Raw genomic sequence first — 56149 nt, 5'->3', positions numbered from 1 at the left:
CACAGGTCGCCCGCTCCAGCCAGCGGCCGAGCAATGGCGCCAACTGCTCCAGGGGCTGGTAGCCATTGGTCAGCAGGGCCAATTGCCCGTCACGTTCGGCCAGCAGCGTGGGGAACCCGGCGATGCCAAGGTCTTGCACCCAGGTGAAATCCGCAGCGGTGGCAGCGTGTTGGTCGGCACGGTCGAATGCAGCGGCGAACTCGATCCGCGGCAACCCGGCCTGTTCGGCCAACTCAACCAGGATGCTGGCGCGGGTCACGTCGCGACCTTCGACGTAAAACGCCTGCTGGATCAGCTTCACCAGTTTCCAGGCCAGGTCCGGCGCCAGGCTGCGAGCCGTCACCAACGCCCGGCAAGCAGGCTCGGTGTCGTAGACAAAACCGTCGGGTAATGCCCCTTCAAAGTTGAACGGCTGGCCGGTGGCCTGGGTGACCGCCTGCCAATGTTCAAGAATGTAGCGCCGGGTCGTCGGCTCCAAGGCCGAGCCGCTGCCGGTGCGCAAGCCGCCCACCACCAGGTGCAACTCCACGCCTGCGGCCTGCGCCTGCTCGACCAATGCCTGCGCCACCGGAGCGAAGCCCCAGCACCAGGAACACATCGGGTCCATCACATACAGCAGGCGCGATGCCATGGCTTAAGCCTCGGAGGATGATTGCTTGTAGTTGTAGCCGATCGGGTGAGGCATGTTGCGAGCCTTGGCCAGCTCGATCTGCTTTTGCCGGTCGATGGCGCTGCGACGGGTCTTCTCGCTCAGCTTGTCCCAGCAATGCGGGCAACTGATGCCCGGCACGTAGTGCTCCGAAGCGCGATCTTCAACGCTTACCGGCGTGCGGCACGCATGACATTGATCGTAGTCGCCTTCGCTGAGGTCGTGGCGCACAGTCACACGGTTATCGAATACAAAGCAGTCGCCGCGCCATTTGGTTTCTTCCTGGGGCACCTCTTCGAGGTATTTCAGGATGCCGCCCTTGAGATGATAGACCTCTTCGAAACCTTCACCGAGCATGTAGCTCGAGGCCTTTTCACAGCGAATGCCACCGGTGCAGAACATCGCGACCTTCTTGTGCCGGGTCGGATCGAAGTTCGCTTTGATGTATTCGGGGAATTCACGAAAGCTGGCGGTCTTGGGATCGACGGCGCCTTCGAAAGTGCCGATGGACACTTCGTAGTCATTGCGGGTATCGATCAACAACACTTCCGGATCGCTGATCAGCGCGTTCCAGTCCTGCGGCTCGACATAGGTGCCAACCCGCTTGTTCGGGTCCACCCCTTCCACGCCGAGGGTGACGATCTCTTTCTTGAGCTTGACCTTGGTCCGGTAGAACGGCTGCTCGTCGCAGTACGACTCTTTGTGGTCGATGTCGTCCATGCGCGGATCGTTCTTGAGCCAGGCCATCAACCCGTCGATCCCCTCGCGGGTGCCGGAAACGGTGCCGTTGATGCCTTCTTCGGCGATCAGCAGCGTGCCTTTGATGCCGTTGTCGAGCATCGCCTTGAGCAGGGGCTCGCGTAGCTCGACGTAATCTTCCAGGGTGACGAACTTATACAGTGCCGCCACGACAATGGGTGGTGTCATGGGTATTTCTCCAGGTGGCTACCCTCGCAAAGGGTGAACCGGATGCGAAAAAAAACGCGCCGGGTGAGCGGCGCGTTGCGGATTCTAGCAAAAACATATGGGTTGCAGGACTGCAATTGCAAGGCCGGTACATTGCCCTGTGGCGAGGGGATTTATCCCCGCTCGGCTGCGAAGCAGGCGCCAGGCTTCCCTCCGGATGGGCCCGCTTCGCAGGCCAACGGGGATAAATCCCCTCGCCACAACAAGCAACCTCACCACTGGCAATCAGTGCTTGCTACCACCCGCACAGGTCGGCGAAGCCGGGGCCGCGGCGGTCTGTGCCCACTCTTCAGGCGTGTAGGTGTGCAGCGCCAGCGCGTGGAATTCGCCCATCAGCTCGCCCAGCGTACCGTAGACCTTCTGGTGACGCTTGACCCGATTGAGGCCTTCGAACTGCCGGCTGACCACCACCGCCTTGAAATGGGTTTGCAGCCCACGGCTGTGCATATGGCTCTCGTCCAGCACTTGCAGGTGCTCGGGCTGCAAGAGTCCGAGGGTCGATTCAATGCGTTGTTGCATGCTCATGCGGGGCTCCGCTCAGGGCTTTTTCTTGGCCGGCGCGGCGGCTTTTGGTTCGAGCTCGGCGGTCATGTCCGCCAGCAGCTTGTTGACCACCGGTACGGCGCTTTCAAGCTTGGCCTGGGTCAGTTGCGCCGACTGCTGGGTCAGCTGTGGCATTTTTTCCAGGACTTTCTTGCCCAGGGGAGACTGATAGAAGGACACCAGGTCCTTGAGCTCCGACTCGCTGAAGTTGCTGGTGTAGAGCTTGACCATGTCCGGCTTGAGCTTGTTCCAGCCGATGGCCTGGTCCAGCGCGGCGTTGGCCTTGGCCTGGTAAGTCTCGAGGGTGGCTTTTTTCGATTCCGGAGCCTTGGTCTGCTCGAAGCGCTGGGCAAACATCTGCTGCACTTGCATGTACACCGGGGTACCCAGCTTGTCGGCGTGCGCCAGGGTCAGGAACGCTTCGGCACTGGCGTTGTGGCTGGCGGTATCGGCGAGGACAGGGCCGCTGGCACACACCAGAGCAACTGCGGTACAGATGGCACGAAGACGGGTCATCGAGTTTCCTTATCTAACAGGCGAGGTAAAACCCCAAGGGCGACCATTCTGCGCCTAAAAAACGCCGGGGCTCAACCCCGACCCTTGGCGGGTCCGATTGACGGACCGAACCGCACGCTCCTAGATTGAGGGAACCGCTAACGCCCACCAGGGCCTAAACTGCGCATTCAGCCTTACAGGAGTTTGACCCGATGAGCCGTATCGAAACCGACAGCCTTGGCCAGGTTGAAGTCCCGGATGAGGCCTATTGGGGCGCCCAGACACAGCGTTCCATGATCAACTTTGCCATCGGCAACGAACGCATGCCGCTGTCGGTGCTGCACGCCCTGGCACTGGTCAAGAAGGCCGCCGCGCGGGTCAATGACCGCAACGGTGACCTGCCCGCCGACATCGCCCGCCTGATCGAACAGGCCGCCGATGAAGTGCTGGCCGGCCAGCATGACGACCAATTCCCCCTGGTGGTCTGGCAGACCGGCAGCGGGACCCAGAGCAACATGAACGTCAACGAGGTGATTGCCGGGCGCGCCAATGAGCTGGCGGGCAATCCTCGCGGCGGCAAGAGCCCGGTGCATCCCAACGACCACGTCAACCGGTCCCAGAGCTCCAACGACTGTTTCCCAACCGCCATGCACATCGCCGCCGCCCAGGCCGTGTACCAGCAGTTGCTGCCGGCCATCAGCGAATTGTCCGGCGGCCTCGCGGAACTGGCGGCGCGCCACATGAAACTGGTCAAGACCGGACGCACCCACATGATGGACGCCACGCCGATCACCTTCGGCCAGGAGCTGTCTGCGTTCATTGCCCAGCTCGACTACGCCGAACGGGCGATTCGCGCAGCCTTGCCAGCGGTCTGCGAGCTGGCCCAGGGCGGCACGGCGGTGGGCACCGGGCTCAATTCGCCCCATGGTTTTGGCGAAGCGATTGCCGCTGAATTGGCGGCGCTGTCCGGCTTGCCCTTCGTCACCGCGCCGAACAAATTCGCTGCCCTGGCCGGGCATGAGCCGCTGACCACGTTGTCTGGCGCGTTGAAAACCCTGGCCGTGACGCTGATGAAAATCGCCAACGACCTGCGCCTGTTGGGTTCCGGGCCCCGCGCCGGTTTTGCCGAAGTGAAACTGCCGGCCAACGAACCGGGCAGTTCCATCATGCCCGGCAAGGTCAACCCGACCCAGTGCGAGGCCTTGTCGATGCTGGCCTGCCAGGTACTGGGGAACGACGTAGCCATCGGTTTTGCCGCCAGCCAGGGCCACTTGCAATTGAACGTGTTCAAGCCGGTGATCATCCACAACCTGCTGCAATCGATCCGCCTGCTGGCCGATGGCTGCAGCAACTTCCAGCAGCACTGCATCGCCGGCCTCGAACCGGACGCCGAGCAGATGGCGGCGCATCTGGAACGTGGGTTGATGCTGGTGACGGCGCTGAATCCGCACATCGGCTACGATAAATCGGCGGAAATCGCCAAGAAGGCCTACAGCGAAGGGCTGACCCTACGGGAGGCTGCGTTGCAGTTGGGGTACCTCACCGATGAGGAGTTCGAGACCTGGGTCCGGCCGGAAAACATGCTGGAGGCTGGCGGGCAGGGCTGAGTTTCATCCAAGGCAGGCAAGCCGCCTTCGCGAGCAAGCCCGCTCCCACAGGATCTTTTGGTGGATGCGATATTGCGATCATCACTGATCCACTGTGGGAGCGGGCTTGCTCGCGAAGAACGATGATGCGGTCTAGCGGCTGACAGCCAAACGCTCCCGCCGGGCCCTGAGCCCGGCGATGAGCGATGGGCCCAATGCAACCAGCGCCGATCCCAGCACCACCAGCACCGCCCCGCCATACCCCAGCAGGTTGATCTGTTCGGCATGAACATAATCGGGCCACCACCAGGCCGCCATCGCCACGGCGGCGAAGGTCACCAGCGGCGTGATCGCCAGGGTCGCGCTGACCCGCGAAGCTTCCCAATGGGCCAGCGCCTCGGCAAACGCGCCATAGGCAATCAAGGTATTGAGGCAGCAAGCGAGCAACAACCAGCCTTGCAGGGGACTCAGTTGCAACGCCTCCAGCGGATGGACCCAAGGCGTCAGCAATAGCGCACAGAACAGGTAGATCACCATCATCACCTGCAACGAATTCCATACCGTCAACAGTTGCTTCTGGCCGAGGGCGTAGAACGTCCAGACGGTCGAGGCCAGCAGCACCAGCAAGACGCCCGCGGTGTAGTCGCTCAGGGAGGTCAGCAACTCGGTAAGGCGCTGGTTGAAGAACAGCGCGAAACCGATCAGCAGCACCAGCAAGCCGATGCCCTGCCCCACGCTGAAACGCTCCTTGAACACAAACAGGCTGGCGACCAGCAACATGATCGGGCCCATCTGCACCACCAGTTGCGCGGTGCCGGGACTCAAGCGGTTCAAGCCCATCAGGTACAGCACGTAGTTGCCCACCAGCCCCAACACCGCCATCCCCACCAGCCAACCACCCCGGGGCCCGAGCACCTTGCGGCTGGGCAAGCGCCGGGTGGCCGCCAGATAGACGAAGAGCAGACTGCCGGACACTATCAGTCGAAACCAGGTCACCGTCACCGGGTCCATCACCTGCAGCACTTGCTTGAGCTTGATCGGCAGGATTCCCCATAACAGGGCAGTCAACAAGGCAAGGAACAGCCCGTAGACCCAGCGACCGGACGAAATGTGCATGCAACCCTCGAAGCCAAGACATGAACGCCCATTCTAGGCCCGGATCGATCGGTGCACACAGGCACAGTTGGGCATTCGCCGCTGATGGAATTGTACGGGTCGTAGCCGTCGATCGGCTGGACAGGCGCAAATCGACGACACCACATATGCTCAATTGAGACGACCACGCTGCCCCCCTATGGAGACCCGAAATGCCAGGAACGCGCGCCCAAGATACAGACGCCCCGAAGACAATATTCCGCAGTGACCGGATCTGTCGGGTAAACGGCGAGTTTTATTTCAATACGCGCGAAGGCACCCAGGAAGGTCCGTTCGAGACTCGCGAGGCTGCGGAGCAGGAGGTCGCGGCGTATATCCAACGCATGATGCTGCTGGCCAAACCGCCAGCAGAAAGGTTCGAAGCCCCGAGGGAGCCTATCTCCGCCGGACCAGTACCTGTAGGAGCTGCCGAGTGCAACGAGGCTGCGATCTTTCCATAGACACTTGAATCCCAAGCGAAAGATCAAAAGATCGCAGGCTTCGCCAGCTCCTACAAGCCGAGCGGGAGCAAGCTCCCTCGCCACGAAAGTCCAGGGGCGGCGCTTATCGAACCGCCTCGAACAACCCCGTCGCGCCCATCCCACCGCCGACGCACATGGTCACCACGCCATAGCGCAGGTTGCGCCGTTGCAGTTCCCGCACCAGATGCCCCACTTGCCGAGATCCGGTCATGCCGAACGGGTGGCCGATGGAGATCGAGCCGCCGTTGACGTTGTATTTCTCATTGTCGATCTCCAATCGATTGCGGCTGTAGAGGCACTGGGAGGCAAACGCCTCGTTGAGCTCCCACAGATCGATGTCGCCAATCTGCAGGCCCTTGGCCTTGAGCAGCCTCGGCACCGAGAACACCGGGCCGATGCCCATCTCGTCCGGCTCGCAACCGGCCACGGTAAAGCCGCGGAAAAACGCCTTGGGCTTGAGCCTCAGGGCCAGCGCTTTTTCCAGGCTCATCACCAGCGTCATCGAGGCGCCGTCGGACAGTTGGGAAGAGTTGCCCGCCGTCACCGAGCCGTCTTCGGCGAACACCGGCTTCAAGCCGGCCAGGCTTTCGTAGGTGGTATCGGGACGGTTGCAGTCATCACGGTCGACCACGCCATCCAGGATCTGCACGGCACCGGTGTGCTTGTCCTCGACCCGATACTTGACCTTCATCGGCACGATTTCATCGTTGAACAGCCCTTCGGCCTGGGCCCGGGCCGTGCGCTGCTGGCTCTGCAAAGCGTAGCGGTCCTGTTCCTCGCGGCTGACCTGATAACGGCGCGCGACAATCTCGGCGGTCTGGCCCATGGGGAAATAGATTCCCGGCACCTGCTCCTTGAGGAGGGGGTTGATCAGGTTGTCGGTGTTGACACTCTTCATGGTCAGGCTGATGGATTCGACGCCGCCGGCGACGATGATCTCGCTGCAACCCGAGGCGATCTGGTTGGCGGCGATCGCGATGGCTTGCAAGCCCGAAGAACAGAAACGGTTGAGGGTCATCCCGGCCGTGCCGATGCCCAGTTGCGAGAGCACCGCCACGTTACGCCCGATGTTGAAGCCTTGGGCACCCTCGTTGGAACCGGCGCCGACGATGCAGTCCTCGACGCTGGCCGGGTCGATGTCGTTGCGCGCCAGCAACGCGTTGACGCAATGCGCCGCCATGTCGTCCGGACGGGTCATGTTGAACTTGCCGCGAAAGGACTTGGCCAATCCGGTCCGTACGCTGTCGACGATCACCACTTCACGCATGGCGGCACCTCATTGTTGTTATCGGTTAAGAGTGGAATCGAGGATAGATCCACCCCATAACCGAACGCGACAATCATTCACCCCGCGTATGCGTGCCCATCGGGCTAGTTCTTTTTCCGCGCTTGCCTGGCCGAACGCTCGAACGCGGCCTCCAGCGCCTCGTTCAGCGTTCGCAATACCTTGACCCGAGCCCAACGCTTGTCGTTGGCTTCCACCAAGGTCCAAGGCGAAATCTCGGTGCTGGTGCGATCGACCATGTCGCAAACCGCCGAGCGATAGGCGTCCCACTTGTCCCGATTGCGCCAGTCGTCCTCGGTGATCTTGAAGCGCTTGAAGGGGATTTCCTCGCGCTCCTGGAAGCGCTCCAATTGGGTTTGCTTGTCGATCGCCAACCAGAACTTCACGACCACCACGCCGGCGTCGGCCAGCTGTTCCTCGAAATCGTTGATTTCACCGTAGGCCCGCAGCCAATCGGCACGGCTGCAAAAGCCCTCGACCCGCTCCACCAACACCCGCCCGTACCAGGAGCGGTCGAACATGGTGAATTTGCCCCGCGCCGGAATGTGCCGCCAGAACCGCCACATGTAGGGATGGGCACGTTCCTCTTCAGTGGGCGCGGCAATCGGCACGATGCTGTACTGGCGCGGATCGAGCGCCGCCGCGACCCGGCGAATCGCCCCGCCCTTGCCCGCCGCATCGTTGCCTTCGAACACCGCCACCAAGGCATGCCGGCGCATGCGCTTGTCCCGCAGCAGGCCAGCGAACCGGGCCTGCTCGGTGATCAGCTGTTCCTCGTAATCGGCCTTGTCCAGGCGCAGCGTCATATCCAGGCTGTCGATCAACGTCACTTGATCATCCAACGCTGGCAACGGTGCCACGTTGACTTTTTCTGCCTTGACCTTCGGCCGATCCAAGGCTTGGCGCAGCCCTTCGAGCAGGATCCGCCCGACCGCGAGGCTGCGGTAACAGGCATCGACGCCTTCAATCACGTGCCAGGGCGCGTAGTCGCGGCTGGTGCGGCGCAGAACGCGCTCGCCGTACTTGACGAACTTGTCGTAGGTCTGTGACTGCTGCCAATCCAGCGGACTGATGCGCCAGCTGTGCAGCGGATCGTCCTTGAGGCTCTTGAGACGGGCCTTCATCTGTTTCTTGGACAGGTGGAACCAGAACTTGAAAATCAGCGCGCCTTCATCGCAGAGCATTTTTTCCAGGCGCTCGGCACCGTTGATCGCCTGGTCGAGTCGGGGGTCTTTGAACTCGCCGTGCACCCGCCCCTGCAACATCTGGCTGTACCAGTTACCGAAGAAAATCCCCATGCGCCCCTTGGCCGGCAACATCCGCCAATAACGCCAGGCCGGCGGCCGCGCCAGCTCTTCATCGGTCTGCTGGTCGAACGTACGCACTTCGATCAGTCGCGGATCCATCCATTCGTTGAGCAACTTCACCGTCTCGCCCTTGCCCGCGCCTTCGATGCCGTTGATCAGAACGATGACCGGAAAACGACCCTGCTGATGCAGCTCGAATTGCGCTTCGAGCAACGCTTCTCGCAGTGCCGGGACTTCGGCCTCATAGGTTTCTTTATCAACGACGTGACCGATTTCGGCGGATTCGAACATGGGCAACTCCTTCCAGGAATTGGGCAAGACTAGCGGATTGGATGCGCGCCTGCGCAGCAGATTCCTTCTGGATGCAGGCACGCTTGCCTTGGATCAAGCAACGCCTTGCCGATCGGCTAGAATGGCGCCTTCATTTTCACCGAGCCCGTCATGACGCCCATTCAACACCACGCCCAACTCGACTGGGATGACCAGGGTCGCCCGCGTTCCCGGGTGTTTAACGATGTGTATTTCTCCGACCTGTCGGGCCTGGAAGAAACCCGCTACGTGTTCTTGCAGCAGAACAACCTGGCCGAGCGTTTCGCCGCGCTGACCGAGGGTGAGCGGCTGGTCATCGGCGAAACCGGGTTTGGCACCGGGTTGAATTTTCTCTGCGCCTGGCAGTTGTTCGAGCGATGCGCGCCGGCGGGGGCGCGGCTGCATTTTGTCAGTGTCGAGAAGTTTCCCCTGAGCCCCGAGGACCTGCGCCGGGCACTGGCCTTGTGGCCCGAACTCAAGGTCCAGGCTGATCAGTTGCTTGGGCAGTACGTCGCGATTCACCAGGGGTTCCAGCGCATGACCCTGGCGAACGGGCGGGTGACCCTGACGCTGTTGATCGGCGATGCTCTGGAGCAATTGCCGCAGCTGGATGGACAGATCGACGCTTGGTTCCTCGACGGTTTCGCCCCGGCGAAAAACCCCGAAATGTGGAGCGCCGAGCTGTTCGCCGAACTGGCGCGACTCGCCGCGCCGGGGGCCACCCTCAGCACCTTTACCAGTACCGGTTGGGTGCGACGCCGGCTGAACGCGGCGGGCTTCAAGATGAAGCGCACGCCAGGCATCGGCCATAAATGGGAGATTCTTCGCGGCGTGTTCCTCGGTTGGCCGGAACTGGCCCCGCTGCCGGCGCCAATCAAACCCTGGTACGCCCGCCCCGCCCCGCCTGCCGGCGAGCGTCGGGCCCTGGTGATCGGTGGCGGACTGGCCGGTTGCGCCAGCGCCGCCAGCCTCGCCGCCCGAGGCTGGCAGGTGACCTTGCTGGAGCGTCATGCCGGTCTGGCCGAGGAAGCGTCCGGCAATCCGCAAGGCGTGCTGTACCTCAAGCTGTCGGCCCATGGCACCGCGCTGTCGCAGATGATCCTCAGCGGTTTCGGCTACACGCGGCGCTTGCTCGAACAGCTGCAACGAGGCCTCGACTGGGACGGCTGCGGTGTCCTGCAACTGGCCTTCGACGCCAAGGAAGCCGAGCGTCAGGCGCGCTTGGCCGAGGCGTTTCCGGCAAGTCTCTTGAAGGTCCTCGATCGCGACGAGGCCGAGGCGAAATCGAGCATCGGCTTGCCCAGCGGCGGCTTGTTTTACCCCGAAGGCGGTTGGGTGCACCCGCCAGCGCTGTGTCGCTGGCAAGCCTCGAACCCGGCGATCGCGTTGCAGCCACACCATGAAGTGCTGGAACTGCGCCGTGTCGACGGCCAATGGCAGGCCTGGGACGGCGCGCGTTGCGTGGCCAGCGCACCCGTCGCAATCCTCGCCAGCGCCGCTGAGATCAAACGCTTCGAGCCCGCCGCCGAGCTGCCCCTCAAGCGTATTCGCGGACAGATCACCCGCCTGCCGCAAACCGCCCGCAGCCAAAGCCTGGCGACGGTGGTCTGCGCCGAGGGCTATGTGGCCCCGCCACGCATGGGCGAACACACATTGGGCGCCAGTTTTGATTTTCACAGCGACGACCTGACCCCCACCGCCGCCGAGCACGCCGGCAACCTGCAGATGCTCGAAGAGATTTCCGTAGACCTGGTGGATCGGCTCAACGCCCGAGTCCTGGATCCAGCGCAACTGGAAGGCCGAGCGGCGTTTCGCTGCACCAGCCCGGACTACCTGCCGATCGTCGGACCGCTGGCCGATCACCCGGCCTTCATCGAAGCGTATTCGGCCCTGGCCAAGGACGCCCGCCAAGTACCTGATACGCCGTGCCCCTGGCTTGACGGCCTGTACGTCAACAGCGGTCACGGTTCCCGAGGCCTGATCACCGCGCCGCTGTCCGGCGAACTGATCGCCGCCTGGCTGGAGAACGAACCGCTGCCCCTGCCGCGAAGCGTCGCCGAGGCGTGTCATCCGAACCGGTTCGCGTTGCGGGCGGTGATTCGGGGCAAGGCTTGAACATAGTGTTTTCCTTGTGGGAGCGGGCTTGCTCGCGAAGCGGTGGATCAGTCATCCAAGACGTTGACTGATGAGACGCCTTCGCGAGCAAGCCCGCTCCCACAGGTTCTGCATCACCTCGAATAAATCAATCCTGCTCAATCCCCACCCGTCGGCTTATAACGCATCGATATAAAACTCACAGGCATCCCACCGGTCAGTTCCTGAGTACCCGCCCTTTCGGCGTGTATGGCTTGACCCCTCCCCAACGGAAAAACCGGTAAGGACTTATGTGCGGATTAGCTGGTGAGTTACGTTTCGATCAACAACCTGCGGACCTTGCGGCCGTAGAGCGCATCACCCATCACTTGGCCCCTCGCGGCCCCGACGCGTGGGGTTTCCATAGCCAGGGGCCCATTGCCCTCGGCCATCGACGCCTGAAGATCATGGACCTGTCCGACGGCTCGGCCCAGCCGATGATCGACAATCACTTGGGCCTGTCCCTGGCGTTCAACGGCGCAATCTACAACTACCCGGAACTGCGGGCCGAACTCGAAGGCCTGGGGTACGCCTTTTATTCCGGCGGTGATACCGAAGTGCTGCTCAAGGGTTATCACGCTTGGGGCGAAGCGCTATTGCCCAAGCTCAACGGCATGTTCGCCTTCGCCATTTGGGAGCGCGACGCCAAGCGCCTGTTCATTGCCCGTGACCGTCTCGGTGTGAAACCGCTGTACCTGTCACGCACCGGCCAGCGCCTGCGCTTTGCCTCGGCGTTGCCAGCCTTGCTCAAGGGCGGCGACATCAATCCGGTGCTCGACCCGGTCGCCCTCAATCACTACCTGAATTTCCATGCCGTGGTCCCCGCACCGCGCACCTTGCTGGCCGGCATAGAAAAACTGCCCCCGGCCACCTGGATGCGCATCGAGGCGGACGGCAGCACCGAGCAGAAAACCTGGTGGACGCTGCCCTACGGTCCCCGGCCCGATGAGCAGGATCTCAACCTGGAAGACTGGATCGAACGCGTGCTGGACAGCACCCGCGAAGCGGTCGCCATTCGCCAACGTGCCGCCGTCGATGTCGGCGTGCTGCTGTCGGGCGGTGTGGATTCGAGCATGCTCGTGGGGCTGTTGCGTGAGGTCGGTGTTGACGACCTGTCGACGTTCTCCATCGGCTTCCAGGACGCCGGCGGCGAGCGCGGCGACGAGTTCCAGTATTCGGACCTGATCGCCAAGCACTACGGCACGCGCCATCACCAATTGCGCATCGACGAGAAAGAAATCATCGAACAGTTGCCCGCGGCGTTCCGCGCCATGAGCGAACCGATGGTGAGTCACGACTGCATCGCCTTCTACCTGCTGTCGCGGGAAGTGGCCAAGCATTGCAAAGTGGTGCAAAGCGGCCAGGGTGCCGACGAGCTGTTCGCCGGTTATCACTGGTACCCGCAGGTCGACGGGGCGAGCGATCCGTACGCGGCCTATCGCGCGGCCTTTTTCGATCGCAGCTACGAAGAATATGCCGCCACCGTGCAGCCCAAATGGCTCACCGCCAACGACGCCGCCGGAGACTTCGTCAAGGAACACTTTGCCCAACCAGGCGCCGATGCCGCAGTCGACAAGGCCTTGCGCCTGGACAGCACGGTGATGCTGGTGGACGACCCGGTCAAGCGCGTCGACAACATGACCATGGCCTGGGGCCTGGAGGCGCGCACACCGTTCCTCGATTACCGGCTGGTGGAGCTTTCCGCCCGGGTACCGGCGAAATTCAAGCTGCCCGACGGCGGCAAGCACGTGCTCAAGGAAGCCGCCCGCCGGGTGATCCCGAGCGAAGTCATCGACCGCAAGAAAGGCTATTTCCCGGTGCCGGGCCTCAAGCATCTTGAAGGCAACACCCTCGCCTGGGTCCGTGAACTGCTGCTGGATCCGAGCCAGGATCGCGGCCTGTTCAACCCGAGCATGCTCGATCGCCTGCTGACCGACCCCAACGGCCAACTGACGCCGTTGCGCGGCTCGCGGCTGTGGCAATTGGCGGCGCTGAACCTGTGGCTCAGCGAGCAAGGAATCTGATCGATGAAACCCCATACGAACCTTCATAACCAACGACTCTTGCGCGGCCAGCCGCCGTCCTACGAACGCTTGCAGGCGCGGCTGGCCGAAGACGGCAGCGAACTGGGCGCCGATCCGATCGCGGTGCATTGCGGCTGGGGCCGGCTGTTGATCGGCCATACGTTTCCCGACCCGGCGAGCCTGGCCCGAGAGCTGCTCAACGAACAACCCGGCGAGCGTGACATTGCCCTGTACGTCGCCGCGCCCCAGCAGGTCTTGGGCCTGGAGCCGACGCAACTGTTCCTCGACCCCTCCGACACCTTGCGCCTGTGGTTCAGCGACTACCGGCAATCCACGAGGGTGTTTCGCGGCTTCCGGATTCGCCGCGCCCAGAGCGACAGCGATTGGCAGGCCATCAATCAGCTTTACCAGGCTCGCGGCATGCTGCCCATTGACCCGGAGCGATTGACACCACGGCACCAGGGCGGGCCGGTGTACTGGCTGGCCGAGGACGATGATACCGGCGCGGTGATCGGCAGCGTGATGGGCCTCAATCATCAGAAAGCTTTCAACGATCCGGAAAACGGCAGCAGCCTCTGGTGCCTGGCGGTGGATCCGCACTGCCCACGTCCCGGCGTAGGCGAAGTGTTGGTGCGCCACCTCATCGAACATTTCATGAGCCGTGGCTTGAGCTACCTCGACCTGTCGGTGCTGCACGACAATCGCCTGGCGAAAAACCTCTACGCCAAGCTCGGTTTCCGCAACCTGTCGACGTTTGCGATCAAGCGCAAGAACGGCATCAACCAACCGCTGTTCCTCGGCCCCGGCCCCGAGGCGCAATTCAATCCCTATGCCCGCATCATCGTCGAAGAGGCGCACCGACGCGGCATCGAAGTGCAGGTGGATGACGCCGAGGCGGGGCTGTTCACCTTGGTGCATGGCAGCCGCCGGATTCGCTGCCGGGAATCCCTGAGCGACCTGACCAGCGCGATCAGCATGACGCTCTGCCAGGACAAGAGCCAGACGCACAAGGTATTGAAAAACGCTGGCCTCAACCTTCCGGCACAGCAGCTGGCGGGCAACGCCGATGACAACCTGGCCTTTCTCGATGAGCACGAGCGCGTGGTGGTCAAGCCGCTGGATGGAGAACAGGGCCAAGGCGTTGCGGTGGATCTACGCACGATCGAGGAAGTCCAGACCGCCATCGAAGCCGCCAAGCGCTTTGACAGTCGCGTGCTGCTGGAAAGCTTCCACGAAGGGTTGGACCTGCGCATCCTGGTGATCGGTTTTGAAGTGGTCGCGGCTGCGATCCGTCGTCCGGCGGAAGTGATCGGCGATGGCCAGCACAGCATCGGCGCGCTGATCGAAGCCCAGAGCCGGCGGCGGCAGGCGGCGACGGGCGGCGAGAGCAAGATCCCCATGGACGCCGAGACCGAGCGTACCTTGCGCGCCGCCGGCCATGACTACGACAGCGTACTGCCGGCGGGCGAACATCTCTTCGTGCGACGCACGGCGAACCTCCATACCGGCGGCGTCCTGGAAGACGTGACCGCCATCCTTCATCCGACCCTGGCCGATGCCGCGGTGCGCGCTGCACGAGCGCTGGACATTCCCATGGTCGGCCTGGACCTGCTGGTCCCGGCGGCCGATCAACCGGATTACGTGTTCATCGAAGCCAACGAGCGCGCCGGCCTGGCCAACCACGAACCGCAGCCCACCGCCGAGCGTTTTGTGGATTTGTTGTTTCCCCATAGCCAGGCGGTGACCTGAGACCTTTGTGGCGAGGGAGCTTGCTCCCACCGGGGCCCGTAGGAGCTGGCGAAGCCTCGGGCCGCGTTCGGACGATCTTTTGATCTTTTACGCTTGGGATTCGAGTGTCATTGAAAAGATCGCAGCCTCGCTTCGCTCGGCAGCTCCTACAGGCCCAGCGCGAGCTTGCTTCCTTGCCACGGGATCCGTCATTCCAATATTCCGCGAGGAGTTTCCATGATCAGTAAAATTCCCGAGCCGGACCTCGAATACCTGCAAAAAGTCCTGTTGGAAATGCTCGCCATTCCCAGCCCGACCGGCTTCACCGACACCATCGTGCGCTATGTCGCCGAGCGGCTCGAAGAGCTGGGCATCCCTTTCGAAATGACCCGGCGCGGCACGATCCGCGCCACCCTCAAAGGCCGCAAAAGCAGCCCTGACCGGGCGGTTTCGGCGCATCTGGACACCATCGGCGCCTCGGTACGGGCCATCAAGGACAACGGCCGCCTGACGCTCGCCCCGGTGGGTTGCTGGTCGAGCCGGTTTGCCGAGGGCAGCCGGGTCAGCCTGTTTACCGACACCGGCGTGATTCGCGGCAGCGTCCTGCCGTTGATGGCATCCGGTCATGCCTTCAACACCGCCGTGGATGAGATGCCCATCAGTTGGGACCACATCGAACTGCGCCTGGACGCCTACTGCACCACCCGCGCCGATTGCGAAACATTGGGCGTGGGCGTTGGCGACTACGTGGCCTTCGATCCCTTGCCGGAGTTCACCGAAAGCGGCCACATCAGCGCCCGCCACCTGGATGACAAGGCCGGGGTCGCCGCGCTGCTGGCGGCGCTCAAGGCCATCGTCGACAGTGGTGAAGAGCTGCTGATCGACTGCCACCCGCTGTTCACCATCACCGAGGAAACCGGCAGCGGCGCGGCGGCTGCGCTGCCCTGGGACGTCAGCGAATTTGTCGGGATCGACATCGCCCCGGTCGCCCCCGGCCAACACTCCAATGAACACGCAGTGAGCGTGGCGATGCAGGATTCCGGTGGTCCGTATGACTATCACCTGTCACGGCACTTGCTGAAGCTCGCCAAGGAAAACGAACTGCCGGTGCGCCGCGACCTGTTTCGCTACTACTTCAGCGACGCCCATTCGGCGATCACCGCCGGCCACGATATCCGTACCGCCCTGCTCGCCTTCGGTTGCGACGCGACCCACGGCTACGAACGCACCCACATCGACAGCCTGGCCGCGCTGAGTCGCCTGCTCGGCGCCTACATTCTCAGCCCACCGGTATTCGCCAGCGACGCACAACCGGCCCAAGGGTCCCTGGACCGATTCAGTCACCAGATCGAACACGATGCGCAGATGGAAAGCGATACCCGGGTGCCGTCGGTGGACAGCTTGATCGGGCAGCGTTCGGATAGTTGACTGGCGGAAACGCTGCTGCCGGGTGTGAACGCGCAACTGTGGGAGCGGGCTTGCTCGCGAAAGCGGCGGTACATTCAGCAATTGTCCTGACTGTTCCATCACCATCGCGAGCAAGCCCGCTCCCACACGGATGTGCCAGGGCAGCCAACCCCGGGCTAGCCGCCACAGCCCATCCGCCGTAGCATCCGCCCAATTGTCTAGCGGAGCCCTGTCATGCTGATCCCACACGAGCAACTCGAAGTCGATACCCTCACCCGCCTGATCGAGGATTTCGTTACCCGCGACGGAACTGACAACGGTGATGATACCCCGTTGGAAACCCGCGTCCTGCGAGTCAGGCAAGCCCTGGCCAAAGGCCAGGCCTTGATTGTCTTCGATCCCGAGAGCGAACAGTGCCAGTTGATGCTCAAGCACGATGTGCCCAAGCATCTATTCGATTGAACACCCCTTGCGCGCGGCACGCGCCTTTTTCTTCTGGATCTTCTCGTAGATTTCGAACCGGTGGACATCGACGTGCCGTGGCGCTTCCACGCCGAAACGCACGGTACTCCCACTGACCGATAACACGCGGACAGAAATGTCATCGCCGATGGAAATCAGTTCACCAATGGTGCGGCTTAATACGAGCATGGTTATGTTCCTTAAGAAGGTCTGGACCTCGACCATGCCCGGCCAATTTTCCATGCACAAGATACCGGCGATAAATCAGTAATCCCCTACAAACAGGGACCCCAACGCCTGAAGGAAATGTCCTGCAAAAACCCGTTTTCGACCTGATTCATGGCCCCGTGAGTCGCGGGCCGAACAGAATCACTCCCGCCCCCAACACGCAAAGGGCCACGCCAATCCAGTCGGAACCCAACGGTCGCACACGCTCCACCACCGCCAACCAGCCGATCGAGGCGACGATGTAGATCCCGCCATAGGCGGCATAGGCACGACCGGCGTAAGTGGCTTCGATACGGGTCAACAACACGGCGAACAGTGTGAGACTGAGCAGTGCCGGCGCGATCCACCAGGCGCTCTTGCCCTGGCGCAACCACATCCAGAAGGCGTAGCAACCCGCGATCTCGAAGAGTGCGGCGAGAAAGAACCAAAGGTAATTGAACATGGGGGGTGGTCCATCAGGAAGGCACGAGGGCGCCATCCTGATGGATGCCGGGAACGCGGGTCAACCCAGGTTCTGGCGGGCCTTGGCGCGCATTTTGTCAGCCATGGCGGTCATTTCGTCGTAGAGCGACTGTGGGTTCTTCTGCTTCATGGCCCAAGCAGCCCGCCCCTGTTCGTGGGGCAGGATCATGAACTGCCCTTCGGCGACCTGCAGGTAGATGTAATCGGCGATCTCAGCAGCCGTGATGGGCGAGCTTTCCAGCAATTTCCCGACCTGGGCCTTCATGGCCGGGGTCGGCCCGCGGAAAGAATCCAGCAAATTGGTCTGGAAGAATGACGGGCAGACCACGTGCACGCCGATTTCCTGCTGGGCCAGCTCAACCAACAGGCTTTCCGACAAGGCCACGACGCCGGCCTTGGCCACGTTGTAGTTGCTCATGGCGGGGCCTTGCATCAGCGCCGCCATGGAGGCGATGTTGATGATCTTGCCGCGACTTTTTTCCAGCAGCGGCAAGAACGCCTTGCAGCCCTTGACCACGCCCATCAGGTTGATTGCGATCTGCCAGTCCCAATCCTCCAGGGACAGTTCGCTGAAGAACCCGCCCGACGCCACGCCGGCGTTGTTGACGATAACGTCGATGCCGCCGAGCTTTTCCTCGCAGGCCTGGGCGAATGCCGTGAGTTGGCTGTAGTCACGGACATCGCAGCGTTGGACGAACCCGTCGCCGCCCGCTTCGCGCACCTGCCTGAGGGTTTCCTGGAGACCTGGCTCACTGACGTCCGACAAGGCCAGGCGCCAGCCTTCGCGGGCCCAGCGCAGCGCGATTTCGCGGCCCAGGCCTGAGCCGGCACCGGTGATCATCATGCGATTTTGCATAGGGAAACAGCCTTGTTGTTCCGGGAGAGATAGGCCGAGTGTAGCGAAGGCCCCCGCCCGACCCACGCTCCATCAGATTGCTGAATGGCGAGGGCAAACCATGGGAGGTCTTGAAGTCATGTCCTGGCGTGAGTCGCGACACCACGGCAATGCGCTATATCGAACGACAAAAAACTTTGAATTTTTTACAGGACGTTACGGTCGGACTTTATAAGCCGCCCGGATTTAACGCATGCGCGCTGGCAGTTGAAAGTTTTAATCACTGATGAACTGACCAATAAGGAAATCAACAATGGGCACTATTCTTATCATCATCCTGATCCTCCTGCTGATCGGTGGCCTGCCGGTCTTCCCGCACTCCAGAAGTTGGGGTTACGGCCCGTCCGGTATCATCGGCGTAGTCTTGGTAGTGCTGTTGATCCTGCTGTTACTTGGGAAGATATAAATCCCAAGCGCAAAAAAAGAGGCCTTCAAGGCCTCTTTTTTATTCACTGGACTATCAGTCCGGCTTGCCGTCAACAACGCCGGCGGTGTTATCCAACAGGCTCTTGGTCGCGGTTTGCAAGAACGATTCAAGTTGGGTTTTCATCTCGCCAGTCTCCGGAGCATCCGGGATGATCTCTGCGTGTGGGTTGGCGCCCAGTTCATAGCGAAACATCTTCGGTGCCATTGCCTTTTCCTCTGGCAATACCAGGATCTTGTCGTCGTGGATCAGCGCGGTGGTCTGGTCGCTGCCCGACGGCTTGATCACGCCAAATCCGCTGTCGCCTGGCGGCAGGTTCAACAAGTCGCGGCCCCAGCATTGGTTACGCACTTCTCCGCCGAGCCGGCCCATGATGGTCGGGACGATATCGACTTGGGTGCCAACGGTGTGATTGCGCTGGCCAAATTTCTCCTGGACGCCTGGCCCGATCAGCAGCATCGGCACGTTGAAACGGCCCAGGTCCATCTCGGTGATCTGGCGCTCGTTGCCAAAGCCATGATCGCCGACCACCACAAACAGGGTTTCCTTGAAATAAGGCTCCTTGCGCGCCTTCTCGAAGAACTGGCCCAGCGCCCAGTCGGAGTAACGCATGGCGGTCAAGTGTTCGTTCAGGCGCCCACGGTCAGTGACCGGTTCCACCGGCAACGGCGTCGGCAGTGCGTAGGGCGTGTGGTTGGACAGGGTTTGCAGCAAGGCATAGAACGGCTTGCCGTTTTCCCGGGCCTTGAGCTCGATCAGGCCACGGTCGAACATGTCCTGGTCGGAGACGCCCCAGGTCGGATCGGAGAACACCGGGTTGACGAAGTCGTTACGGCCGATGAACGTGGTCATGCCCTGGCTGCTGAAGAAGCCTGACTGGTTGTCCCAGGCAAAATCGCCGTTGTAGACATACACGTCGTCGTAATCGCGAGCGCTGAGCAATTGCGGCAGGCCCGACAGCTTGTGGCTGCCTTCCGGCGTCTGCATCAGGTATTCGAAACCTGGCAGGTTCGGGAAGCACGCCATGGTGGCGAACATGCCCTGGTGGGTGTGGGTGCCGTTGGAGAAGAAACGGTCGAACAGCAGGCCTTCCTTGGACAACTTGTCGAGGTAAGGCGTGATGTTGCCCGGCGCGCCCAAGGCGCCCACCGAGTGGCCGGCCATGCTTTCCATCAGGATCACGACCACGTTCTTGATCGGCAGCGTCTTGTCGGCCGGCGGCGTGTAGTCGCGGCGCACCGCGGCGGTCTCGGTGTCGACGAGCTTATCGTCGGGCAGCACCAGCATGTTGCGCACGGTCTGCTGCGCCAGCGGCTGCTCAAGGGTGGCTTTCCAGATGTTGTCACGGTCTTCGGACATCCGGCTCTTGGCCGCAGCCACCAGGGACAACGTTCCGTTGAGGCCCAACTGGTTGGCGAAATTCGAATCGGTGGTATAGACGTCGCCCCAACGCAGTGGAGGGCCTTGGCGCAGGGTGCCGCGAGCAGCGGCCACGGCCACCAGAAGGCAGACCATGAATACCGCGACACGGCCGTACCATGGAGCGATCTGCCGCGTGCCAATGCTGCCGCCGCTGAAAGGTCCACGCGGACGCGTGGCCCGGTCGGCGCCCTTGAATGCCAAGCTCAGGATGATAGTGCCGCCAGCCCAGGCCAGCAGATAGCGCACCACCGGGAAGCCGTACCAGAGCATGCTCATCACGGTTTTCGGGTCTTCCTTGACGTATTGGAAGACCAGGCCGTTGAGGCGTTGGTGGAACTCGCGATAGAAATCCATCTCCATCAAGCCCAGGAACAGCGCGATGCTGGAGGTGACGGTCAGCCAGAAACGAAAGAACCCACGTGCCGCCATGGCCCGCGCACTGAACAACGCCAGCAGCAACGGAATGCAGAGATAGACGACCAGCCGAAGGTCGAAACGCAGGCCGTTGGCAAACGCTTCCACGAAGGTCGAGGCCGGCGTGTCGAGGATCATCTCGCGGTTGTAGACCAGCAACGCCACGCGCAGCAGGCTGAACATGATCATCATCACCAGGGCACAGAGCAGCGTGTAGGCCAGGTGCGATTTGACGGTCGGTTGCAGCAGGCGATGCGTGGTGCGCTGCTGACTCAGGGCGTCCGGGATTGCCATGTCGTTTGAGGACCTATTGAAGTGGGGTCAAAAGTAGGAATTACAGCGCGCCCTCTGTCGAGCCATTCAAGGCCGGGGCTTGCGCGAAAGCGCAGATCTTGCACGAACGGTCATGGCATTGCCATTAAATAACCGGGCAATAAAAGCGCGGAGGATTGTCCGCAAGGTTTTGTGAAAATTTCGTTCAATGAATGTTTCGCAACACAAAAGTGCCCACTCACCAGAGCCGAACACCGTTGTGGCGAGGGGATTTATCCCCGCTGGGCTGCGCAGCAGCCCCATGGATTTACCTGACGCACCCAATTGCTTGAATGTTTGTTGGGGCCGCTGCGCGGCCCAGCGGGGATAAATCCCCTCGCCACAAAAGCATCTTGCGACAACGTTCAGGATTTCAGTCGTTGCTCGGCTTGTTGATCGCCTGCAAAACATACTGCGGCATGGCGAACGCGCCGATGTGAATCTCGGGGTTGTAGTAGCGTGTCACGATACCGCTGCCGATGAACCGCTCGCGCAGGGTTTCACGGGACAGCTTGCGGTAGGCCGTGTCGGTCGAACCCCAGGCGAAGGTCATGGCGCCGCCGATGTAGGTCGGCACGGCGGCCTGGTAGAAATGCCAATCGGCGAACAACCCACGCAGGCGCCCGGCGGTGGTCTGGACTTCGCCCAGTTGCATGAACGGCGTGCCGTTCTGGGTCACCAGGATCCCGCCCTCGTTCAGGCAACGGCGGCAGGCCTGGTAGAAGTTTTCCGAAAACAGCACCTCGCCCGGACCGATCGGGTCGGTGGAGTCGGAAATAATGACGTCGAATTTTTCCTCGGTGGTGGCGACGAAACGCATGCCGTCGTCGATCACCAGGTTCAGGCGCGGGTCGTCATAGGCACCCTTGGAGTGGTTGGGCAGGAACTCCTTGCACATGTCCACCACGGTGCCGTCGATTTCGACCATGGTGATGTGCTCGATGCCCGCATGCTTGGTCACTTCCCGCAGCATGCCGCCGTCGCCGCCACCGATGATCAATACACGCTTGGCCGCGCCATGGGCGAGGATGGGAACGTGAGTCAGCATCTCGTGATAGATGTATTCGTCGGCTTCGGTGGTCTGGATCACCCCATCCAAGGCCATGACCCGGCCCATGCGCGGGTTCTCGAAGATCACCAGGTGCTGGTGTTCGGTGCGCACTTCGTGCAGCAGCTTATCCATGCGAAAACGCTGGCCATAGCCTTCGTAGAGGGTTTCCAGGTAATCGCCGGTCGGGGTGGTCGTCATGGTCAAGTGCTCCAATCAATACGCGGTGGGCCAATGAGGCTCGCAAAGGCGCGCATTCTACGACGCTGGGGATGACAGGTCGAACCTTGAAGGCCTCCTAGCCCAACCATATGACGAGAGAGCTGATTTCAGAAAATCATGCGAGCCTTTGTGGCGAGGGGATTTATCCCCGTTGGGCTGTGTAGCAGCCCCAAAACAACCAGCTTGTTGTATATGGCTCACCGAAGCGTCGGTTTTCAGGGCTGCTTCACCCCCAGCGGGGATAAATCCCCTCGCCACAAAGCCACCTCACCCGGCTTTAGTGAAATTTCTGCCCCAGCCCTGCTGGCACGCCTTCGATGGTGGTGTCTTCCCACGGCCCGTTCGGGCTGACGGCGCGGCTCCAGCCGTTGTTCCAGCGGTAGTAGGTGCGTTGGCGGTAGAACGTATTGGTCTGGTTATCCAGCACATAGACCCCGAGCTTGGCATCCCAGTGGCTGTTGCCGCCCGGCGGCGGGGCGAAACTGGCGGAGGTGCGCGGCAGCGGCTTCGTCGGTTTGTTCGGCGTCACCGGTTTACCTGGCGCGGTCGAAGGGATGGGCTTGGTGGTCGGTGTCGAGGGCGGGATGGGTGGCAACGGCGCCGAAGGTTCGGTCGGGCGCTGGACCGCACAAGCGCTCAGGCCCAGGACGAGCGTGAGCAGGGTGATACGAGCGATGGCGGTCATGGGGCGTGTTCCTGTCATTGGTCCGGAGTGTCGATGGTCAATTGTTGCGGCGCGGTGGTGCTGCTCGCCAAGGGCTGGCTGCGACCGATCCACTCACCGGCGGTTGGCTGGCCGGCTCGGGAGACGCGTGCCACCAGTTGGACTTCCGGGAAGTTCGACAGTTTCAGCTGCGGCATCATTGCATCCGCGTCCCCCAGCTCGACGCTGGCCGGCAGGTCGGCGACAGTCAGGCGCTTGGCTGCCAGCGGTGCCGGCGGACCGGAAACGGCGCGGGCAAAAATGAACACGCTGTCGCCCGGTTGCACCTTGGCCTTGAGTGCCGGAGCCAGGTCGACACGAACCTTGAGCAGCGCAGCAGTCTTGGCTGCCGGCGCCTGGGCGACCTTGCCCCCACTGGCCTGGAGCTTCTCGGTGGCGCGGGCGATACCACCTTGCAACGCTTCACGGGATTTATCGCCTTCAGGCAATTGCGCCAGCAGGCGTCCCCAGTAATCGATCGCGTCCTGATAGCGCTCGCCTTCGAACGCAGCGATGCCCAACAGACCCAGGCTGGTGACTTCCTTCGGATCGAGCTTCAGCGCCTCGTCGGTCAATGCCTGGACCTTGTCCGACCATTTCTTGCCATCAGCGAAGTATTGCGCCTGGGCCCATTGCCCCAGCAGCTCCGGTTGGCGACCCGCGACCGCCACGGTGCGTTCGAAGATTTTCGCCGCGTCCGCCGGCCGGTCCTGGGCCATGTAGGTCCGGCCAAGGAAATACAGGCCCTCGGCAGAGTCCGGCTGCGCCGCCACCGCACGCTCCAGGCGCAAGGTCATCTCTTCCATCGACTGTGGCGCTTGGGCGAATTCACGGGTCAGCTCAACTTTGTCGCTGGCACCGAAATGCAGGTACAACGCCAGACCCAGCACCGGCACCAGCACGGCGGCGAGCAGCGGCAACGGCTTGCCCAGGCGCGATTCACGTGGCGCATCGGCACCCTCGGTGTCCGCCAGCAGTTCACGGGCGGCCTCGGCGCGACCGGTGTCCAGTTGGGCCGCATTGAGCACGCCCTCCTCCCGCTCGGCCTGCAATTCGGCAACCCGCTCTTGATACAGCGCCACGTTCAGCGCGGTGCGGTCTTCTTCCAATTGGGCACGACGGCCACGCAACACGGGGATCAACAGGAAACTCAGGGCAACCAGGAGAAGCAGCCCTGCGGCGAGCCAGAAATCAATCATGCTTGGTTTTATCCAACAGTTGGTCGAGGCGCTGGCGCTCTTCGACAGAAAGCGTGTCCGGGGTGGCACTGCGCTGCACCCGGCGGCGGCGCACAATCACCGCAATCACCACGAAGCCACCCAGCAGCAGCCCGGCAGGGCCGAACCAGAGCAACGCGGTCTTGGAGGAAAGGGCCGGGTTGTAGCGCACGAACTCGCCGTAGCGATCCACCATGAAATCGATGATCTGCTGGTTATCCTTGCCCTCGCCGAGCATGCGGAAGATTTCCTTGCGCAAGTCCGCCGCGATCGGCGCGTTGGAGTCGGCGATGTCCTGGTTCTGGCACTTGGGGCAGCGCAGTTCCTTGGTCAGGTCGCGAAACCGCTCGCGCTCGGCGTCGTTGGCGAATTCATAAGTATCGATGGCGGCGTGGGCCACGCCCGCCAGGCTCAAGCCGAGGACGGCAGCGGCTAACCAACGCTTCATGGCTTGGCCTCATCCACCAGGGACTGGTACTTGGCGGCCAGTTTCTCGCGCCAGACCTGCTCGTCGATCACACCGACGAACTTGTCGCGAATGATGCCCTTGGCGTCGATGAAGAACGTCTCCGGCGCACCGTATACACCCAGGTTCAGGCCCAAGGTGCCTTCTTCGTCGCGGATGTCCAACTGATACGGGTTGTGGAACTCGGCCAGCCACTTCAAGGCGTCGGCATTGACGTCCTTGTAGTTGACGCCGTAGATCACCACGCCGTTCTGCGCGAGCTTGTTCAGCACCGGATGCTCGACCCGGCAGGAAATGCACCAGGTGCCCCATACGTTGACCAAGGCCGGCTTGCCCAGCAGGTCGGCACGGGTCAGGGTCTTGTCACCTTGCACCGACGGCAGGGAGAACTCCGGGAACGGCTTGCCGATCATCGCCGAAGGCAGCTCCGACGGGTTCAGGAACAGCCCCCGATAAAGGAACACCGCAACGAGCAGGAACAGCGCCAGCGGCACTACCATCAACCAACGTTTCATGCAGTGGCTCCTGTTGCACCCAAGGCTTCACGCACCCGGGTCTTCACTTTGACGCGATAACGCCGATCCAGCGCCGCCAGAACTCCGCCCAGCCCGGTGAGCAAGCCGCCGAACCAGATCCAGCGCACGAACGGCTTGACGTGGACCCGCACCGCCCAGGCGCCGTCGCCCAGGGACTCGCCCAGCGCCACATACAGGTCGCGAGTGAAGCCGGCGTCAATGCCAGCTTCGGTCATCACCGAGTTCTGCACGGTATAGAGGCGTTTCTCCGGATGCAGCACAGTGATTTCCTCACCGTTGCGAATGACCCGCACGGTGCCTTTGTCCGAGGTGAAGTTAGGGCCTTCGAAATGCTTGGCGCCCTCGAAGACGAACTGGTAGCCGCCCAGGTCCATGGACTCGCCCGGCGCCAGGCGCAGGTCACGCTCGGCACTGTTCTGGCTGGACAGGACCACGCCCAGGGCGCAAACGGCGATGCCCAGGTGAGCGAGCTGCATGCCCCAATAACTGCGCGTCAGGGTTGGCAGGCCCTTGATCAGGCCTTTATGGCGGGTCTTGTCGAAGATGTCTCGAACGCCGGCCAGCAACACCCAGGCCGCCAGCACGAAGGTCGCCAGCACCGCCCAGTTGAAGTCGCCGTAGGCGATGCCAGCCACCACGGCCAGGGCAGCCGTGCCCAACAGCACCGGCGTGAGCATGCCCATCAGCCATTTGACCGGCGTGTCCTTCCAGCGCACCAGTACACCGACCGCCATCACCGCCATCAGGATCGCCATCAGCGGAATGAACAGGGCGTTGAAGTACGGTGGGCCGACCGACAGCTTGGCGCCGGACAGCGCGTCGAGCACCAACGGATACAGGGTGCCCAGCAGAATCATCGACGCGGCCACCACCAGCACCAGGTTGTTGCCCAGCAGCAGGGTTTCCCGGGACCAGAGGTTGAAGCCGACCTGGCTCTTGACCACGGGCGCACGCAAGGCGAACAGCGTCAGCGAACCGCCGACCACGAACAACAGGAACATCAGGATGAACACGCCACGCTCAGGGTCGGAGGCGAAGGCATGCACCGAAGTCAGCACGCCGGAGCGCACCAGGAACGTCCCCAGCAGGCTGAGGGAGAACGCTGCGATAGCCAGCAACACCGTCCAGCTCTTGAACACGCCGCGTTTTTCCGTGACCGCCAGGGAGTGAATCAGCGCCGTGCCGACGAGCCATGGCATGAAGGAAGCGTTTTCCACCGGGTCCCAGAACCACCAGCCGCCCCAGCCGAGTTCGTAATAGGCCCACCATGAACCGAGGGTGATGCCGATGCCGAGAAAGGCCCAGGCGACGATGGTCCAAGGGCGCGACCAGCGCGCCCACGCGGCGTCGAGGCGACCACCGAGCAAGGCGGCGATGGCAAAGGCGAACGCCACGGAAAAACCGACATAGCCCATGTAGAGCATCGGCGGATGGACGATCAGGCCGATGTCCTGCAGGAGCGGGTTAAGGTCCCGGCCATCCATCGGCACTTGCGGCAGGATCCGCTCGAAGGGGTTGGACGTGACGATCAGGAACAGCAGGAAACCGGTGCTGATCAGGCCCATCACCGCCAATACCCGGGCCAGCATCACCTGGGGCAACTGCCGGGAGAACACCGACACCGCGAAGGTCCAGCCGGCGAGGATCAATGCCCAGAGCAGCAGCGAACCTTCGTGGGCGCCCCACACCGCGCTGAACTTGTAGTACCAGGGCAAGGCGCTGTTGGAATTGCTGGCGACGTATTCCACGGAAAAATCGTCAGTCATGAAGGCATAGGTCAGGCAGCCGAAGGCGAACAGCATGAACGCGAACTGCCCCCATGCCGCTGGCTGGGCCAGGCTCATCCACAGGCGATCGCCACGCCAGGCACCGAGCAATGGAACCACGGCCTGGACCAGGGAAAAACACAGCGCCAGGATCATCGCCAGATGGCCCAGCTCGGGGATAAAGATGCCGGTGGTCATCGATCAACCCTCCTTCACGGGCGCGGGCGCCGACTGGCCGCTTTCTTTCAAGGCCTTGGTCACTTCCGGCGGCATGTATTTCTCGTCGTGCTTGGCCAGCACTTCATCGGCCACCACCACGCCGTCGGCGTTGAGCTTGCCCAGGGCAACGATGCCCTGCCCTTCGCGGAACAGGTCCGGAAGGATGCCGCGATAGGTGATGGTCACGGTCTTGTTGAAGTCGGTGACGTTGAACGTCACGTCCAGCGAATCGCCGGAGCGCACCAGCGAGCCCTTTTCCACCATGCCGCCGGCGCGGATGCGTGTGTCCTTCGGCGCTTCGCCATTGGCGATCTGCGTCGGGGTGTAGAACAGGTTGATGTTCTGCTGCAGGGCACTGAGGGCCAGGCCGACCGCGGCGCCGACGCCGACCAGGATTGCCAGGATGATGACAAGACGTTTTTTGCGCAGCGGATTCACTGACCGTTCTCCCGGCGCAGACGACGCGCCTCTTGTTGCAGATACCGCTTGCGGGCCAGGATCGGCGCCGCCACGTTGAGGGCCAGCACCGCCAGGCAAATGCCGTAGGCCGACCAGACATACAGGCCGTGATGGCCCATGGCGAGGAAATCGCCGAATGACGCAAAACTCATCGAGCGGCCTCCAGGCTGTTCTGTACTTCAGCTTTCACCCAACTGGCCCGGGACTCGCGCTTGAGCACTTCCAGGCGCATGCGCAGCAGCAACACCGCGCCGAAGAAGCAGTAGAAACCCAGCGCGGTCAGCAGCAGCGGCAGCCACATCTCCACCGGCATCGCCGGTTTCTCAGTCAGGGTGAACGTCGCGCCCTGGTGCAGGGTGTTCCACCACTCCACCGAATACTTGATGATCGGGATATTGATGACCCCGACAATCGCCAGCACCGCGCAGGCCTTGGCGGCGCTGTCACGATTGCTGATGGCGTTGCCCAGCGCAATAAGACCGAAGTACAGGAACAGCAGGATCAGCATCGACGTCAGTCGCGCATCCCAGACCCACCACGAACCCCAGGTCGGCTTGCCCCAGATGGCCCCGGTGACCAGTGCCACGGCGGTCATCCAGGCGCCGATGGGCGCGGCGCATTGCAGGGCCACGTCGGCCAGTTTCATTTTCCACACCAGCCCGACCACACCGCAGACCGCCAGCATCACGTAGATCGACTGGGCCAGCATCGCCGTCGGAACATGGATATAGATGATGCGGAAGCTGTTGCCTTGCTGGTAGTCCGGCGGTGCGAAGGCCAGGCCCCAGACCACGCCGATGCCGATCAGCAACAGGGCGGCGACGCTCAACCAGGGCAGCATCCTGCCGCTGATGCCGTAGAACCACTTGGGTGAGCCGAGCTTGTGAAACCAGGTCCAGTTCATTGCTGTTTCCATCACGGTTGCGGCTCGCATCGCGAACCGCCGGGTCGGCCTTTACCTTCCTAGGAAGTGGTCAATTCTTGACCAGGCCTCGTTATTATTCGCCGACGCTGATCTTCAGGCCAGCGGCTATTGCAAAGGGTGTCAGGGTTATCGCCAGGGCGGTCAGGCTCCCAAGCCACAGCAGATAACCGGTCGCCGGCATGCCTTGCAGTGCGGCTTGCAAAGCGCCGCTGCCAAGGATCAAGACCGGTATGTACAACGGCAGGATCAGCAAGGCCAGCAGCAAGCCACCACGCTTGAGCCCGACCGTCAGCGCCGCGCCCACCGCGCCGAGCAGGCTCAGCACCGGTGTGCCCAACAACAGCGAAAACAACAGCACCGGCATGCAGGCGGCGGGCAAACCCAGCATCATCGCCAGCAACGGCGAGAGCAGCACCAGCGCCAGCCCGGAAAAAACCCAGTGTGCCAGTACCTTGGCCAAAACCAGAAGGGCCAGGGGGTGCGACGAAAGGACCCACTGTTCCAGGGAACCGTCTTCGAAATCACTGCGGAAAAGCCCGTCCAGCGAGAGCAGCACCGACAAAAGCGCCGCCACCCAGACCAGTCCCGGCGACAAGGTTTGCAACAATTGAGTCTCCGGGCCGACCGCCAGCGGAAACAACGCGATCACGATGGCGAAGAACACCAACGGGTTGGCCAGTTCGGCCGGACGACGGAACAATAGGCGCGCTTCACGGGCAAGCAACAGGCCAAAGACACTCATACCGCCCAGTTCCCCAGGTCAATGCTGCGATAACCGGAGGGCATCCGGGCCAAGGTGTGATGGGTGGTCAGCAGCACCATGCCGCCGTTCTCGCAGTGCCGGGCGAGGTGTTCTTCAAGCTGCGCCACGCCTTGCTTGTCCAGTGCGGTGAACGGCTCGTCGAGGATCCACAGCGGCGGGCTGTCCAGATACAACCGCGCCAGGGCCACGCGGCGCTGCTGGCCAGCCGACAAGGTGTGGCTCGGCACGTCCTCGAAACCTTTCAATCCTACCGCCGCCAACGCCTGCCAGATCGCCTCGCGCTCGGCCGGACGATGCAGCGCGCAGAGCCAACTGAGGTTTTCTTCGGGGGTCAGCAGATCCTTGATGCCGGCGGCATGGCCGATCCACAACAGATTGCGCGCCAGCTCGCTGCGCTGGCTATGCAACGGTTGGCCGTTGAGCAGGATCTCGCCGGCAGTGGGCTGCATCAACCCGGCCAGCAGGCGCAGCAGACTGGTCTTGCCACTGCCGTTGGGGCCACTGATCTGCACCATATCGCCACGCGAGAGTCTCAATTCGAGATTTTCGAAGAGCAGCCGCAAGTCTCGCTCACAGGCGAGGCCGACGGTTTGCAGGAGAGGACTGGTCAAGGGATCGCGGGCCTTATACGGTTCAAGTCGGCCATGCAGCGGCCGTTAAAGTAGTGCAGCATAGATGCATTGATGGCCTGTTCCACAGAGCTGCGTCAAACAATTGCAAGGTTTTTGCCACTCTCCGGAAGGCGGGCGGCATTATACATGTGAAGCCCCCTCTGGGCTGATTCCAAGGTAAGACCGCTAATGACAGGCGACATGAACATCCCGCCACTGCCCCAGCTCACGGCAACGACGCGAATGCCCGCGGTGACGGGGGAATTGCTCAAGTTGCTGGCACCCGCCGAAGGGCTGATCGGCCCTGGCCAGACGGCCCAGGCCGAGGTGCTGTCGCTCAAGCAGGCGGACCAGGCGTTTCAGTTGCTGCTCAAGGTCACGCTGGAAAGCGGTCGCCAAGCCACCGTACAGGCCACCAGCACCCAGCCATTGCCCCAGGGCACCAGCCTGGCCGTGACCCAGCCGTCCGCCAGCAACCTGGCGATCACCGTGCAGCAGGCCCTCGCCTCCAGTGTCGCCACCCTCACCCGAATCGACACCGCGCAGTTGCCCGTGGGCACCTTGTTGCAAGGCAAGGTGCTGACCAGCCAGGCCTTGCCACAACTGCCAGGGCAACCGGCGGTGTATCGCTCGCTGGTGAGCCTGCTCAACACCGCCCAGGCCGGCAGTACCCTGGACATTGACAGTCCACAGCCGCTGCGGATCGGCATGCTGTTGAGTGCGCAAGTGCAAGACGCGCAGACGTTGAAATTCGTGCCCTTGAGCAATCGCCAGGAACAACTGGCGGTGAGCCAGCAACTGGTGACGCAGGTAAGCCGCCAGGGTTCGCTGGACAGCTTGCTCGCCGCCCTGCAGAACCTTCCCGCCAGCGACGAAACCGGCCCCGAGCTGCGCGCCGCCGTGACGCGCCTATTGGCCGGTCTTCCGGATGTACAACAACTGAGCACCCCCAAGGGACTGGCCCAAGCGATGATCGCCAGCGGCGCGTTCCTTGAAAGCAAACTCCTGGCCGGACAGCCGCCAAGCCTGGCGCCGGACCTCAAGGGCGACCTGCTGAAACTGATCGCCCAGTTGACACCCGCCCTGCCCGCCTCCACCAACCTCTCTGCCATCATCGCCGCCAACACACTGGCCCAGGCCCTGCCCAGCTTTGTCCGCAGCGCCCTGGGGATGCTCGGCCAAGTCAGCGCCAAGCCACAACCCACCAGTTTTCCGCTGCCCTCGCGGCTGTTGAAGGGACAAGACGAAGAAGGCGACCTGGAGCACCTGCTGCGCCTGGCAGCCGCCGCCGTTTCACGCCTGCAAAGCCATCAATTGTCGAGCCTGGAGCAAACCGGGCTGACCGATGACGGTCGGCTGATGAGTACGTGGCAATTGGAAATTCCGATGCGCAACCTGCAGGACATCGTGCCGCTGCAGGTCAAGTTCCAGCGTGAGGAAACCGCCGCCCGGGATCAGCCGGACGAACGCCGCGAACAACCCGAGCCGAAACAGCAACTGTGGCGGGTCGAATTGGCATTCGACATGGAACCGCTGGGGCCGCTGCAGATTCAGGCCCAGTTGCTCAGTGGCAGCCTGTCCAGCCAGTTGTGGGCAGAACGGCCGTACACCGCCAGCCTGATCGAACGGAACCTGACCGCATTGCGTGAACGCCTGGTGACGTGCGGGTTGAACGTCGGCGACCTCGATTGCCACCTCGGCACCCCGCCCCAGGGCCCCAAGACTCAGCTGGAACAACGCTGGGTGGACGAAACCGCATGAACACAGAACCCCGCCAGGCCATCGCCCTCAAGTACGACGGCCACCACGCCCCAACCCTCACCGCCAAGGGCGACGAAGCCCTGGCCGAGGAAATCCTGCGCATCGCCCGGGAAAGCGAGGTGCCGATTTATGAAAATGCCGAGTTGGTGAAGCTGCTGGCGCGGATGGAACTGGGGGACAGCATCCCGGAAGAGTTGTACCGCACGATTGCCGAGATCATCGCGTTTGCGTGGAACCTGAAGGGCAAGTTCCCCCAGGGCTTTGACCCGCATGCGCAGAGTGTGGAGAAAGATGTGACGGAACGTGGGGATGATTACTAGTCGCTGAAGGCACTATCCCGTGGCGAGGGAGCTTGCTCCCGCTCGGCTGCGCAGCAGTCGTAAAAAGCCTGGGGTCGCTGCGCAACCCAGCGGGAGCAAGCTCCCTCGCCACAGGTGGCTTGGCTGGGATGATCGATGCACCCGCCAGAAAAACCTGTGGGAGCGAGCCTGCTCGCGAAGGCGGACTCACATTCAACATCTCTATTGACTGTCACACCGCTTTCGCGAGCAGGCTCGCTCCCACATTGGCCTAGGGCGATAGATAGATATCAACCGCCCTTGTGCAGCTTGCTCATCAATTCCGCCTCGGCCTGGGTCAGGCCGCAGGCCTGGGTCAGTTCGTCGATGCTGGCGCCCATGCCGACCAGTCGGGCGGCTTGGGCGAAGGACAGGCTGGAGGGGTCGCGCTGTTCCAGTTGCGCCAGTTTGTCCGGCAACGGCGCGACCACGGCACGCAGCTCATGGAGCGCTTCGCCCATGCGCACGGTGCCGTTCTGATAGTCGTCGACACGCTTGGCCAGGTCCTTGATGCGCTGGTCGCGCAGCGCATCACCCTGGGCCTGTTGAGCGGCGATATCCCGCTGGCCACGTATGTAGGACAAAAACATCGCCAGCGTGCCTGCCCAGAAAAGGAACAGGACAATGACTGCTACCTCAAGAATCAAATCAGATACTCTCCAGTTCCGACCACTCTTCTTCGCTCATCATTTTTTCCAGTTCGACCAGGATCAGCAACTCATTGTTCTTGTTGCAGACGCCCTGGATGAACTTCGCCGATTCTTCGTTACCGACGTTAGGCGCGGTTTCGATTTCCGACTGACGCAAGTAAACCACTTCGGCCACGCTGTCGACCAGGATACCGACCACTTGCTTGTCGGCCTCGATGATCACGATACGGGTGTTGTCGTTGACCTCGGTGGAGTTCAAGCCGAAACGCTGGCGGGTGTCGATGACGGTCACGACGTTACCGCGCAGGTTGATGATGCCCAGCACGTAGCTTGGCGCACCCGGAACCGGGGCGATCTCGGTGTAGCGCAGCACTTCCTGCACGCGCATCACGTTGATGCCGTAGGTTTCGTTATCGAGCTTGAACGTCACCCATTGCAAGATCGGATCTTCGGAACCCTTGAGAGACGACGCCTTATCATTCATACCCTGACCCCTCGAAAAACCGCCTGTGGCGGTGTGTGTTCTGTCCGGCGGCGCCTTGCGTCGCCGGTTGTCTTATTTCGGTTTCCGGACCGGCTTGCCGCCGTCCAGGTGTTTTGCCCCGCCGCTGGCGATCAGCTCCGCCAGTTCGGAAACGTCCAGCAAGGCGCACATGTGTTCGATCACCGTACCGGCCAGCCATGGCCGTTGCCCTCGATGGCTGCGCCACTTGATCTCGTTCGGGTCCAGGCGCAGCGAACGGCTGACCTGATGCACCGCCAATCCCCATTCGTAACCTTGCACCGAAATCACGTACTGCAGGCCTTGGCGAAAATCATCGCGATAACGGTCCGGCATGACCCAGCGCGCGGTATCCAGCACCTTCAGGTTGCCGGCCTGGCTCGGCAGGATTCCGAGGAACCACTCCGGCTGGCCAAACAACGGCGTCAATTCCTGGCCGGCCAGGGAGTAGATCGATCCCAGGCAGACCAGCGGCACCGCCAGCGTCAACCCGGCCACGTCGAACAACAGGCATTCGAACGGCTCGGCGGCCCACGCCGGACGGTCATCGACCTGCACCGGCGGTGGTGTATTGCTCGGCGGCAGGTGGATTTCCACCACCGGCGTCACCAGCCCCTGTAGCAACGGGGCGACGGTGGAGACCGGCGCCAGGATTGGCGCGGGGGCTTCCATCACCGCCACCTGAGGCTTGATGAACGGTGCCTCGACCGCAGCAACAATCACCGACGCTTGTGCGTCACGGGCCTGCTCTTCGAGCACGGCCGCCTGAAACTCGTCCAGCACCACCTCGGCTTCGACGGGCTCGGGCAATGCCTCGACCGCGCTCGGCGGCGCTGGCAATTCTTCGGTCGCTTCCTGCAAGAGCCCATCCAGATAGGACTGCAAGGCCATTTGCGGACGCGAAGTTGTCTTGATCGGCCGGTTCATGAGAACTGTGCGCCACTTGAAAAGGTTATCGGCATGAATGCGCCAGGACTTGAGGACCGGCGAGCGAACGCTCCGTTCATGGAGAAACTGCTCACCTTAAGCCACCTGCTGCGGGACGAGCTGCTGGGCCAGCAGGTGCTTGAGGAGCGCGCGATAGGCCAGAACACCGCGGCTTTTGCCATCGAACTGCGACGGCGTCACACCGGCACGGCTGGCGTCTCGCAGGCGGGTATCGACTGGGATGTAGCCTTGCCAGATGTCATCCGGGTACATGTCGCGCAATACCCGCAGGGTACCGAGGGACGCCTGGGTGCGACGGTCGAACAAGGTCGGCACGATATTGAACGCCAACGATTGCTTGCGGGAACGGTTGACCATCGCCAGGGTGTTGACCATGCGTTCCAGGCCTTTCACCGCCAAGTGTTCGGTCTGCACCGGGATCACCAATTGCTGGCTGGCCGCCAACGCGTTGACCATCAGCAGCCCCAGCAACGGCGGGCTGTCGATGATCGCGTAATCGAAATCCTGCCACAGTTGCGCCAGACTCTTGGCGATCACCAGGCCCAGGCCGCTCTGGCCCGGCGACTGGCGCTCCAGGGTGGCCAAGGCGGTGCTCGACGGCAACAGGGAAATCCGCTCATCACTGGTCGACAGCAGCAATTGCCCCGGCAAGCCCTCGGGCACGGTGCCCTTGTGCAGGAACAGGTCGTAGTTGCTGTGTTCCAGGCTGTCGGGATCGTAGCCGAAATAACTGGTCATCGAGCCGTGGGGGTCCAGATCGACGATGACCACGCGCTTGCCCGCCTCAGCCAGCAAACCGGCTAGAGCGATGGAGGATGTGGTTTTGCCCACACCACCTTTTTGATTGGCGACTGCCCAGACTCTCATTCGGATCGTTCCTCCCGGTCGAGACGCGCTCGACCGAGAAATAGCTCGGTTATAAAGCCGGTGACGGAGAATTGACGGCGTTCTGTCTTACCGGCGACTTGACCGGGGTCGGTGCAGTTTGTGTGCCAGCCCGCTTCAATGCCGCATCCGGTTTTGCATTGGCCGTGCCGGTGCCGGTCAGGCTGCGACGCACATCGAGGTTGCGCGAGACCACCAGCACCACCCGCCGGTTGCGCGCGCGCCCTTCTGCGGTGGCGTTGTTGGCCACCGGCTGGAACTCGCCATAACCCACCGACGCCAGGCGACCGGGGTTGACACCCTGCATGGCGAGCATGCGGACGATGCTCGCCGAACGGGCCGAAGACAGCTCCCAGTTGGTCGGGTACTGCGCGGTGCGGATCGGCTGGTCGTCAGTGAAGCCTTCGACGTGGATCGGGTTGTCGAACGGCTTCAGGATCGCCGCGACCTTGTCGATGATGTTGAAGGCCATGTCGCTGGGCATGGCGTCGCCGCTGCCAAACAGCAGGCTGGAGTTGAGTTCGATCTCAACCCACAACTCGTTGCCACGCACGGTCATCTGGTTTGAGCTGATCAGGTCGCCGAACGCGGCGCTGATGTCATCGGCAATGCTCTTCAACGGATCGCTGCTACCGGCAATGCCGGCGTCGACCTGTTCGGCATCCTTGACCAGCGGCTTGGCGGGAGTCACGGTCTTGGGCCGCTCCTCGCCAATCGGAATAGGCTTGAGGGCCCGGTCGGAATCGGTAAAGACACCGATCAACGCCTCGGAAATAACCTTGTACTTGCCTTCGTTGACCGAAGAGATCGAATACATGACCACGAAAAAGGCGAACAGCAGCGTGATGAAGTCGGCGTAGGAAACGAGCCAGCGTTCATGGTTGACGTGTTCTTCGTGATTTCTGCGACGTGCCATGGCCTTAGTCCATGAAGCCCTGGAGCTTCAACTCGATGGAACGCGGGTTTTCACCTTCGGCGATCGACAGGATCCCTTCCAGCAACATTTCGCGGTAGCGCGACTGGCGCAGCGCGATGGACTTGAGCTTGGCCGCGATCGGCAGCAGCACCAGGTTGGCACTCGCCACGCCATAGATGGTGGCGACGAAGGCCACGGCGATGCCGCTGCCCAGTTGCGACGGGTCGGCCAGGTTGCCCATCACGTGGATCAGGCCCATGACCGCACCGATGATGCCGATGGTCGGCGCGTAGCCGCCCATGCTCTCGAACACTTTCGCCGCTTCGATGTCGCGGGCTTCCTGGGTGTAGAAATCCACTTCCAGGATGCTGCGGATCGCTTCGGGTTCGGCGCCGTCCACCAGCAACTGCAAGCCCTTGCGCGAGTAGTTGTCGGGTTCGGCGTCGGCCACGCCTTCCAGGCCCAGCAGGCCTTCCTTGCGAGCGGTCAGGCTCCAGTTCACCACGCGGTCGATGCCGCCGGCCAGGTCGACCCGAGGCGGGAACAGAATCCACACCAGGACCTGCATGGCCCGCTTGAAGGCGCTCATGGGCGACTGCAACAGCGCAGCGCCAACGGTGCCACCGAGCACGATCAATGCGGCGGGACCGTTGGCCAGCGCGCCAAGGTGGCCGCCTTCCAGATAGTTGCCACCGATGATGGCGACGAACGCCATGATGATGCCGATCAGGCTGAGCACATCCATTACAGGCAGGCCTCGACCAGATTTTTACCCATGTCATCCAGGCTGTAGACCGCATCGGCGAGGTCGGCTTTGACGATCGCCATCGGCATGCCGTAGATCACGCAGCTGGCTTCATCCTGGGCCCAGATCGCGCTGCCGCCCTGCTTGAGCAAGCGGGCACCCTCACGACCGTCGGCGCCCATGCCGGTGAGGACCACCGCCAGAACTTTGTCACCGTAGGATTTCGCCGCGGAACCGAAGGTGATATCGACGCAAGGCTTGTAGTTCAAGCGCTCGTCGCCCGGCAGGATCTTCACCGCGCCACGACCGTCGATCATCATCTGCTTGCCGCCCGGTGCCAGCAGCGCCAGGCCTGGCCGCAGGATGTCGCCATCCTCGGCTTCCTTGACGCTGATGCGGCAGAGTTTGTCCAGACGTTCGGCAAACGCCTTGGTGAAGGCCGCTGGCATGTGCTGGATCAACACGATTGGTGCCGGGAAGTTGGCCGGCAATTGGGTCAGCACCCGTTGCAGTGCCACCGGACCACCGGTAGACGTGCCGATGGCAACCAGTTTGTAGGCCTTGCGCTTGGGCGCTGGCGACGACGGGCTGGCTGGCGCCGAGCGCGCAGGTGCAGGTGCCGGAGCACTGCGAACCGGCGCCGGGTTGAAGTTACTCGACGCAGAAGGTGTCGGCGCTGGCGCAGGCGCAGCAGTCGGCGCAGGCGCCGGTGCGCTGTAGGCACTGACGCGGCGGTTGCTGCGGGAAATGCTGTGGACCTTCTCGCACAGCAACTGGCGGACCTTGTCCGGGTTGCGCGAAATGTCCTCGAAGTTCTTCGGCAGGAAGTCCACCGCCCCGGCGTCCAGCGCATCGAGCGTGACTCGAGCGCCTTCATGGGTCAGGGAGGAGAACATCAAGACCGGGGTCGGGCAGCGCTGCATGATATGCCGCACCGCCGTGATGCCGTCCATCATCGGCATCTCGTAGTCCATGGTGATCACGTCCGGCTTGAGCGCCAGGGCCTGATCGATTGCCTCTTTGCCGTTGGTCGCCGTACCGACGACCTGAATGCTCGTGTCCGCCGAAAGAATTTCCGAGACGCGGCGGCGGAAAAACCCCGAATCGTCCACCACCAGGACTTTAACTACCATAAACACTCCGTTAGACGAGGCGCGGCGTCGGGCCGCGCCCCTCCAGAATCAAATACGCCGGGCGGCGTAGCGCTTGAGCATGCTTGGCACATCGAGGATCAACGCGATGCGGCCGTCGCCGGTGATGGTGGCGCCGGACATGCCCGGGGTGCCCTGGAGCATCTTGCCCAACGGCTTGATGACCACTTCTTCCTGGCCCACCAACTGGTCGACGACAAAGCCGATCCGCTGGGTGCCCACCGAAAGGATCACCACGTGGCCCTCGCCCTGCTCGACATGGGCGGCGGAGCTGACCAGCCAGCGCTTGAGGTAGAACAGCGGCAGTGCCTTGTCCCGCACGATGACCACTTCCTGGCCGTCGACCACGTTGGTGCGCGACAGGTCGAGGTGGAAAATCTCGTTGACGTTGACCAGCGGGAAGGCAAACGCCTGGTTGCCCAGCATCACCATCAGGGTCGGCATGATCGCCAGGGTCAACGGGACCTTGATGACGATCTTCGAGCCCTGGCCCTTGGTCGAGTAAATGTTGATCGAGCCGTTGAGCTGGGAAATCTTGGTTTTCACCACGTCCATGCCCACGCCACGACCGGATACGTCGGAGATCTCGGTCTTGGTCGAGAAGCCCGGGGCGAAGATCAGGTTGTAGCACTCGGTGTCGCTCAGGCGATCGGCCGCGTCCTTGTCCATCACGCCACGCTTCACCGCGATCGCTCGGAGGACGTTCGGGTCCATGCCCTTGCCGTCGTCGGAGATCGACAACAGGATGTGGTCGCCCTCCTGCTCGGCGGCCAGGATCACCTTGCCGCTGCGGACCTTGCCCGAGGCTTCGCGCTCTTCCGGCGACTCGATGCCGTGGTCGACCGCGTTGCGCACCAAGTGGACCAGCGGGTCGGCCAGGGCTTCGACAAGGTTCTTGTCGAGGTCGGTCTCTTCACCCACCAGTTCCAGGTTGATTTCTTTCTTGAGCTGGCGAGCCAGGTCGCGAACCAGGCGCGGGAAGCGCCCGAAGACTTTCTTGATCGGCTGCATCCGGGTCTTCATGACCGCGGTCTGCAAGTCGGCCGTGACCACGTCGAGGTTCGACACGGCCTTGGACATGGCTTCGTCCTGGCTGTTGAGACCCAGGCGCACCAGGCGGTTACGCACCAGCACCAGTTCGCCGACCATGTTCATGATCTCGTCCAGGCGCGCGGTGTCGACCCGAACGGTGGTCTCGGCTTCGCTGGCCGGTTTTTCCGCAGGCGCGGCCGCCGGAGCACGGGCTGGCGCCGGCGCGGCGGCAGCAGCGGGTTTCGGTGTCTCGGCCTTCGGTTCCGGGGCCTTGGCGGCCGGCTTGGGCGCAGCCTTCGCGGCGGGTGCGGCTGTCGCGGCGGCGGCGGTGGTTGCAGCGGCGGGCGCGGCGGTAGCCTTGCCGACTTCGCTGAACTTGCCCTTGCCATGCAGCTCATCGAGCAGCGATTCGAATTCGTGGTCGCTGATCAGGTCACTGCCGGCCGCCGCAGCCGCTGGCTTGGCCGGTGTCGGCGCGGAGGCGATGGCCGAATCCAGGGCATCGACGGCAAAGTTGCCCTTGCCATGCAACTGGTCGAGCAATGCCTCGAATTCGTCGTCGGTAATGTCGGAGTTATCCCCCGCTGCCTTTGGCGCAGCCGGGGCCGCCGGCGCTGCGACCGCATCGGGGGCGAACTGGCCCTTGCCGTGCAACTGGTCAAGCAGCGACTCGAACTCGTCGTCGGTAATTTCATCGCTGGCAGCGCCGTCGGCGGCTGGCACAGCAGGTGCGGTTGGCGCCTCGGCTTCGGCCTTGACGGCGTTCAGCGAGTCCAGCAGCGATTCGAATTCATGGTCGGTGATGTCGCCCGATTCCTCGGCGACCGGCTCTTCCACAACAGGCTCGGCCACCGGCGCGGCTTCGTCAGCCGACTGCGGCTCGGCCAGGCGCGACAGCGCGGCGAGCAGCTCTGGCGTGGCCGCGGTGATCGGCGAGCGCTCGCGCACTTCGCTGAACATGCTGTTGACCGCATCCAGCGCTTCGAGCACCACGTCCATCAGTTCCGAGTCGACGCGACGCTCACCCTTGCGCAGGATGTCGAACACGTTCTCGGCAATGTGGCAGCACTCCACCAGCTCATTGAGCTGGAGGAAGCCGGCGCCTCCTTTTACAGTGTGGAAACCGCGAAAAATTGCATTGAGCAGATCCGCATCATCAGGTCGGCTTTCCAGCTCGACCAGCTGTTCGGACAGTTGCTCTAGAATCTCGCCGGCCTCAACCAGGAAATCCTGAAGGATCTCTTCATCGGCGCCGAAGCTCATTAATGGCTGCTCCTAAAATAGGGCTAAATCAAAATCCAAGGCTGGACAGCAAATCGTCCACATCGTCCTGACCGGACACAACGTCTTCTCTTTTATCGGCATGAATCTGCGGACCTTCACCCTGAGAGAGATGTTTTTGTGGATCTTTTTCAGCAAGCATCGCTTCACGGTCGTGTTCGATGCCGGCAAAGCGGTCGACCTGGCTAGCCATCAACACCAGCTTGAGCAGATTGCTTTCCACTTCGGTGACCAGTTGGGTCACACGCTTGATCACCTGGCCGGTGAGGTCCTGGTAATCCTGGGCCAACAGAATGTCGTTGAGGTTGCTTGCCACGGCGCGGTTCTCGGCGCTGCTGCGTGTCAGGAAACCGTCGACCCGCCGGGCCAGCTCCCGAAATTCCTCGGCGCCGACTTCGCGACGCATGAACCGTCCCCAATCGGTGCTCAACGCCTGGGCTTCCTCGCTCAGGCCGTTGACCAGGGGCGTTGCGCTTTCCACCAGGTCCATGGTGCGGTTGGCCGCGGCTTCGGTCAGCTTGACCACATAGCCAAGGCGCTCGGTCGCGTCGGTAATCTGCGAGACTTCCTCGGCCTGCGGCATGTTCGGATCGATCTGGAAATTGACGATCGCGCTGTGCAGTTCACGGGTGAGCTTGCCGACTTCCTGGTACAGACCACGATCCCGGGTCTGGTTGAGCTCATGAATCATTTGAACCGCATCGCCGAAGCGGCCCTTTTCAAGGCTGTCGACCAGTTCGCGGGCATGTTTTTTCAGGGTCGATTCGAAATCGCCCATTGAAGATTCGTTGTCCATAGCTCCCCCGTGGCGCCGTTAACCGATGCGTTCGAAGATTTTTTCGATCTTCTCTTTCAACGCCTGGGCCGTGAAGGGTTTGACCACATAGCCGTTTACACCGGCCTGGGCCGCTTCGATGATCTGCTCGCGCTTGGCTTCGGCAGTCACCATCAGCACCGGGAGGTGCTTGAGTTTTTCGTCGGCGCGCACATGGCGCAGCAAGTCGATACCGGTCATGCCAGGCATGTTCCAGTCAGTCACCAGAAAGTCGATGCTCCCGCTGTTGAGAACCGGAATGGCAGTGGTGCCATCGTCGGCCTCGACCGTGTTGGTGAACCCAAGGTCACGCAACAGGTTTTTTATGATCCGCCGCATCGTTGAGAAGTCATCAACGATGAGGATTTTCATGTTCTTGTCCAATTCGACCTCCAAGCAGTCTTAAACGCGCCCAGCACCTGAACGCGCCATTTCAATCAATCCGGCACAACACTCGACAACGGTCTGGAGCACAACGGATGGAGACTGGCGTGGCACTTGCCATGCCTGCCCCGCTCGCAGCATCTCCGCACCGCCTGTCAGCGTGCTCGCCACTCCCCCAAACGCCCCCGCAGACGGGCCGCGCACTGGCTGTGTAACTGGCTGACCCGCGATTCGCTGACCCCCAGGACCTCACCGATTTCCTTGAGGTTCAGCTCTTCGTCGTAGTACAGCGCCAAGACCAGTCGCTCACGCTCCGGCAAATTGGCAATCGCTTCCGCCAACGCACTCTGGAAGCGTTCATCTTCCAGGTCGCGCGATGGCTCCATGTGAGCACTTGCGCCATCCTCATGCAGCCCCTCGTGTTCGCCGTCCTGCAACAGGTCGTCGAAACTGAACAGGCGACTGCCCAAGGTATCGTTCAAAATCCCGTAATAATCGTCGAGACTCAATTGGAGTTCGGCCGCAACCTCATGATCTTTAGCGTCACGCCCGGTTTTAGCTTCAATCGCGCGAATCGCGTCACTGACCATACGGGTATTGCGGTGCACTGAACGCGGTGCCCAATCGCCCTTGCGGACTTCATCGAGCATGGCGCCGCGAATGCGGATACCGGCATAGGTCTCGAAGCTGGCGCCTTTGCTGGCGTCGTATTTGTTCGCCACTTCCAACAGGCCAATCATGCCCGCCTGGATCAGGTCTTCGACCTGGACACTGGCCGGCAAGCGTGCCAGCAAGTGATAGGCGATGCGCTTGACCAATGGCGCGTAACGCTCGATCAATTCGTACTGGGCGTCCCGTGCCGATTTTTTGTAGAGATGGTTGTAACCGCTGGCTGTCATAACACGGGCCCTGCTGTTTGTTGCACAAGACGCTCGACGAAAAATTCCAGATGCCCGCGTGGGTTGGCGGGCAGTGGCCAGGTATCGACCTTCTGGGCGATCGCCTTGAACGCCAGCGCGCATTTGGAACGTGGAAAGGCTTCATATACGGCACGTTGCTTCTGGACCGCCTTGCGTACGCTTTCGTCGTAAGGCACTGCGCCGACGTATTGTAGGGCGACGTCCAGGAAGCGATCCGTGACCTTTGTCAACTTGGCGAACAGGTTGCGTCCTTCCTGCGGGCTCTGGGCCATGTTGGCCAGGACGCGGAACCGGTTCATGCCATAGTCGCGGTTAAGCAGCTTGATCAGGGCGTAGGCGTCGGTGATGGACGTCGGTTCGTCGCAGACCACCAGCAGGACTTCCTGGGCGGCGCGGACAAAACTGACCACCGAGTCACCGATGCCGGCAGCCGTGTCGATCACCAGCACATCGAGGTTGTCGCCGATGTCGCTGAAAGCCTGGATCAGGCCGGCGTGCTGCGCCGGGGTCAGGTGCACCATGCTCTGGGTGCCGGAAGCGGCCGGCACGATGCGAATCCCGCCGGGCCCCTGCAGGAGCACGTCGCGCAGTTCGCAGCGGCCTTCGATCACGTCCGCCAGGGTGCGCTTGGGTGTCAACCCCAGCAGCACGTCGACGTTCGCCAGGCCCAGGTCGGCGTCCAGCAACATGACCCGTCGGCCTAGCTCTGCCAGGGCCAGGGACAAGTTCACTGACACGTTAGTCTTGCCGACGCCACCTTTGCCGCCGGTCACCGCGATCACCTGTACGGGATGCATGCTGCCCATGTTCGTTCTTTACCTTGTCTTACTTAGACGGAGGCCACATTACTGGCTGCGCGTTCACATATGGAACAATGCATGGCAGACCATCGATGTAGGTACAAAAAATATTCATGAATACCTCAGCCAACCTGCTTGGTCGGGCTGTGGTAGATATCAGCGAACATGTCAGCCATGGCTTCTTCGCTGGGTTCTTCCTGCATTTGCACACTCACGGCACGACTGACCAGTTGATGACGGCGCGGCAGATGCAAATCATCCGGGATCCGCGGCCCGTCGGTCAGGTAGGCCACCGGTAGTTCATGACCGATCGCCAGGCTCAACACCTCGCCCAGGCTTGCCGTTTCGTCCAGCTTAGTCAGGATGCAGCCGGCCAGCCCGCAGCGTTTGTAGCTGTGGTATGCGGCGGTTAGAACCTGTTTCTGGCTGGTGGTTGCCAACACGAGATAATTTTTTGACTTGATGCCACGTCCGGCCAGGCTTTCCAGCTGCATGCGCAGGGCCGGATCGCTGGCTTGCAGGCCGGCGGTGTCGATCAGCACGACGCGCTTGCGCATCAGCGGCTCCAGCGCCTGGGCCAGGGATTGGCCCGGGTCCACATGGGTCACCGACACATTGAGGATCCGACCCAGGGTCTTGAGTTGTTCCTGGGCGCCGATGCGGAAACTGTCCATGCTCACCAGGGCGATACTCTGCGCGCCGTACTTGAGGACATAACGGGCCGCGAGCTTGGCCAGGGTGGTGGTCTTGCCCATGCCGGCCGGGCCGACCATGGCAATCACTCCGCCTTCTTCCAGTGGCTCGACTTCCGGCGTGGCGATCATCCGCGCCAGGTGCGCCAGCAGCATGCGCCAGGCCTGGCGAGGCTCTTCGATGCCATTGATCAGCGCCAGCAGATCGCGCGCCAACGGGCCGGACAGGCCAATGCGTTGCAGGCGACGCCACAGGTTGGCCTGGGCTGGACGGCTGCCTTGCAGTTGGTTCCAGGCCAGCGAGCCGAGCTGGACTTCCATCAGCTCACGCAGGCTGTTGAGTTCGAAGCGCATCGAGTCGAAGGCGCGCGGGTCGACACCGCGGGCAGGCGCAGCAGGCGCCGGCTCCGGGCGACGCGGCTCGGCCGGCGTGGCCTCGACCAGCGGTTCGGCGGCGGTCAGCGGCAGGCCTGCGGTCAATGGCTGGCCGGCGAACAATTGACGATTGGTGCCAGCGCTCGCCGCGCCTTCGCTGCTGCGCAGGCTCAATTCGGCCTGGGCGCTGGCGATACGCGACTGGGTCTTGCGCAGCTCATCCTCGAGTTCCATGTTCGGAACGCGCGGGGCCAGCGCCGACAATTTGTAATCCAGCGCAGCCGTCAGCTCGACACCGCCAGCGATCCGGCGATTGCCAATGATGGCTGCTTCAGCGCCCAGCTCGTCACGTACCAGCTTCATGGCCTGACGCATATCGGCGGCGAAAAAACGCTTCACTTGCATAAACCACTACCTCAGCCGTTGGGCCCTACTGTCGCAACGATGGTCACTTGCTTGTTGTCCGGTATTTCCTGGTACGCCAGCACATGCAGCCCCGGGACCGCGAGGCGCCCGAATCGCGAGAGCATCGCGCGAATCGGACCGGCCACCAGCAGGATCACCGGTTGGCCTTGCATCTCTTGCCGCTGGGCTGCGTCGATCAACGAACGTTGCAGCTTCTCGGCCATGCTTGGCTCCAGCAGGACACCCTCTTCCGAGCCTTGTCCTGCCTTCTGCAGACTATTGAGCAATATCTGTTCCAACCTTGGCTCCAGAGTGATCACAGGCAGCTCAGACTCAGTGCCTACAATGCTTTGGACGATTGCACGGGATACGCCGACCCGCACCGCAGCCACCAGGGCGGCGGTATCTTGACTCTTCGAAGCGTTGTTGGCGATCGCTTCGGCAATGCTGCGGATGTCGCGCACGGGCACCTGTTCAGCCAACAGCGCCTGCAACACCTTGAGCAACTGCGACAACGAAACCACGCCCGGCACCAGCTCTTCAGCCAGCTTCGGCGAGCCTTTGGCCAGTACTTGCAGCAATTGCTGGACTTCTTCGTGGCCGATCAGCTCGCTGGAATGCTTGTACAGAATCTGGTTCAAGTGGGTCGCCACCACTGTGCTGGCGTCCACCACGGTATAGCCGAGGGACTGGGCCTGGGCGCGCTGGCTGATTTCGATCCACACCGCTTCCAGGCCGAAAGCCGGATCCTTGGCGGTAATACCGTTGAGCGAACCGTAGACCTGACCTGGGTTGATCGCCAGCTCGCGGTCCGGGTAGATCTCGGCTTCGGCCAGGATCACGCCCATGAGCGTCAGGCGATAGGCGCTCGGCGCCAGGTCGAGGTTGTCGCGGATGTGCACGGTCGGCATCAGGAAGCCCAGGTCCTGGGACAGCTTCTTGCGCACGCCCTTGATCCGCGCCAGCAATTGACCACCCTGGTTGCGGTCGACCAATGGAATCAGGCGGTAGCCGACTTCCAGGCCAATCATGTCGATCGGCGTCACGTCGTCCCAGCCCAGCTCCTTGGTTTCCATGGCGCGAGCCGGCGATGGCAGCAGTTCCTGCTGGCGCTTGACCTCTTCCAACGCCTGGACCTTTTGCACATTCTGCTTTTTCCAGAACAGGTAGGCACCGCCAGCCGCCAGGGCCGCCATGCTCAGGAAGGAAAAATGCGGCATGCCAGGCACCAGGCCCATCACCGCCATCAGGCCGGCGGCAACAGCCAGGGCCTTGGGCGAGGCGAACATTTGGCGACTGATCTGCTTGCCCATGTCTTCGGAGCCCGAAGCACGGGTCACCATGATCGCAGCGGCTGTGGATAACAGCAGTGATGGCAATTGCGCCACCAAACCGTCACCGATGGTCAACAAGGCGTAGACCTTGCCGGCATCGCCGAAGGTCATGCCATGTTGGAAGATGCCGACGGCCATGCCGCCGATCAGGTTGATGAACAGAATCAACAGGCCGGCGATGGCGTCACCGCGCACGAATTTGCTGGCACCGTCCATGGAACCGTAGAACTCGGCTTCCTGGGCCACTTCCAGGCGTCGCAGCTTGGCCTGGCCCTGGTCGATGAGGCCAGCGTTGAGGTCGGCGTCGATCGCCATTTGCTTGCCGGGCATCGCATCGAGGGTGAAACGTGCGCTCACCTCGGAAATCCGCCCGGCGCCCTTGGTCACCACGACGAAGTTGATGATCATCAAGATGGCGAAGACCACGATACCGACCACGTAGTTACCGCCGATCACCACCTCACCGAAGGCCTGGATCACCTTACCGGCGGCGGCGTGGCCTTCTTGGCCATGAATCATCACCACCCGGGTGGACGCCACGTTCAGCGCCAGGCGCAACAGTGTCGCCACCAGCAGGATGGTCGGGAAGACGGCGAAATCCAGCGGCCGCAGGGCGTATACGCAGACCAGCAGGACCACGATCGACAAGGCGATGTTGAACGTGAAGAACACGTCCAGCAGGAACGGCGGCACCGGCAGCATCATCATGGCGAGCATGACCAGCAGCAACAGCGGCACGCCCAGATTACCCCGGCTGAGGTCTACGACGTTGCTGCGCGCGGTGCTGAGTAACTGAGAGCGATCCACCAATATTCCCCGTTCCTGTGAAGCAAACTTTTGACGCCCGAGAGGGGCGCAGGCGGGGTATTGCAAGAAGCTTTCCAACTTTTGCGAGAAGCTGAAATAGAGCGGCTTGACGTACGTCCAGCCCTGTGGGAAAGCCTGCACCCACGCGGTCCTGCGGTCCGCTCGAGAAAAATGATGTATCTGTGGCGAGGGAGCTTGCTCCCGCTCGGCTGCGAAGCAGTCGTAAACCGGCGGGTGCGGAGTGCCTGATGCTCTGCATCTCGCGGCCTAAGGGGCCGCTTCGCGGCCCAGCGGGAGCAAGCTCCCTCGCCACGGGTTCATCGATTGCCTTGATTGAGCAGCATCAGTTCGCACAGGGCTTTGCGTTAGCCGGGATCAGGAATCGCGGCGCAAATCCGGCGGGATCGGCAGGTCCTTGAGCGGTTCGGGGCGCTTGCCCTTGCCGGCGCGGTGCTGGCGGATCTGGTAGACGTACGCCAGGACCTGCGCCACGGCCAGGTACAGGCCTCCCGGAATTTCCTGGTCGAGTTCGGTGGAGTAGTAGATCGACCGCGCCAATGCCGGGGATTCGAGCAGCATCACTTCGTTGGCGACGGCGATCTCGCGGATCTTCAACGCCAGGAAATCGCTGCCCTTGGCCAAGAGGACCGGCGCATTGCCTTTGTCCGGGTCGTACTTGAGCGCGACGGCATAGTGGGTCGGGTTGGTGATGACTACGTCGGCGTCGGGAATCGCCGCCATCATCCGGCGCTGGGAGACCTCGCGCTGCAACTGGCGGATCCGCTGCTTGACCTCCGGCTTGCCCTCCTGATCCTTATATTCGTCGCGGATTTCCTGCTTGGTCATCATCAGCTTCTGCTTGCTTTGGTAGAGCTGGATCGGCACGTCGATGGCGGCGATCAGGATCAAGCCACAGGCCATCCACAAGGTGCTCCAGCCCACCAGTTGCACGCTGTGGATAATGGCCTGTTCCAGCGGCTCATGGGCAATGCGCAGCAAGTCATCGATATCAGCCTGCAATACCGTCAGCGCCACGAAAAGAACCAGGAAAAACTTACCAAGCGCTTTTAACAGCTCCATCAGAGCCGTTGTGGAGAACATCCGCTTGAGCCCACTCGCAGGATTCATTCGGCTGAACTTGGGCGCCATGGTCTTACCGGAAAACAACCACCCGCCCAAGGAAATAGGCCCCAGGAAAGCGGCCAGCAACAAGAAGATCAGCACTGGCTGCACCGCCACGATGGCGATCTTGCCCGAATGCAACAAGTACTGCGCCATGGCCCCAGGGCTGAGCAGCACTTCCCGAGGCAGCGAAAAATTCAGGCGCATGATTTCCAGCAGATCCAAGGCCAGCCCACCACCGTAGATCAGCAAGCCACCAGCGCCGGCGAGCATGATCGCCAAGGTATTGAGTTCTTTGGAACGCGCAATTTCGCCCTTTTCCCTGGATTCTTTCTTGCGCTTCTCCGTGGGGTCTTCTGTCTTGTCCTGACCGCTTTCGCTCTCGGCCATGGTTCAGCGCGCCTGTGCCATGTCGCGTAACAACTGCAAGGCCTGGGTGGCCAGCGGCTGGTACTGGTTGAGGATGTCCCCGAGGCTGACCCAGAAAATCACCATGCCCAACACCAGGGTCAGCGGGAAGCCAATGGAGAAGATGTTCAACTGCGGGGCCGCCCGGGTCATCACGCCGAAGGCGATGTTGACCACCAGCAACGCGGTGATCGCCGGCAACACCAGCACCATGGCCGCGCCGAGGACCCAGCCGAGCTTGCCGGCGATTTCCCAGAAATGATTGACCAGCATCGCGCTGCCCACCGGCATCGTCGTGAAGCTCTCGGTCAAGACCTCGAACACCACCAGGTGCCCGTTCATGGCCAGGAACAACAACGTCACCAGCATCGTCAGGAATTGCCCGATCACCGCGGTGTTGACGCCATTGGTGGGGTCGATCATCGAGGCGAAGGCCATGCCCATCTGGATCGAAATGATTTGCCCGGCGACCACGAACGCCTGGAAAAACAACTGCAGCGAAAAGCCCAGCAAGGCGCCGATGAGGATCTGTTCGGCCACCAGCATCAGCGCACTGAGGTCCAGCGCATTGACCGGCGGCATCGGCGGCAGTCCGGGAGCGATGACCACGGTGATCGCCAGGGCCAGATACAGACGCACGCGCCCCGGCACCAGGGTCGTGCCGAAGACCGGCATGCTCATCAGCACCGCAGTGACGCGGAATAACGGCAGGACAAACGACGCCACCCAGCTACTGATCTGGGTGTCCGTCAACGCGAGCATCGACATCCGGTCAGCCGATCAACTGCGGAATACTGCCGTACAACTGCAGGATGTATTCCATGAAGGTTTGCACCAGCCAGGGACCGGCGACGATCAGCGTGACCAGCATCACCAGCAGGCGCGGCAGGAAACTCAAGGTCTGTTCGTTGATCTGCGTGGCGGCCTGGAACATCGCCACCAGCAGGCCCACCAGCAGGCTCGGGATCACCAGGATGGCAACCATCATGGTGGTCAGCCAGAGGGCTTCGCGGAATAGGTCTACCGCAACTTCAGGCGTCATATCGTGTTACCCGCGCAAGTGGTCTAGACACCGCCGAAACTGCCCGCCAGGGTGCCGATGATCAACGCCCAGCCATCCACCAGCACAAACAACATGATCTTGAACGGCAGGGAAATGATCAGCGGCGACAGCATCATCATGCCCATGGCCATGAGGATACTGGCGACCACCAGGTCGATGATCAGGAACGGGATGAAAATCATGAAACCGATCTGGAACGCAGTCTTCAACTCGGACGTCACGAACGCCGGCACCAGGATCGTCAGCGGAGCCTGGTCAGGACTGGCGATGTCGGTGCGCTTGGACAGGCGCATGAACAGGTCCAGGTCGCTGCTGCGAGTCTGGGCGAGCATGAAATCCTTGATCGGCACCTGAGCCTTGGCCACGGCATCCTGGGCACTGAGTTTTTCCGCCAGGTAGGGTTGCAGCGCGTCCTGGTTCACCCTGTCGAATACCGGCGCCATGATGAACATGGTCAGGAACAGCGCCATGCCGGTGAGGATCTGGTTCGACGGCGTCTGTTGCAGCCCCAGCGCCTGGCGCAGGATGGAAAAGACGATGATGATCCGAGTGAAACTGGTCATCAGCATGACAAACGCCGGGATGAAACTCAGCGCAGTCATGATCAGCAGGATCTGCAGGCTGACCGAGTATTCCTGTGCCCCTTCGGCATTGGTGCCGAGGGTGATCGCCGGGATCGACAGCGGATCGGCGGCAAACGCCAACGGCGCGGCCAGCATCAGGGCCAACGCCAACAGAATGCGCAACGGCATTACTTTTTATCCTTTTGATCTTTACCCAGCAGTTCCATGAGCCGCTGGGCAAATTCGGGGGTGGCCTGCTCAGCGGAGGGCACCTGGACCGGCTCCTTGAGGACGTGCAGCGCGGTGATGGTGCCGGGGCTCAGCCCCAGCAGGATCTGCTCGTTGCCTACCTGCACCAGCACCAGCCGATCCCGCGGGCCCAACGCCCGGGAACTGATGATGTCGATGACCTGACCTTTGCCGGCGGGCCCCGCCTGTTGCACGCGCCGCAGCATCCACGCCAGGAAGAAAATCACCCCGAGCACCAGGAGCAGCCCCAGCACCAGTTGCGCCAACTGCCCGGCGATGCCGCTGCCACTGGCCGGCGCAACGGCCGCATTGGCCACCGGCTCGGCCGCCAGCACACTGAACGGCAGCATCAAGGCTGCGGCGAAAAAACCTTTCATTCAGCGCAGCTTCTTGATGCGTTCGCTCGGGCTGATCACGTCCGTCAGGCGAATGCCGAACTTCTCGTTGACCACCACCACCTCGCCATGGGCGATCAAGGTGCCGTTGACCAACACGTCCAGCGGCTCACCGGCCAGGCGATCGAGTTCGATTACCGAACCCTGGTTGAGCTGCAGCAGGTTGCGGATGTTGATGTCGGTGCTGCCCACTTCCATGGAAATCGACACCGGGATGTCGAGGATCACGTCCAGGTTCGGCCCGTCGAGCGTCACTTGCTCGTTGCTTTTTGGCACGCTGCCGAACTCTTCCATCTGCAGGCGGTTGGACGCGTGGGCGCCGGTATCGGCTGCCAGCAACGCATCGATGTCGGCCTGCCCGGCGTCGCCGGTTTCTTCCAGGGCCGCAGCCCACTCGTCGGCCAGCGCCTGGTCATCCTGGGTATTCATATCGTCAGCCATCATGTTTCCTCGGCGGGCAAAAATTCAGTTAAAAACGAAAACTTAAGAAATTGACAGCGCTCAGCGGCGTTCGATCGGCTCGATTACCTGCAACGCCAGGTTGCCTTTGTGAGAGCCCATCTTGACCTTGAAGGCCGGCACGCCATTGGCACGCATGATCATGTCTTCCGGCATCTCGACGGGGATGATGTCCCCCGGCTGCATGTGCAGGATGTCCCGCAGGCGCAGCTGGCGCCGGGCAACCGTCGCGCCGATCGGCACGTCGACGTCCAGCACGTCCTGGCGCAACGCGTTGATCCAGCGTTCGTCCTGGTCGTCGAGGTCCGACTGGAAACCGGCGTCGAGCATTTCACGCACCGGCTCGATCATCGAATACGGCATGGTCACGTGCAGGTCGCCGCCGCCGCCGTCGAGTTCGATGTGGAACGTCGAGACGACAATGGCTTCGCTCGGGCCGACGATGTTCGCCATGGCCGGGTTCACTTCCGAGTTGATGTACTCGAAGTTCACTTCCATGATCGCCTGCCAGGCTTCCTTCAGGTCGACGAAGGCCTGTTCCAGCACCATGCGCACGACGCGCAGTTCCGTCGGGGTGAATTCGCGACCTTCGATCTTGGCGTGACGACCGTCGCCACCAAAGAAGTTGTCCACCAGCTTGAACACCAGCTTGGCGTCGAGAATGAACAGCGCCGTACCGCGCAGCGGCTTGATCTTCACCAGGTTGAGGCTGGTGGGCACGTACAGCGAGTGCACGTATTCGCCGAACTTCATCACCTGCACGCCACCCACGGCCACGTCGGCCGAGCGGCGCAGCATGTTGAACATGCTGATACGGGTGTAGCGGGCGAAACGCTCGTTGATCATTTCCAGGGTCGGCATGCGTCCGCGAACGATGCGGTCCTGGCTGGTCAGGTCGTAGCTTTTGACGCTGCCCGGGTCAGCAGCGTTTTCGGTTTGCACCAGGCCGTCGTCGACACCGTGCAACAGCGCGTCGATTTCGTCCTGGGACAACAAGTCCTGCACGGCCATGTCGTGTTTCCTACTGCAATACGAAGTTAGTGAAGAGCAACTGTTCGATCACCACTTTGCCAAGCTCTTTCTGGGCCACTTCCTGCACGCTGGCCGTGGCTTTCTGACGCAGCATTTCCTGGCCGACCGGGGTGGCGAGGGTGTCGAAACTCTGTCCGGAAAACAGCATCACCAGGTTATTGCGGATCAATGGCATGTGCACACGCAACGCTTCCAGGTCGGCCTGGTTGCGGCCCTGCAACGTGATGCTGACCTGCATGTAGCGTTGACGACCGTTCACGGTGTAGTTGGCAACGAAGGCCGGGGCCATGGGCTCGAAAATCGCCGGCTGCTTGCCCACCGGTGCGGCTTCCGCCGCCGGTGCCGGCTTGCTTTGGGCGCTGTGCATGAAATACCAGGTCGCCCCCACCGAAACGCCCATCGCCAGGAGCAAGCCCACCACGATCAGGATGATCATCTTGAGTTTGCCTTTGGTTGCAGGGTCTTTTACAGCTGCTGCTTCACTCTTCGCCATGCCAATAATCCGTCACTAATCGGGGGGTTCACTGTTGCATGGCTAGGCAGGAGCAAGTGTTATGCCAGAAGTGTCCGCACTTGGAGTAGCGAGCTTGATGCGATCTCCAGGGACCGCAGAAACCAATGTGGGAGCGAGCTTGCTCGCGATAGCGGTGGATCAGTTCCGAACAAGGTGACTGACAAATCCGCTATCGCGAGCAAGCTCGCTCCCACAGGGGTTGTTGCATTGAATCAGGCGTAGTAGTCGACCGCACTGGTGCCGATGACGCTGGTCGTGCTGGCAGCCACTTCAGCGATGCTGGCGGGAGCGGCTTCATCCACCGAATCCACCCGCCCGCCCGAGGACGTCGTGCGTCCGGCCTGGGCCTGCTGCTGGGCTTGTTGGTCCTGGTTCTGCGAACCACGGGATTGATCCGACACGTTCACGTCGACCTGCCCCATGCCTTGCTGGGCAAAGCTGTCGCGCAAGCGATGCATCTGGCCTTCGAGGGCTTCACGAACGCCAGCGTGGGCGCTCATGAAGGTGACTTGGGTCTGCTGGTCCGGAACCATGTTCACCCGGATGTCCAGGCGCCCGAGTTCGGCCGGCTGCAACTGGATGTCGGCCGCCTTGAGATTGGCGCTCGACAAGTACATTACCCGGTTGACCACTTCCTCGGTCCAGCCGCTCTGGTTCATGGCGATGGGCTGGTTGACCGGCACCGCGTTGGCGGTTTTCGGCGTGGCGGCCTGGGTCAGTGCCGCCAAGCGATTGGCAAAGTCATCGACGCGGGTATCGCTCGAAGCCGCGGTCAGGTCCTTTAGGCCTTCGCTGATCAGGCCACTGAACGCCTTGTCGCCACCCTGGCTGCCGGCACCGGTGCTGTCCTGGTCGGCTTGCACAGTGAGCATGCTGGCCATGCCGGCGGCAAACGTCTGGGCCGAGGTCGGTTCGCCATCGGGCGAGGACGTCGGGGCGGCCTTGGGTTGCGCCTGGCTGGAAGCCGACACATGACCGCCCTGCTCCATCGCCAACCGCAAGGCTGGCAGCGCGTCGAGCGGATCAGCTTGCGGGTCGAACTCCGGATCCGTCACGGGTGCCGGGGCATTGGCCGCCGTCGTAGGAACAACGGCAGCCGCCACCGCAGCGGTGACTTGAGCATCGGCCGCAACCACCACGGGGGCGGGCTGAACCTCGGCAGTGGTCACCGCAACGACCGGCAACAACGCAGGATCAAGGGTTGGATCGACAGGCGCGGCGTCCGCTACGGGCTTCTCGGCCGCTTCGGTATCGTCATCCTGCGCAGTCTTGTCGTCGGCAGCAGCCGGCTTGTCGGCGGGCAAGGGTTTGCCGCTATCGGCAACCACCGGCTCCGGAGCGGCAGCCGTATCGCTGTCGACATCCTTTTTGACGGAGGTGTCGGAAGTCTTGTCGCGCCCCGGCTTTACCGACGGATCAACGACCGTCGGTGATTTGACGGGGGCCTGCTTGGCGAAGACCTGAGCGAAGCTGGAGGCTTTATTCCCGGCTTCCGGGCCCGCTGCCAGCGGATTGACGGCGGCCTGCGGCTTGGCCGGAGCAGTGGCCTGCAGGAGTGTATTGGGCGTAACAGGCATAAAATGGTCTCCGCTGCACTGGAATCAAGATGCAGTCGAGACAGGACAATGCAAGGGACGGGCCAACGCGTCGGACGACATCGTTTCAGCAATGAAAGCCTTCACGCTCTTCCCGGCAAAGCGTGCGGACGAAGGCAAACTCGCTGTCGATTTCATTGACCAGTTTTTCGATACCACTCAGCGACGGCTGTTTGGCGCGTTGCTCCAGCTCACCACACAGCTCAGCCAGGCGCAGGGCACCCATGTTGCTGCTACTGCCCTTGAAACTGTGGGCCGTGGCGCTCAGCTTTTCGGCGTCCCTGGCTTCATGCAGCACACGCAGGCGTGCTTCGGAATCCTCGAGGAAGGTGTCCAGCAATTCCGGATACCCGTCCTCCATGACTTCCCTCAACGTGCTGAGCACGTCGCGATCGAGATGAATTTCACTCACTTGCTCGCTCCCTGATCAAGATTGGCTCCGATTATGCCAGAGCCTCCCAGAAAAACTCCACGCGTGCACTACGACCATCGTCGGACCAGGAGGCCCGCTGGCAGAGTTGACGCACCAGGCTCACGCCACGCCCAGATAATCGGTCGCGATCCACGGGTCGCGCCATCACCTTGGCAACATCGAAGCCCTTGCCGCTGTCCTCGACCTCAATGACCAGACAGCCACCGTCACCATTGGGGGTGACGTGCAAATGCACCCGCACATGGCCATCGCTCAACGCGTCCAGGCGCTCGTTGCGCTCGCGGTAGTAACGGGCGAAACCCGTCGCATCGCGCTTGAGGCTGGAGTCCAACCCCAACACCCCATGTTCGAGGGCGTTGGAATACAGCTCCGACAGCACGCTGTAAAGGGCGCCACTGTGTGCCCTGAGCCCATGAACCTCAAGCAGCAATTGCAAAAGGTAAGGCATCGGGTTGAACCGCTTGAGCGTCTGCGCCCGGAATTCAAAGCTTACCGACCAGTCCAGCGGACTGGACTGGCCGCTATCGGAATAGACCGGAGGCGGCGGATTGAGTTGCGTCGGGGCGACGAGACGCACCTCGATCATGCTGAAGTCGTCACGGGCCTCGCCGCGAAAATCCTGCAGGGCTTGCTGGATATCTTCGAACAGGCGGTCGGGCTCACGGTTGGCCGAAAATACCTGCTGCAACCGCTCCACGCCAAACGGCTGGTCGTCGCGGTCACTGGTCTCGATCACGCCATCGGACAGCAGGAACACCCGATCGCCCACCGACATAGGGTGGACTTCGGTGCGGTCGTCAAACAACTGAGGCGTCAGTACGCCCAACGGCAAATGCCGCGCCGGCAACGGTGTGCGTACGCCAGTGAGGCTGTCGTGCAGATAACCGTCGGGCATGCCACCGTTCCAGATCTCTACGGTGCAGCGCTGGAAACTCAGGCACAGCAGCGTCGCGCAACAGAACATATCCACCGGCAGGATGCGCTTGAGCTTGGCATTCATCTCCCGCAGGATCTGCGCCAGGCCGTAGCCCTTGGCGGTCATCCCGTAGAACACTTCCGCCAGCGGCATCGCCCCCACCGCCGCCGGCAATCCGTGACCCGTAAAGTCCCCGAGCAGGATATGCATGTCGCCGGCCGGATTGAACGCGGCCAACAGCAGATCGCCGTTGAACAAGGCGTAGGGCGATTGCAGGTAACGGATGTTCGGCGCGCTCAGGCAGCCGGAGTGGGCAATCTTGTCGAATACCGCCTTGGCGACCCGCTGCTCGTTGAGCAGATAGTCATGGTGCCGGGCGATCTGGTCGCGCTGCTCCACCACCGTGGCTTGCAGCCGACGCAAACGGTCCATCGCCTTGATCTTGGCGGCCAGGATTACTTGGTTATAGGGTTTTGCCAGGAAGTCATCACCACCGGCCTCGAGGCATCGGGCAAGCCCTTCGCTTTCGGTCAACGAGGTGAGAAAGATGATCGGGACCAGTTGATCCCCGGCCAACTGCTTGATCTTCTGCGCCGCTTCAAAACCATCCATGACCGGCATCATCGCGTCCATCAACACAAGATGCGGACGCTGTTGCAGATAGACCTCGACCGCCTCGGCACCGTCAGCCGCAGTGAGCACGTGATGGCCCTGGCGACGGACGATGGTCGACAACAGCAGTCGATCGGCGGCACTGTCTTCGGCAATCAGGATCGTCAGCGGCTCCGGCGACGATTGCATGGCGATCAACTGATATCGAACAGCTTGTCGAAATTGGAGATCGCGAGGATTTTCTTGACGTCGCTGCTGCTGTTGACGACGCGGATATCCGATTCGTCGCCACCGGCATGGTCACGCAACAGCAGGAGCATGCCCAACGCAGAACTGTCGAGGTAAGTGGCTTCTTTCAGATCCACCACGATGGACTCGGGTTTCGTGTTGAGCTTTTCATAAGACTCACGAAACTCCTGGTGCCGGCCAAAATCGAAGCGACCCTT

The 56149-nt window shown here is 62.0% G+C and carries 58 protein-coding genes and 1 pseudogene (3 of these 59 cut by a window edge); 10 read left to right on the top strand and 49 right to left on the bottom strand.

Annotated features, from left to right (window positions below):
• Positions 1–66 carry the start of an ABC transporter ATP-binding protein gene (locus JMN22_RS07535; RefSeq protein ID WP_236010370.1) on the bottom strand. The gene continues 1821 nt to the left of window position 1, outside the view, so the window shows 66 of its 1887 coding nt (coding positions 1–66); the start codon lies at positions 64–66; its stop codon lies beyond the left edge, outside the window.
• Positions 1–598, bottom strand: the 5' portion of a protein-coding gene (locus JMN22_RS07530; protein ID WP_187293339.1) for a DsbA family protein. Its footprint begins 5 nt before the window's first position; the window shows 598 of its 603 coding nt (coding positions 1–598); it begins with the start codon at positions 596–598; the stop codon falls past the left edge of the window. Before JMN22_RS07530 ends, JMN22_RS07535 begins: the two co-directional genes overlap by 71 nt.
• A gap of 36 nt (positions 599–634) precedes the next feature.
• The gene (trhO, locus tag JMN22_RS07525; RefSeq protein WP_198797549.1) at positions 635–1576 is read right to left on the bottom strand and encodes an oxygen-dependent tRNA uridine(34) hydroxylase TrhO; all 942 of its coding nucleotides are present in this window, start codon (positions 1574–1576) and stop codon (positions 635–637) included.
• A gap of 264 nt (positions 1577–1840) precedes the next feature.
• Positions 1841–2140 (bottom strand): BolA family protein, encoded by a 300-nt coding sequence (locus JMN22_RS07520; protein WP_030141032.1) that lies wholly within the window; start codon positions 2138–2140, stop codon positions 1841–1843.
• A gap of 12 nt (positions 2141–2152) precedes the next feature.
• On the bottom strand, positions 2153–2674 hold the full coding sequence (locus tag JMN22_RS07515; protein WP_030141033.1) for a DUF2059 domain-containing protein: 522 nt from the start codon (positions 2672–2674) through the stop codon (positions 2153–2155).
• 191 nt (positions 2675–2865) lie between these two features.
• Here JMN22_RS07515 and JMN22_RS07510 point away from each other — a divergent pair, with 191 nt between their 5' ends.
• On the top strand, positions 2866–4260 hold the full coding sequence (locus JMN22_RS07510; protein ID WP_198797548.1) for a class II fumarate hydratase: 1395 nt from the start codon (positions 2866–2868) through the stop codon (positions 4258–4260).
• A gap of 132 nt (positions 4261–4392) precedes the next feature.
• Here JMN22_RS07510 and JMN22_RS07505 read toward each other — a convergent pair whose 3' ends face one another.
• On the bottom strand, positions 4393–5355 hold the full coding sequence (locus tag JMN22_RS07505) for a DMT family transporter (protein WP_030141035.1): 963 nt from the start codon (positions 5353–5355) through the stop codon (positions 4393–4395).
• A 191-nt stretch (positions 5356–5546) separates the two neighbouring features.
• On the opposite strand from JMN22_RS07505, the pseudogene JMN22_RS26515 reads away from it, so the two are divergent.
• Positions 5547–5735: pseudogene (locus JMN22_RS26515) on the top strand (DUF6316 family protein); the annotation flags it as partial.
• A 202-nt stretch (positions 5736–5937) separates the two neighbouring features.
• On the opposite strand, the gene JMN22_RS07500 reads toward JMN22_RS26515, so the two are convergent.
• On the bottom strand, positions 5938–7122 hold the full coding sequence (locus JMN22_RS07500) for a thiolase family protein (protein WP_198797547.1): 1185 nt from the start codon (positions 7120–7122) through the stop codon (positions 5938–5940).
• 104 nt (positions 7123–7226) lie between these two features.
• Positions 7227–8738, bottom strand: coding sequence for a polyphosphate:AMP phosphotransferase (pap, locus tag JMN22_RS07495; protein WP_198797546.1), 1512 nt, complete (start codon positions 8736–8738; stop codon positions 7227–7229).
• Between the two features lie 150 nt (positions 8739–8888).
• Between pap and mnmC the strand changes: the two genes are divergently transcribed.
• The 5 genes from mnmC (at position 8889) to JMN22_RS07470 (ending at position 16510) form a co-directional block, all read left to right on the top strand.
• Positions 8889–10871, top strand: a complete 1983-nt coding sequence (gene mnmC, locus JMN22_RS07490) for a bifunctional tRNA (5-methylaminomethyl-2-thiouridine)(34)-methyltransferase MnmD/FAD-dependent 5-carboxymethylaminomethyl-2-thiouridine(34) oxidoreductase MnmC (RefSeq protein WP_198797545.1) — start codon at positions 8889–8891, stop codon at positions 10869–10871.
• A gap of 269 nt (positions 10872–11140) precedes the next feature.
• The gene (locus tag JMN22_RS07485) at positions 11141–12913 is read left to right on the top strand and encodes an N-acetylglutaminylglutamine amidotransferase (protein WP_030141040.1); all 1773 of its coding nucleotides are present in this window, start codon (positions 11141–11143) and stop codon (positions 12911–12913) included.
• Positions 12914–12916: 3 nt separating this feature from the next.
• Positions 12917–14662, top strand: a complete 1746-nt coding sequence (ngg, locus tag JMN22_RS07480; protein WP_198797738.1) for an N-acetylglutaminylglutamine synthetase — start codon at positions 12917–12919, stop codon at positions 14660–14662.
• Between the two features lie 216 nt (positions 14663–14878).
• Complete coding sequence (locus tag JMN22_RS07475; protein ID WP_030141042.1) at positions 14879–16069, top strand: osmoprotectant NAGGN system M42 family peptidase; 1191 nt, start codon at positions 14879–14881, stop codon at positions 16067–16069.
• Positions 16070–16282: 213 nt separating this feature from the next.
• On the top strand, positions 16283–16510 hold the full coding sequence (locus tag JMN22_RS07470) for a YheU family protein (protein WP_030141043.1): 228 nt from the start codon (positions 16283–16285) through the stop codon (positions 16508–16510).
• Here the strand turns inward: JMN22_RS07470 and csrA are convergent.
• The 3 genes from csrA to JMN22_RS07455 all read right to left on the bottom strand — a co-directional run bounded on the left by csrA (position 16499) and on the right by JMN22_RS07455 (position 18056).
• Positions 16499–16699, bottom strand: coding sequence for a carbon storage regulator CsrA (csrA, locus tag JMN22_RS07465; RefSeq protein WP_198797737.1), 201 nt, complete (start codon positions 16697–16699; stop codon positions 16499–16501). The genes JMN22_RS07470 and csrA overlap by 12 nt on opposite strands.
• Positions 16700–16847: 148 nt before the next feature.
• The gene (locus JMN22_RS07460; RefSeq protein ID WP_198797736.1) at positions 16848–17180 is read right to left on the bottom strand and encodes a YnfA family protein; all 333 of its coding nucleotides are present in this window, start codon (positions 17178–17180) and stop codon (positions 16848–16850) included.
• Between the two features lie 60 nt (positions 17181–17240).
• Positions 17241–18056, bottom strand: coding sequence for an SDR family oxidoreductase (locus JMN22_RS07455; RefSeq protein WP_030141045.1), 816 nt, complete (start codon positions 18054–18056; stop codon positions 17241–17243).
• Positions 18057–18348: 292 nt separating this feature from the next.
• On the opposite strand from JMN22_RS07455, the gene JMN22_RS07450 reads away from it, so the two are divergent.
• Complete coding sequence (locus JMN22_RS07450) at positions 18349–18501, top strand: DUF3309 family protein (RefSeq protein ID WP_018606531.1); 153 nt, start codon at positions 18349–18351, stop codon at positions 18499–18501.
• Positions 18502–18555: 54 nt separating this feature from the next.
• On the opposite strand, the gene JMN22_RS07445 is transcribed toward JMN22_RS07450, so the two are convergent.
• The 12 genes from JMN22_RS07445 to ccmA all read right to left on the bottom strand — a co-directional run bounded on the left by JMN22_RS07445 (position 18556) and on the right by ccmA (position 29602).
• The gene (locus JMN22_RS07445; RefSeq protein WP_198797735.1) at positions 18556–20649 is read right to left on the bottom strand and encodes an LTA synthase family protein; all 2094 of its coding nucleotides are present in this window, start codon (positions 20647–20649) and stop codon (positions 18556–18558) included.
• A 391-nt stretch (positions 20650–21040) separates the two neighbouring features.
• On the bottom strand, positions 21041–21916 hold the full coding sequence (gene speE / locus JMN22_RS07440; protein WP_030141047.1) for a polyamine aminopropyltransferase: 876 nt from the start codon (positions 21914–21916) through the stop codon (positions 21041–21043).
• 298 nt (positions 21917–22214) lie between these two features.
• On the bottom strand, positions 22215–22622 hold the full coding sequence (locus tag JMN22_RS07435) for a hypothetical protein (RefSeq protein ID WP_198797734.1): 408 nt from the start codon (positions 22620–22622) through the stop codon (positions 22215–22217).
• A gap of 14 nt (positions 22623–22636) precedes the next feature.
• Positions 22637–23839, bottom strand: coding sequence for a c-type cytochrome biogenesis protein CcmI (gene ccmI / locus JMN22_RS07430; RefSeq protein WP_030141049.1), 1203 nt, complete (start codon positions 23837–23839; stop codon positions 22637–22639).
• Positions 23832–24305, bottom strand: a complete 474-nt coding sequence (locus JMN22_RS07425; protein ID WP_030141050.1) for a cytochrome c-type biogenesis protein — start codon at positions 24303–24305, stop codon at positions 23832–23834. Before JMN22_RS07425 ends, ccmI begins: the two co-directional genes overlap by 8 nt.
• A complete protein-coding gene (locus JMN22_RS07420; protein ID WP_030141051.1) occupies positions 24302–24838 on the bottom strand; it encodes a DsbE family thiol:disulfide interchange protein in 537 nt (178 codons plus the stop codon). The genes JMN22_RS07425 and JMN22_RS07420 overlap by 4 nt, the downstream gene beginning before the upstream one ends.
• A complete protein-coding gene (locus JMN22_RS07415; RefSeq protein ID WP_198797733.1) occupies positions 24835–26823 on the bottom strand; it encodes a heme lyase CcmF/NrfE family subunit in 1989 nt (662 codons plus the stop codon). The genes JMN22_RS07420 and JMN22_RS07415 overlap by 4 nt, the downstream gene beginning before the upstream one ends.
• Before the next feature lie 3 nt (positions 26824–26826).
• Positions 26827–27282 carry a cytochrome c maturation protein CcmE gene (ccmE, locus tag JMN22_RS07410; protein WP_030141053.1) on the bottom strand — a complete coding sequence of 152 codons (456 nt, stop codon included), beginning with the start codon at positions 27280–27282 and terminating at the stop codon, positions 26827–26829.
• Complete coding sequence (ccmD, locus tag JMN22_RS07405; RefSeq protein ID WP_007939192.1) at positions 27279–27455, bottom strand: heme exporter protein CcmD; 177 nt, start codon at positions 27453–27455, stop codon at positions 27279–27281. The genes ccmE and ccmD overlap by 4 nt, the downstream gene beginning before the upstream one ends.
• On the bottom strand, positions 27452–28207 hold the full coding sequence (locus tag JMN22_RS07400) for a heme ABC transporter permease (RefSeq protein ID WP_030141054.1): 756 nt from the start codon (positions 28205–28207) through the stop codon (positions 27452–27454). The genes ccmD and JMN22_RS07400 overlap by 4 nt, the downstream gene beginning before the upstream one ends.
• Before the next feature lie 94 nt (positions 28208–28301).
• Positions 28302–28970: a heme exporter protein CcmB gene (ccmB, locus tag JMN22_RS07395; protein WP_030141055.1), complete on the bottom strand. Its 669-nt coding sequence runs from the start codon at positions 28968–28970 to the stop codon at positions 28302–28304.
• On the bottom strand, positions 28967–29602 hold the full coding sequence (gene ccmA / locus JMN22_RS07390; protein ID WP_198797732.1) for a cytochrome c biogenesis heme-transporting ATPase CcmA: 636 nt from the start codon (positions 29600–29602) through the stop codon (positions 28967–28969). The genes ccmB and ccmA overlap by 4 nt, the downstream gene beginning before the upstream one ends.
• Positions 29603–29791: 189 nt before the next feature.
• Between ccmA and fliK the strand changes: the two genes are divergently transcribed.
• Complete coding sequence (fliK, locus tag JMN22_RS07385; protein ID WP_198797731.1) at positions 29792–31363, top strand: flagellar hook-length control protein FliK; 1572 nt, start codon at positions 29792–29794, stop codon at positions 31361–31363.
• Positions 31360–31683, top strand: a complete 324-nt coding sequence (locus JMN22_RS07380) for an EscU/YscU/HrcU family type III secretion system export apparatus switch protein (RefSeq protein ID WP_030141058.1) — start codon at positions 31360–31362, stop codon at positions 31681–31683. Before fliK ends, JMN22_RS07380 begins: the two co-directional genes overlap by 4 nt.
• Before the next feature lie 269 nt (positions 31684–31952).
• Here JMN22_RS07380 and JMN22_RS07375 read toward each other — a convergent pair whose 3' ends face one another.
• The 26 genes from JMN22_RS07375 to JMN22_RS07250 form a co-directional block, all read right to left on the bottom strand.
• Positions 31953–32348 carry a DUF2802 domain-containing protein gene (locus JMN22_RS07375; RefSeq protein ID WP_030141059.1) on the bottom strand — a complete coding sequence of 132 codons (396 nt, stop codon included), beginning with the start codon at positions 32346–32348 and terminating at the stop codon, positions 31953–31955.
• Position 32349: 1 nt separating this feature from the next.
• Positions 32350–32835, bottom strand: a complete 486-nt coding sequence (locus JMN22_RS07370) for a chemotaxis protein CheW (RefSeq protein ID WP_024778681.1) — start codon at positions 32833–32835, stop codon at positions 32350–32352.
• Between the two features lie 72 nt (positions 32836–32907).
• Positions 32908–33780 (bottom strand): CheW domain-containing protein, encoded by an 873-nt coding sequence (locus JMN22_RS07365; RefSeq protein ID WP_198797730.1) that lies wholly within the window; start codon positions 33778–33780, stop codon positions 32908–32910.
• 96 nt (positions 33781–33876) lie between these two features.
• The gene (locus tag JMN22_RS07360; RefSeq protein WP_030141062.1) at positions 33877–34668 is read right to left on the bottom strand and encodes a ParA family protein; all 792 of its coding nucleotides are present in this window, start codon (positions 34666–34668) and stop codon (positions 33877–33879) included.
• Between the two features lie 49 nt (positions 34669–34717).
• Entirely contained in the window at positions 34718–35602 is an 885-nt protein-coding gene (gene motD / locus JMN22_RS07355) for a flagellar motor protein MotD (protein WP_030141063.1), read from the bottom strand.
• 4 nt (positions 35603–35606) lie between these two features.
• Positions 35607–36347 carry a flagellar motor protein gene (locus JMN22_RS07350; RefSeq protein ID WP_030141064.1) on the bottom strand — a complete coding sequence of 247 codons (741 nt, stop codon included), beginning with the start codon at positions 36345–36347 and terminating at the stop codon, positions 35607–35609.
• The gene (locus JMN22_RS07345) at positions 36347–37480 is read right to left on the bottom strand and encodes a protein-glutamate methylesterase/protein-glutamine glutaminase (RefSeq protein ID WP_198797729.1); all 1134 of its coding nucleotides are present in this window, start codon (positions 37478–37480) and stop codon (positions 36347–36349) included. Before JMN22_RS07345 ends, JMN22_RS07350 begins: the two co-directional genes overlap by 1 nt.
• Positions 37481–37528: 48 nt before the next feature.
• The gene (locus JMN22_RS07340; protein ID WP_198797728.1) at positions 37529–39793 is read right to left on the bottom strand and encodes a chemotaxis protein CheA; all 2265 of its coding nucleotides are present in this window, start codon (positions 39791–39793) and stop codon (positions 37529–37531) included.
• Positions 39794–39821: 28 nt separating this feature from the next.
• Entirely contained in the window at positions 39822–40607 is a 786-nt protein-coding gene (locus tag JMN22_RS07335) for a protein phosphatase CheZ (protein ID WP_030141067.1), read from the bottom strand.
• 18 nt (positions 40608–40625) lie between these two features.
• Positions 40626–40997 carry a chemotaxis response regulator CheY gene (locus JMN22_RS07330; RefSeq protein WP_003183998.1) on the bottom strand — a complete coding sequence of 124 codons (372 nt, stop codon included), beginning with the start codon at positions 40995–40997 and terminating at the stop codon, positions 40626–40628.
• A gap of 167 nt (positions 40998–41164) precedes the next feature.
• Positions 41165–41908 carry an RNA polymerase sigma factor FliA gene (gene fliA / locus JMN22_RS07325; RefSeq protein WP_030141068.1) on the bottom strand — a complete coding sequence of 248 codons (744 nt, stop codon included), beginning with the start codon at positions 41906–41908 and terminating at the stop codon, positions 41165–41167.
• A complete protein-coding gene (fleN, locus tag JMN22_RS07320; protein ID WP_003184001.1) occupies positions 41905–42735 on the bottom strand; it encodes a flagellar synthesis regulator FleN in 831 nt (276 codons plus the stop codon). Before fleN ends, fliA begins: the two co-directional genes overlap by 4 nt.
• 116 nt (positions 42736–42851) lie before the next feature.
• On the bottom strand, positions 42852–44201 hold the full coding sequence (gene flhF / locus JMN22_RS07315; RefSeq protein WP_030141069.1) for a flagellar biosynthesis protein FlhF: 1350 nt from the start codon (positions 44199–44201) through the stop codon (positions 42852–42854).
• An 11-nt stretch (positions 44202–44212) separates the two neighbouring features.
• Positions 44213–46342 (bottom strand): flagellar biosynthesis protein FlhA, encoded by a 2130-nt coding sequence (gene flhA, locus JMN22_RS07310; RefSeq protein ID WP_198797727.1) that lies wholly within the window; start codon positions 46340–46342, stop codon positions 44213–44215.
• Positions 46343–46717: 375 nt separating this feature from the next.
• Positions 46718–47854 (bottom strand): flagellar biosynthesis protein FlhB, encoded by a 1137-nt coding sequence (flhB, locus tag JMN22_RS07305; protein WP_030141071.1) that lies wholly within the window; start codon positions 47852–47854, stop codon positions 46718–46720.
• A gap of 3 nt (positions 47855–47857) precedes the next feature.
• Complete coding sequence (gene fliR, locus JMN22_RS07300) at positions 47858–48634, bottom strand: flagellar biosynthetic protein FliR (RefSeq protein ID WP_437127698.1); 777 nt, start codon at positions 48632–48634, stop codon at positions 47858–47860.
• Between the two features lie 10 nt (positions 48635–48644).
• The gene (fliQ, locus tag JMN22_RS07295; RefSeq protein ID WP_003184009.1) at positions 48645–48914 is read right to left on the bottom strand and encodes a flagellar biosynthesis protein FliQ; all 270 of its coding nucleotides are present in this window, start codon (positions 48912–48914) and stop codon (positions 48645–48647) included.
• 23 nt (positions 48915–48937) lie between these two features.
• Positions 48938–49687: a flagellar type III secretion system pore protein FliP gene (gene fliP / locus JMN22_RS07290; protein WP_030141073.1), complete on the bottom strand. Its 750-nt coding sequence runs from the start codon at positions 49685–49687 to the stop codon at positions 48938–48940.
• Positions 49687–50124, bottom strand: coding sequence for a flagellar biosynthetic protein FliO (fliO, locus tag JMN22_RS07285; protein WP_030141074.1), 438 nt, complete (start codon positions 50122–50124; stop codon positions 49687–49689). The genes fliP and fliO overlap by 1 nt, the downstream gene beginning before the upstream one ends.
• A complete protein-coding gene (fliN, locus tag JMN22_RS07280) occupies positions 50125–50583 on the bottom strand; it encodes a flagellar motor switch protein FliN (protein ID WP_030141075.1) in 459 nt (152 codons plus the stop codon).
• A gap of 60 nt (positions 50584–50643) precedes the next feature.
• Complete coding sequence (fliM, locus tag JMN22_RS07275; RefSeq protein ID WP_030141076.1) at positions 50644–51612, bottom strand: flagellar motor switch protein FliM; 969 nt, start codon at positions 51610–51612, stop codon at positions 50644–50646.
• Between the two features lie 10 nt (positions 51613–51622).
• The gene (fliL, locus tag JMN22_RS07270; RefSeq protein WP_030141077.1) at positions 51623–52126 is read right to left on the bottom strand and encodes a flagellar basal body-associated protein FliL; all 504 of its coding nucleotides are present in this window, start codon (positions 52124–52126) and stop codon (positions 51623–51625) included.
• 233 nt (positions 52127–52359) lie between these two features.
• A complete protein-coding gene (locus JMN22_RS07265) occupies positions 52360–53724 on the bottom strand; it encodes a flagellar hook-length control protein FliK (RefSeq protein ID WP_198797725.1) in 1365 nt (454 codons plus the stop codon).
• 85 nt (positions 53725–53809) lie between these two features.
• A complete protein-coding gene (locus JMN22_RS07260; protein WP_198797724.1) occupies positions 53810–54154 on the bottom strand; it encodes an Hpt domain-containing protein in 345 nt (114 codons plus the stop codon).
• A gap of 31 nt (positions 54155–54185) precedes the next feature.
• The gene (locus JMN22_RS07255) at positions 54186–55892 is read right to left on the bottom strand and encodes an ATP-binding SpoIIE family protein phosphatase (protein ID WP_030141080.1); all 1707 of its coding nucleotides are present in this window, start codon (positions 55890–55892) and stop codon (positions 54186–54188) included.
• A 5-nt stretch (positions 55893–55897) separates the two neighbouring features.
• Positions 55898–56149: the 3' portion of an STAS domain-containing protein gene (locus tag JMN22_RS07250; protein ID WP_030141081.1), read on the bottom strand. The gene runs 54 nt beyond the window's last position; the window shows 252 of its 306 coding nt (coding positions 55–306); its start codon lies beyond the right edge, outside the window — the gene reads right to left on this strand; the stop codon is at positions 55898–55900.

Source organism: Pseudomonas sp. HB05 (assembly GCF_016756915.1).
GTDB lineage: Bacteria > Pseudomonadota > Gammaproteobacteria > Pseudomonadales > Pseudomonadaceae > Aquipseudomonas > Aquipseudomonas alvandae.
This window is presented reverse-complemented; position numbering and strand designations above follow the sequence as displayed.

Bases quoted from the DNA above. Each gene is read 5' to 3' on its own strand.
- trhO (WP_198797549.1), bottom strand. From the start codon at position 1,576: ATGACACCACCCATTGTCGTGGCGGCACTGTATAAGTTCGTCACCCTG.
- JMN22_RS07520 (WP_030141032.1), bottom strand. From the start codon at position 2,140: ATGAGCATGCAACAACGCATTGAATCGACCCTCGGACTCTTGCAGCCC.
- JMN22_RS07515 (WP_030141033.1), bottom strand. From the start codon at position 2,674: ATGACCCGTCTTCGTGCCATCTGTACCGCAGTTGCTCTGGTGTGTGCC.
- JMN22_RS07510 (WP_198797548.1), top strand. From the start codon at position 2,866: ATGAGCCGTATCGAAACCGACAGCCTTGGCCAGGTTGAAGTCCCGGAT.
- JMN22_RS07505 (WP_030141035.1), bottom strand. From the start codon at position 5,355: ATGCACATTTCGTCCGGTCGCTGGGTCTACGGGCTGTTCCTTGCCTTG.
- JMN22_RS07500 (WP_198797547.1), bottom strand. From the start codon at position 7,122: ATGCGTGAAGTGGTGATCGTCGACAGCGTACGGACCGGATTGGCCAAG.
- pap (WP_198797546.1), bottom strand. From the start codon at position 8,738: ATGTTCGAATCCGCCGAAATCGGTCACGTCGTTGATAAAGAAACCTAT.
- mnmC (WP_198797545.1), top strand. From the start codon at position 8,889: ATGACGCCCATTCAACACCACGCCCAACTCGACTGGGATGACCAGGGT.
- JMN22_RS07485 (WP_030141040.1), top strand. From the start codon at position 11,141: ATGTGCGGATTAGCTGGTGAGTTACGTTTCGATCAACAACCTGCGGAC.
- ngg (WP_198797738.1), top strand. From the start codon at position 12,917: ATGAAACCCCATACGAACCTTCATAACCAACGACTCTTGCGCGGCCAG.
- JMN22_RS07475 (WP_030141042.1), top strand. From the start codon at position 14,879: ATGATCAGTAAAATTCCCGAGCCGGACCTCGAATACCTGCAAAAAGTC.
- JMN22_RS07470 (WP_030141043.1), top strand. From the start codon at position 16,283: ATGCTGATCCCACACGAGCAACTCGAAGTCGATACCCTCACCCGCCTG.
- csrA (WP_198797737.1), bottom strand. From the start codon at position 16,699: ATGCTCGTATTAAGCCGCACCATTGGTGAACTGATTTCCATCGGCGAT.
- JMN22_RS07460 (WP_198797736.1), bottom strand. From the start codon at position 17,180: ATGTTCAATTACCTTTGGTTCTTTCTCGCCGCACTCTTCGAGATCGCG.
- JMN22_RS07455 (WP_030141045.1), bottom strand. From the start codon at position 18,056: ATGCAAAATCGCATGATGATCACCGGTGCCGGCTCAGGCCTGGGCCGC.
- JMN22_RS07450 (WP_018606531.1), top strand. From the start codon at position 18,349: ATGGGCACTATTCTTATCATCATCCTGATCCTCCTGCTGATCGGTGGC.
- JMN22_RS07445 (WP_198797735.1), bottom strand. From the start codon at position 20,649: ATGGCAATCCCGGACGCCCTGAGTCAGCAGCGCACCACGCATCGCCTG.
- speE (WP_030141047.1), bottom strand. From the start codon at position 21,916: ATGACGACCACCCCGACCGGCGATTACCTGGAAACCCTCTACGAAGGC.
- JMN22_RS07435 (WP_198797734.1), bottom strand. From the start codon at position 22,622: ATGACCGCCATCGCTCGTATCACCCTGCTCACGCTCGTCCTGGGCCTG.
- ccmI (WP_030141049.1), bottom strand. From the start codon at position 23,839: ATGATTGATTTCTGGCTCGCCGCAGGGCTGCTTCTCCTGGTTGCCCTG.
- JMN22_RS07425 (WP_030141050.1), bottom strand. From the start codon at position 24,305: ATGAAGCGTTGGTTAGCCGCTGCCGTCCTCGGCTTGAGCCTGGCGGGC.
- JMN22_RS07420 (WP_030141051.1), bottom strand. From the start codon at position 24,838: ATGAAACGTTGGTTGATGGTAGTGCCGCTGGCGCTGTTCCTGCTCGTT.
- JMN22_RS07415 (WP_198797733.1), bottom strand. From the start codon at position 26,823: ATGACCACCGGCATCTTTATCCCCGAGCTGGGCCATCTGGCGATGATC.
- ccmD (WP_007939192.1), bottom strand. From the start codon at position 27,455: ATGAGTTTTGCGTCATTCGGCGATTTCCTCGCCATGGGCCATCACGGC.
- JMN22_RS07400 (WP_030141054.1), bottom strand. From the start codon at position 28,207: ATGAACTGGACCTGGTTTCACAAGCTCGGCTCACCCAAGTGGTTCTAC.
- ccmB (WP_030141055.1), bottom strand. From the start codon at position 28,970: ATGAGTGTCTTTGGCCTGTTGCTTGCCCGTGAAGCGCGCCTATTGTTC.
- fliK (WP_198797731.1), top strand. From the start codon at position 29,792: ATGACAGGCGACATGAACATCCCGCCACTGCCCCAGCTCACGGCAACG.
- JMN22_RS07380 (WP_030141058.1), top strand. From the start codon at position 31,360: ATGAACACAGAACCCCGCCAGGCCATCGCCCTCAAGTACGACGGCCAC.
- JMN22_RS07370 (WP_024778681.1), bottom strand. From the start codon at position 32,835: ATGAATGATAAGGCGTCGTCTCTCAAGGGTTCCGAAGATCCGATCTTG.
- JMN22_RS07365 (WP_198797730.1), bottom strand. From the start codon at position 33,780: ATGAACCGGCCGATCAAGACAACTTCGCGTCCGCAAATGGCCTTGCAG.
- JMN22_RS07360 (WP_030141062.1), bottom strand. From the start codon at position 34,668: ATGAGAGTCTGGGCAGTCGCCAATCAAAAAGGTGGTGTGGGCAAAACC.
- motD (WP_030141063.1), bottom strand. From the start codon at position 35,602: ATGGCACGTCGCAGAAATCACGAAGAACACGTCAACCATGAACGCTGG.
- JMN22_RS07350 (WP_030141064.1), bottom strand. From the start codon at position 36,347: ATGGATGTGCTCAGCCTGATCGGCATCATCATGGCGTTCGTCGCCATC.
- JMN22_RS07345 (WP_198797729.1), bottom strand. From the start codon at position 37,480: ATGGTAGTTAAAGTCCTGGTGGTGGACGATTCGGGGTTTTTCCGCCGC.
- JMN22_RS07340 (WP_198797728.1), bottom strand. From the start codon at position 39,793: ATGAGCTTCGGCGCCGATGAAGAGATCCTTCAGGATTTCCTGGTTGAG.
- JMN22_RS07335 (WP_030141067.1), bottom strand. From the start codon at position 40,607: ATGGACAACGAATCTTCAATGGGCGATTTCGAATCGACCCTGAAAAAA.
- JMN22_RS07330 (WP_003183998.1), bottom strand. From the start codon at position 40,997: ATGAAAATCCTCATCGTTGATGACTTCTCAACGATGCGGCGGATCATA.
- fliA (WP_030141068.1), bottom strand. From the start codon at position 41,908: ATGACAGCCAGCGGTTACAACCATCTCTACAAAAAATCGGCACGGGAC.
- fleN (WP_003184001.1), bottom strand. From the start codon at position 42,735: ATGGGCAGCATGCATCCCGTACAGGTGATCGCGGTGACCGGCGGCAAA.
- flhF (WP_030141069.1), bottom strand. From the start codon at position 44,201: ATGCAAGTGAAGCGTTTTTTCGCCGCCGATATGCGTCAGGCCATGAAG.
- flhB (WP_030141071.1), bottom strand. From the start codon at position 47,854: ATGGCCGAGAGCGAAAGCGGTCAGGACAAGACAGAAGACCCCACGGAG.
- fliR (WP_437127698.1), bottom strand. From the start codon at position 48,634: ATGCTCGCGTTGACGGACACCCAGATCAGTAGCTGGGTGGCGTCGTTT.
- fliQ (WP_003184009.1), bottom strand. From the start codon at position 48,914: ATGACGCCTGAAGTTGCGGTAGACCTATTCCGCGAAGCCCTCTGGCTG.
- fliP (WP_030141073.1), bottom strand. From the start codon at position 49,687: ATGCCGTTGCGCATTCTGTTGGCGTTGGCCCTGATGCTGGCCGCGCCG.
- fliO (WP_030141074.1), bottom strand. From the start codon at position 50,124: ATGAAAGGTTTTTTCGCCGCAGCCTTGATGCTGCCGTTCAGTGTGCTG.
- fliN (WP_030141075.1), bottom strand. From the start codon at position 50,583: ATGGCTGACGATATGAATACCCAGGATGACCAGGCGCTGGCCGACGAG.
- fliM (WP_030141076.1), bottom strand. From the start codon at position 51,612: ATGGCCGTGCAGGACTTGTTGTCCCAGGACGAAATCGACGCGCTGTTG.
- fliL (WP_030141077.1), bottom strand. From the start codon at position 52,126: ATGGCGAAGAGTGAAGCAGCAGCTGTAAAAGACCCTGCAACCAAAGGC.
- JMN22_RS07265 (WP_198797725.1), bottom strand. From the start codon at position 53,724: ATGCCTGTTACGCCCAATACACTCCTGCAGGCCACTGCTCCGGCCAAG.
- JMN22_RS07255 (WP_030141080.1), bottom strand. From the start codon at position 55,892: ATGCAATCGTCGCCGGAGCCGCTGACGATCCTGATTGCCGAAGACAGT.